Genomic DNA, 56,869 nt, shown 5'->3' with positions numbered 1-56,869 from the left:
CCGTCGTTCGCTGGACGTGCCTGTCATCGCTCGTGTCAACGGCTATGCGCTTGGCGGCGGCTTCGAAATGGTACTCGGCTGCGATATCGTCGTCGCGGTGGAAACGGCCCGCTTTGGGCTACCCGAGGCGCGCGTCGGCCGTATGCCGCTCGATGGTGGCATGATCCTGCTGCAGCGTAAGATCGCCTTCAATCGCGCCATGGCCGTGATGCTGACCGGGCGGCAATTCAGCGCTCTCGAAATGGCGAACTATGGCATCGTCAACGAGGTCGTGCCGTCAACTGAGCTCGATGCAGCCGTCGATCGCTGGGTCGCCGATATCGTCGCCTGCGCACCGCTGTCGCTGCGGGCGATCAAGCAGACGGTCAATCGCACGGCGCATCTGAGCCCTGCCGAGGCGCAGGCGCTGAGGACGCCGGCCCTGATCAAGGCCTTGAAAAGCGAGGATTCGATGGAAGGGGTCACGGCCTTCCGCGAGAAGCGGGCGCCCGTTTGGCGCGGCAGATAGGCATGCTATAGCTTCGAGATCGCCGAGGGCTTTTCATGCATGCCAGCATTCTGAAGTATTTCGCCGAGGTCGCACGCTCCGGATCGATCCGCAAGGCATCCGACGAGCTGCATGTCGCGACCTCCGCCGTCAGCCGGCAGATCAAGAAACTGGAAGACGAGCTCGGCACGCCACTGTTCGAGCGCTTCTCCGACGGCCTGCGGCTGACATCGGCGGGCGAAATCGTGCTGCGGCACGCCAAGGATACGCTGCACGAATACGAAATCATGAAATCCAATCTCGGCGATCTCCACGGCAAGAGCACCGGCCGCGTCCACATCGCCGCCCTGGACAGCCTTGCGATCCAGTTCCTGCCGGAATTCGTCTCCAGCTTCCACAAGAGGCATCCGGCGGTGGATTTTCGCATCCGCACCGATAACTACAACAATATCTTCCGCTTCCTCGCCGAGGGCGACGTCGATATCGGCGTGACTTTCGATCTCGCCCGCCCGCACGACATGAAGCTGATCCATGGCGTGCGCATGCCGCTGATGGCGATCGTCGCCAAGAGCCATCCGCTCGCGCGGCAGAAGTCCGTGACGCTGCAGGAATGCGCCCAGTTCAACATGCTGCTGCAACTCGACAACGAGGTCATGAGCTCGATGATCGCGGTCGAGCTCGGCGCGCTCAATCGCGTCGGCCGCACGCTGGTCGCGACGAACAATCAGATGATGCTGAAGCCGATGATCCTTGCCGGCGAGGGCGTGGCCTTCTTCACGCCGCTCGGTCTGCTGCGCGAGCTGGAAGCCGGCGATGCTGTCGCGCTGTCGATCGCGGGATCGAAGCTCCAGGATCTCGAAGTCGGTATCGTCGTTTCGCGCCGCCGCCAGCTCACCCATGCGACGGAGGTCGTCGCCCAATCGATGGGCGAGGAGCTGTCGAAGTTCGCCGAGAAGATCAATACCTTGGTCTCACGATAGAGGGAAACGACCATGACCATGCGGTTGCTGCTCGATCCGGGTCATGCGCCTGCCCGGAGGGTCACGGAAGCGGCGGCGCTGCCGCAAGCGCTGCAAGCCCTTCGTCTGCAATCCGGCGATCTGGTTCTGCCCTCGCCCGTCAACGCTCATGACCATGGCTACGGCATCCGCACCCTCGATTTCGGCGCCATCGATGATGCGCTTGAGGTGTGGATCCCGGGCCTGAGGCTGCGGCCGCGCACGGATCCCTATCTCGAAGCGCTCGTCGCCTTCGGCCGGCTGGCCAAAACCGGCGTCGGCGCGACCATGCATTGCCATAACTCCCTGAATGTCGACCGGCTGGCCGATGAGGCAGGCGCGGTCATGCGAGCGGCGGGCGATATCGGCATCCGGCTTGCGCTCTCCTGCCCGCTGCTCGACCACGACGCCTGGGCCTATGATGGCGGGCCGCAACGGCTGAAGCCGTTCCTGTCCCCAGGTGACTGGCAGGCACTGGCCGGGACCATCCCCGACTATGCACCGATCCGCACGCAGCTTGCCGCCGTCGAGGCGGTGGCGGCTGCCAATACCAGTCCGCTGGTCGACGTGCAGTACGGGCCGATCGGGCCGCAATGGTGCTCGAACGCACTGCTGGAGGCAATCGCGGACGCTTCCGCTGCACATGGCCGGCGCATTCATATGCATCTGCTCGAAAGTCCGCGCCAGCGCCTGTGGCTCGATCGCCGCTTTCCCGAGGGAATCGTCAATTATCTCGACAAGATAGGCTTCCTGTCGTCGCGCCTCGCCGTCGCCCATGGCGTCCAGCTGCGCCCCGATGAACTTGAACTGCTTGCCGAGCGCGGCGTACAGCTTGTCAGCAACCCCTCCGCCAATCTGCGCCTTCGCTCGGGCATTGCTTCGATTGCGTCCGCGGTCGCGCTTGGCGGCCCGACCTTCGCCATCGGCCTCGACGGCACCGGCTTCGACGACGATCAGGATCTGTGGCGGGAAATGCGGCTGCTCTACCTCCTGCATGGCGGGCGCAGCCTGACCAGGCAATTGGCGGCGGGGAGCCTATTCGATGCCGCGATCCGCGTCGGCCGCCAGGTCGTCAACGCAAGCGACGCCGAAGATTTCACGATCGTCGACTATCGAGCCCTGATGGCCGAGGCGCTGTTCGACGATATCGACGAGGCGGAAATCCTGCTGACCCGCATGAGCGCGCGACATGCCAAAGGGCTCGTTGTCGCCGACCGGGAGGTGATGCGCGAAGGAAAGCTGACGGGCATCGACTTCGACGCAGCCCTGTCCGAACTTTTGGCGCAGGCAAGAGCCGATCTGCCGAGACTTGAGAAACAGCGGCCTCTCGTCAACGCTTTATCGGAAGCGACGCGCGCCTACTATGACACCTGGCACGGAATCTCCTGATATCGCGGGAAACGGCAACCGCCATTTCACTGCGGCGGGGACACTCGATGAAGACTCCTGCCGGATCAGCAGCGGCTTTCGGAAATCTCGTTGTAAGCCGCGACGAAAGGGTGGTCGAGACTGGTCGTGCGGCTCTTGTCCCAGCCGCCGGGCGCGCCCCAGCCGGTAACGCTATCGGCGAAGAAATCGCGATTGACCTCGCGCAGAAACAGTCGCTCCGCCGGCATTTCCTCATCCCACAAGATGGCATCGACCGGACAGACGGAAAGACAGAGCCCGCAATTGATGCATTCGTCCGGCTGGATATAGAACATCCGCCCGCCCTCGTAGATGCAATCGACCGGGCAGGCAACCGTACAGGCGCCGTCTTTCGTATCGATGCAGGGCTCGGTGATTACATAGGCCATGACGTTCGCCTCACAACGCTCTCAAGGGCGCTTTCGATGAACTATGGCAAACGGATGCGTTCTGAAGAAGCGCTGATTTTCGGCTCATCTATTGCCGAAAAGGCAACGGCCAGCTCGACGTTATGTCGCATGGATAGCCCCGGCCAACGGTCGCTGTCGCCGAGGCATTTGAGCCGCACGCTTGCGCAATGCGGCTCCATGGATCTGCGGTTACAGCAGCTTCTCCAATGTGATCGGCAGGTCGCGAATGCGCTTGCCGGTCGCATGGAACACCGCATTGGCAATGGCAGGCGCCACGCCGACAATGCCGACTTCACCGACGCCCTTGCCACCGAGCGCAGAGGCGTGACGGTCCGGCACGCCGACGGAGATCACCTGAATATCCGGGATGTCCGAATTCGTTGGCACGAGGTAATCGCCGACATTGTTGTTGACCGTTCGCCCGTTGCGCGGATCGACCAATCCTTCCTCCAGAAGCGCCTGGCCGATGCCCATGATGATACCGCCCCGCCACTGGCTTTCGACCAGCCGCGGATTATAGAGACGGCCGCAATCGAAGGCGGAGACCATGCGGGAAACGCGCACCGTGCCGAAATCCTCGTCGACCCGCACTTCGGCGAAATGGGCGCACCAGCTATGCATGGAATAATCGCCCATGGTCGGTCCCTGCACCTTCGCCATAGTGGTCCAGGCCTGGAGTTGCTCCTGCGCATTCGCGCCTTCAGGCAGGGTGTTGCGCCGGACTTCGATCTCCTCACGCTTGAGCGCCGACATCAGTTCCGCCAGCGTCAGCGACGGGGTTTCGCCGCGTGGCGCTGCGATGCGGCCTTCGGCGAAATTCAGCGTATTCGCACCCGTATCGCGGAACGGCGAATTGGCGTCGCTGAGCGCAAGGCCGATGAGTTCGTCGCGGGCGGCAACCGCAGCCTTGTGAACGGCTCCCATGATCGAGCCGGCCAGCATCGAGCCGCCGGCAATCGCCGAGCCCGGCAGGCGTGAATCGCCGAGATGCACCTCGACTTGCTCCACCGGAATGCCGAAAACCTCGGCGGCGCTCTGGGCGAGGATCGTATAGGTCCCCTGCCCCATGTCGATGGCGCCGCTGACGACCTCGACCCTACCATTGGCGAGAATCCGGATCATCGCCTCGCTCGGCGCCCGGATGACCGGGAAGGTGCCGCAGCCGATGCCCCAGCCGATCAGGGTCTTGCCGTCGCGCATCGAACGCGGCGCGTGGCTGCGCCGCGACCAACCGAAGGCTTCGGCGCCCTCGGTCAGAGCCTCACGCAGCCGCCGCGTCGACCACGGCTTGCCGGACTGGTAGTCGTGATCGGCATAGTTTTTCAGCCGGAGTTCCAGCGGATCCATGCCGAGCTTGTAGGCTAGTTCCTCCATCGCACACTCGATACCGTAGGCGCTCGGGTTCTTGCCCGGGCCGCGCAAGGCGCCCGGCGTCACGCTGTTGACGGGCACGATGCGATGCTGCGAGGAGAAATTCTCGACCTTGTAGAGGATCGAGGTCGCCGCTCCCGTCTGCTCCGGCCAGTCCGCATAGATCGAGGTTTCGCTGGCGCCGCGATGGACGATCGCCTGCAGGATACCATCCTCCGTTGCGCCGAGCGCGATCTTCTGCCTGGTCGCAGCGCGGCCGCCATAGCTCGTAAAATTCTGCGGGCGCGTGACCGCGAGCTTTACCGGGCGGCCGAGCTTCCTTGCCGCCGCGATCGCCACCGCGCCATAGGCGAGCGGTTGGCCCTTCGATCCGAAACCGCCGCCGATGAAGGGGGAGATGATCCGGACATTTTCATAGGGCATGTCGAACCATTCCGAATACATGCGCGCCATGCCATGCGACCACTGGCTCGGCTCCCAGATGGTCAGCTGGTCGCCATCCCATTTCGCGGTCAGCCCGTGCGGCTCCATCGCCACATGATATTCGCGTGGAGTCGAGTATTCGGCATCGATCCGCACCGGAGATGCGGCAAGCGCCGCTTCGGCGTCGCCCCAGCTTGAGGAAAGCGGGTCTATGAGCTTGCCCTCGCCGGCATTCGGATCGTTGAGATCGGCGACGTGCTTGCTCTGCTCGTAGGTAACGCGCACCAGCCTAGCCGCCTCGGTGGCCTGCTCGCGGCTTTCGGCCACGACGGCGGCGATCGACTGGCCGTTGAACTGCACCTCGCGCGGCAGCGGATAGTATGGCCCCTCCGCAGGCCTGTTGCCGCCCCAGTCGCCGCCAAGCCTGAGACCCAGATCATCCTCCGGTGTCAGCACAAGCAGCACGCCCGGCATTGCAAGCGCTGCCGAGATATCGACCTTGACGACACGGCCGGCCGGGATCGTGCTCTGAACGAGGACGGCATAAGCAAGGTTTTCGACCGGATATTCCAGTGCGTAGGTCGCCGTACCCATGACCTTCATATTGCCTTCGAAGCGCGACTGACGACCGCCGACCGTGCCGTCGGATGCATCGCCATGCTTGCGCGGTTCCATCATGGTCATGCCAGGCCTCCCACTTTCAGAATGGCGCGGGCGACAACGCGCGGCGCAAGTTCGATCTTGTGACGATTGCCGCCATGTTCGACGGCACCCTCCATCGCGAGGCGGCTGGCTTTCTCCACGACATCGGCCTCAAGTACCTTGCCGACGAGCGCCTGCTCGACGGCTCGTACCCGCCAGGGTTTGGTGGCGACGCCGCCCAATGCCACGCGAATATCGCGGACCGTCCTGCCATCGGCTTCGAGTTCGAGACCGACTGCGGCGCTTGCGGCGGCGAATTCGTAAGACTGCCGGTCGCGGACCTTGATGTAGGTGGAGTTTCGGGCAGCAGCGGACGCAGGGATATCAATCGCCATGATCATTTCGCCGCGTCGAAGGACCGTCTCCCTGTCGGGCGTGTCGCCCGGAGCAAGGAAGAAATCATCCACAACCACCTTGCGGCTATCCGTCTCGATCACGGCATCGAAGGCAACCAGAGCAACCGCCAGATCGCCGGGATAGGAGGCGATGCATGAAGCGCTCGTGCCGAGCACGGCGTGATTGCGCGTGACGCCGCCGATCGCCGAACAGCCGGAGCCGGGATTGCGCTTGTTGCAGGCAACAAAGGCGCCTGGATCGCGGAAGTAGGAACAGCGCGTCCGTTGCAGGAGATTGCCGCCGATCGTCGCCATGTTGCGGAGTTGAGCGGATGCAGCAAGCGCGAGCGATTCCGAAACGGCCGGGAAGGCTGCACGGATATCCTTGTGATCGGCAACATCGCTCATCCTGGCAAGTGCGCCGATCTTTGCGCCGGCCGCATCGACCGCAATACCGTTCATGCCGGAAAGGTGGGTGATATCGATGACCGTATCAGGCTCGCTCACTCCGCATTTGGCAAGATCGAGCAAGGTCGTTCCACCGGCGAGGAACATGGCGCCCGCCTGCTGCGCTGCGCGACCGGCCTCGGCCGGCGAGGTCGCACGGAAATACGAAAAGTTCCGCATTACGCCACCTCCGCGGCTTGGCGCACCGCCGCGACGATGCTGTTGTAGGCCCCGCATCGACAGAGATTTCCGGACATATATTCGCGGATCTCGGCATCCGATCCGGCGTGCCCTTCGCGAATGCAGGCGACCGCCGACATGATCTGGCCGGGCGTGCAATAGCCGCACTGGAAGGCATCAAGTTCGATGAACGCCGCCTGCACGGGATGCAGGTTGCCGGCTTCGCCGGTGATGCCCTCGATCGTCGTGACCTTGCGGCCCTCGGCCTGCGCGGCAAGCGTCAGGCAGGAGAGTACGCGCTTGCCGTCGACGTGACAGGTGCAGGCTCCGCATTGGCCCTGGTCGCAGCCTTTCTTTGTGCCGGTGAGCGCGAGATGCTCGCGCAGCGCGTCGAGCAACGTCACACGCGGCTCGATATCGAGTTCGTGCCGCTGCCCGTTGATATCGAGTGCGACATGGATGGTTCGTGTCATGATAAGCTCCTGCCATCGTCACGAAGATGAGACCTACGAAATCTAGTAGAGTCTGTTCGGCGGTCTACCGGTTGCTATATGATTTTCTCAGGAAGACGAGCCGCCGGCCTTTCCTCACAGTGACCGGCGCATCGCAATCAGGATGTGGGACGCACAACGATAAACGGAGGCGCCTCCGTTTAAACTAATGCCTGGTTTGTTTTCGTCAAGCCCCGACGTCCAGGGACAAACCGATGGCGAAGGCGCAATCGAGGGATGCACACCCCGCGCGCCCGATCTCAACGGGAGCCGAGTGGCGGGACGTTCGCCGTCGAGCCAAGATGTTGCAACCACTGCGGCAAAACAAAAAAGCCGGGACGAGAGCCCGGCTTCCAAGTCGATTTACGATGGATTGATCAATCAGCTCTTCTTCTTCGAAGCCGCCTTGCAATCCTGGCGGAATTTCTTGCGGGCCTTTCCATGCAGACCCTTTGCATCGGCGTCGGCCGAGCATTTTTTCGAAACGGCCTGCTTGTCCGTCGTCGCCGTTGCGGCGGGCTTGACGGTCGTTGAAGCGGCAGAAGGCGCAGCGGCTGTCGTTGCGGCAGGGGCTGGAGCCGGAGAGGCGGCGAAGGCAGAGCCTGCAAGGGCAAGGGCGCCGACGAATGCAAGTGTTCTGGAGAGTTTCATTAAAATTCCTTTGAGAATGATGCCGCTTCAACGGACATGGAGTTGATTATGAATGCCAAGCCTGAGCCTGTTTGAAAGAACGCCGCCGGCGATCAGCCGTTCTGGTCGCCGCTGCTCTCGGCGCTCGGCTCCTGCTCTTTTTCCTTGAGCACGTCCGTCAGCTTGTTGACGCCTTCGAAACCGGCGACGGCGGCGGCCGCCTTTGTCAGGAAACCGGCATTCGGGTCGACAGCCTCTGCGGCATCCTCGGCAGCGACGGCACCTGCTACTTCCTCGATCAATTTTCCGATACCCATTTTAAGCTCCAGAATATATCGACCAGCGATGAATCGCGGCGGTCGAACGTTGCGAACACCCCGTCGCAGGCATCCGAAAGGCTGCGGCCAGACTTTGGCGGATACCTTTCCATCCCTGAGGCGAGGCATGGTTTTCCCCGGCTCTTGCCATGTAGGCAACCAAACTGAAAGCGGACTGAAGCCAGAATGAAGCGAAACTGATATTGCAACCTCTACCGCATCCATCCGGCCCGGATTTGACATACACGGCCGTCGCGTCGTCACATCAGCCTAATGGGCCTATGCTAAGCCGTGCGACATTGCGAAGATGCCCAACCATTTGAACCAGGGAAATCCCATGCCATGACACTCTTGCGTCGCGTCACGGCTCTTGCCGCTTCCTTTTTTCCCCTTCTCTTTGCTCCAGCCTTTGCCGACTCCGACGTGCTGTGGAAAATCGTGCACGATAAATGCGTCGTGCAGACCGCGCCGTGCCTTTCGGTAAATACGGCCGAGCACTATGCCATGCTGAAGGATCTACGCGGCGTTGCGCAATTCCTCCTGATCCCCACCGACAAGATCACCGGCATGGAAAGCCCGGCGCTCCTCGATCCGGCAACGCATAATTTCTTTGCCGATGCCTGGGCCGAGCAGGATGACGTCAATGCCCGGCTGCCGCACCCGCTCCCGCGCGACGGTCTGAGCCTCGCCATCAACGCGCTGCAGGCCCGCTCGCAAAACCAGCTGCATATCCATGTCGATTGCATCAGCGCGGATGCGCGAGCGGTCCTGAAGGCCGACGCCGACAAGATCGCAACGGACTGGGCGCCCCTTCCAGACAAGATTGCCGGTCACGAATTCACGGCAATCCGCGTCAAGGGCGAGACATTGGGCGATTTCAATCCGGTCCTGGCGCTCGCCAAGAGCTTGAAGGATCCGGCAAAGGAAATGGGCGATCACAATCTCGTTGTGGTCGGCGCCAATTTCGCCGACGGCCCCGGCTTCATCGTGCTGACTGACGTTGCCACGCTCGGCATGGGCGGAGAGGACGTGCAGGATCATAGCTGCGCGATCATGCATTAAAAACAAAGGGATGCCAGCCCCGATGCTGTAGCCTCGGCATGTCCTGACTTCCGGCGCTCCCCCTGGGGGAGATCACGGAGATCCGGTTGCGGCAGGCGAGGTGAAATCCCTGCGCGAACATACGGATCCGGCAAGCAGCAGCCCGGTCACATCGCAGATGTGGTCGTTTCCAACCGTACGTCCGATCTTTCGATACAACGTAGAATCGGCAGCGTTAGCCCCGTGCAAGCCAGGGATGATACATGCTTGTGCATGCAATCTGAGCTCCGGCAGAGTGGGAGCCGGAGCGACATCGGGGGACATCGGCATGGTGAACAGCATCAATTCGCTGCGGCTTCTCAGCGTACACAGCACGATGAAAACGCTGCACGGCGGAACGGTAACGGGGAGCGATGTATCGCGCTCGGTGAGCGCGCTTGCAGACGATTCCTACAGCTCGGTTCACTCCAACAGCAAGCTGAGCATCCTCCTCAACGGATTGTCGAAGAATCACGCAACGACGCAGACTGTCGTCCCGCCATCGGCACAGAAGCCGAACGACAACATCGCATCGAACGATTTCATGAAGGCCCTCAATGCCAGGCTGAAGGCTTCTTCCAGCGATCCCGTCAGCGGCCAGCAGGCCAAATCGATGCTGAATGCCCTGAAGAGCGGAAACCTGTCCGTCTTCGATCCCACCAGGGGCGTCGCCATCGATGCATGGAACCCGGATGACAAGAACAGCAAGGCCGGCAAGCCTGAAGCGATCGCCAAGGACGGCTGGAACGAATTCCTGAAAGAACATCTCAAGCGGGATGGCAAGGGCGTCCTGATAAGGACAAGCGACGGCAGCTACGTCGACAAGGCTACCGGACAAAACGCCTTCTTCGGCACCGTCAACGGCAAGTATTATTATGCGACATGGCCGACCGCCACGGCAGGCGAAGGTACATCGCCGGTAAAGACCGGAAGCTAGATGGCCCCCTGCCGGGCGGCGGGGACCACCATGCGGTTCAGTTGAACGCGGCAGCACGGCCCCTGCGAAGCGAGAGCGCGATCAACAGGCCGGCGATCGAGGAAACGGTCCCGGCGAGGAACACGCTGTCATAGCCGGTCCTGTCGGCCAACAAGCCGGCCATCGGTCCGGTCAGCCCATAGGCGAGATCCTGGAATGCCGAGAAGCCGCCGAGCGCGGTTCCGCGCAGATGCGGTTCCACCAGACGAACGACCTCCCGGCCCATGGCCGGAAAGATCATCGAGCATCCGAGGCCGGTGAGAAATGCACCGACCAGAGCAAGGATGGGATCGTTTGCATTCCAGATCAGGAACTGGCCGATCGCTTCGACCGCAAGCGACATGGCCGCGACCGGCAAGCCACCGATACGATCCGGCAGATGGCCGAAGAGCACGCGCACCAGCACGAACCCGCCGCCGAAGGCCGTCAGGCCCAGCCCGGCATAGCTCCAGCCGCGGTCGTGGAAGTAGAGCGTGAAGAAGGCACCGATGGCGGCAAAGCCTATGCCCTGCAAGCATACGATGGATCCATGCAGCCATATCCGGTTGACGACACTCCAAAGCGGCGGCCGTTCCGCACCGGGATGGGGAGCAACGCCGGGAATGCGCGAGATCGCCAGCAAGCCGAGGAAGGGGAGAACGGCGCTGATCCCCATTGTCCCGGCAAAGCCGAACCGGTCGAACAATGCCAGACCGATCGGTCCGCCGACGGCAAGCGCGCCGTAGATCGCGGCGCCCACCAGCGCAAGGACCTTGCCTGAACGCCCCGGACCGACGATGCCGATACCCCATGCGATCACGCCGACGGCGACGAGGCTTTCGCCCAGACCAAGAAGCAGACGACCTGCGAGAAGAAGAAGGAACGACGGCATCGGGGCACCGACCAGCAGGCCGGCAATGAGCGATATCACCGCGCCCGCGATATAGAACATCAGCCCGCGGGCAACCGCGACCTTGGCGCCGCGATGATCCGAAAGCCCGCCGGCATGACCCCGCGTGACGATGGTTGCGAGAAACGCAATGCCGACACCGAGCCCGGCCCAGACGTTGCCGAGCTTCAACTGCTCGGTCACGTAGATCGGCACGATCGGAAACGACATGCCGACGCAAAGATAAGAGATGAAGAGAATGGCGCTCAGCAGCAGAAGACGACCGCGCGCCGGATCAGATGTCGATTGAAAAGCCATGATAGTCTCCAGGCTTTTCCTCGATCGGCGGAGGCACAAAAAAACGCACTCCGACCGACGAGGATCGTTGAGTGCGTTGCTTGACGTCAAACGCTTACGGCCGGCGGAGCCAGCTGGGCATTTCAATAGGCGCTTGGCGGATATGTGTCAACACGAAGCTCGGCCAGCCGATGCCCTGCTCCTTATCGACGCTGGAGGCTTTCGAAATAGGCGCAGAACATATCCGCCATGGCCTCTGCATAGGCCTCGATCTCCTGCGCCGTCCGGGGCTTTTCCGAAAATCGCTTTCCGACCCCGCTGAGCGTGGCGGTAATCAGGTCAGCCGCTTGAGCCCGGGTTGCCGCTTCGACGCCCGGCAAGGCTTCGCGCATGAATGCAAGCAGGATCCGGTCCCCGGACGACTTCGCCTCCTGCGCCTCCGGTGCATCGCGGTAAAGCGGGGCCGCGTCATTGAGCGCGACGCGCATCGCGGCTTCCTCGCATTCGGAGCGGAGGAAGGCGTGGACGAGCGCGCGCAGACGCTCCGGCGGCGATCTTGCGTCATCTTCAAGGATGCGATGCAACAGGCCCGATGTCTGCTGCCACTCGTCGCTCTGCAGGCGGAAGAGAATCGCCGCCTTGTTGGGAAAGTACTGATACAGGGATCCGACGCTGACGCCGGCCTTGTCCGCGACGCGCGCCGTGGTGAAACGCTGGGCGCCCTCCTTTGCCAAAACGTGAGCCGCCGCGCTCAGGATTGCGGAAACGAGCTCGGCCGACCGCGCCTGCTTCGGCCGCTTTCGCGAAGAAATCCGCGCCCTTGGACGATCCGTCATGTCGATGCCTGACAATGCGAATAGGAAAACCGACGGGTTAGTCGTATTTTGCCCAATGCGCAATGACGCGTGCAAATATCGATATGGTTGAGATAACGCCCCTGGCGCCATTTTTAGACAAGCGCGGCCGGCGCGACAGCGATACAAATCAAAGAGCGTGATGACAAAAGACCGAATAGCCCACAAGCCAGCCGACGGCGGTGGCACTCTGACAGACGCATTTTCGCGTGCGAGCCAGGGCCTGGTGGAAGCGGCACTCGCCGGTGCGAGCGACTCGGAACTCGTAATCCTCCTTGGCCGCACGTTGAATGCAGCCGGTCTCGATATTGCGACGATCGAGGTTGCCTGCGATGCCGTCGATCCTGAAAGAGCCCAGCACTTCATCCGTTGGCAGAGAGACAGCAGCGGTACCGAAGGAAATATCCTTGCCGGCGACATCTTCGCGGTCATGCTGCAAGAGGATCTAACGGTCCTTCGCCTCGATGCTGGCAGCGGTCGCCTTGCCCGTGTTCGGCAAACGGGAGCAACGGACGCCATAGCCTTTGCGAACCATATTGCCCCCGACGCCACGCTCGGCTTTTTCGACGACGTGATGAGCTTGTTCATTACGGAGCGAACCGGCGGATTGACCCCGGCGGACATAGACCTGCTGCATCTGGTGACACCGGTTTTCGCGCTGGCGCTGGGAGCGCGGCTGAACGCTGCGGCGGCGCGCACCCTGCTGCAAACATATCTTGGCACCAGTGCCGCAACCGCTCTGCTCGACGGTCGCGTCGGTCTTGGCGAAGTCGAGCAAATCCGTGCAATCGTGATCTACTGCGATCTGTTCCAATTCACATCATTGACCGAAAGTCTGGATCCGCGCTCCCTGATCGACCACCTCAACCTTTTCTTCGAGGCGGTCACCCAGCCGGTGTCCCGCGCCGGTGGTCAGGTGTCCGGCCATGTCGGCGATGCCGTCGTCATGTTCTTTCCCATCCCGGACCCACAAAGCGAACGACCTCTATGTGCGGCTGCGGTGAATGCCGCACTGGATGGCTTGAAGGCGCTCGAACGCATCAATACCCTGCCGTCGCGAAAGACGTCCCCGCCTTTACGAGCCCGGATCGGTATCGACATCGGCGAGGTCGTTCACGGCAACATCGGCTCCCCCGGACGTTTTTCGTTCACGATCATTGGCACCCCTGTCAACCGTTCGGCCCGGCTTCAGGCGCTCGCCAAGGAATTTGATGCGGCCATGCTGATGACTGCCGATATCGCCGAAGCGGCGGGCATCGAATGTCGGCCTTTCGGGTGTCATGCTCTGCGAGGCTTCGACCATCCGGTCAGCATCGTCGGCTTCGGCATCTCCGATGACCTGAATCGCTGAGCGTGGATCCGGCACCGAACGGAGGATTTCAGCTTGGAGCCGGCGATCGTAAGTCGCCGACATTCGGCCTCCCACATGACACCACTAAAAATGCGAATGGCGCGCACGGCGATCGCCGGGAAGCCAGCATATTCGCGATCGCAAGCGCCGAATTTGATCAGCATATTCATATGCATAGGTGATACACAGGCGCAACCTCCGTCAACGCGATTAGAAAACACGATGAATTATTCGTATTTTCGCTGTCGGCAAATCTTCAATCCTGACGGAGACATACATGACCACCCTGACGACCGCCCCGCTCGCATCATTGCTCGATCGCCTGTTCGAGGAAGCCAATGCAGCATCGCCGGCAACAACTCCATCTGTGGCTGCTTACTGGAACGGCCTGTCCAGCGCGGAGCGCGCGCGGCTCGTGCGCAGCAAGAGCGATTACCTCGACTTCTATGCGCGGCTAAAAGACATACCGCTCGCCATCTCCCGGGAAACGGGGACATTGCTCTATATGCTGACGCGAAGCACCGGCGCTCGAACGATCGTCGAGTTCGGAACGTCTTTCGGCATCTCCACCCTCCATCTTGCCGCGGCCCTACGGGACAACGGCGGCGGTCGGTTGATCACAACGGAATTCGAGCCCTCCAAGGTGGCACGGGCGCGCGCGAACCTGGCGGCCGGCGGCCTCCTCGATCTCGTGGAAATCCGTGAGGGCGATGCCCTGCAGACGCTGAGCGCCGATCTTCCCGATACTGTCGACCTGTTGCTTCTCGATGGTGCCAAGGCGCTCTATCCGGACATTCTGAAGCTGATGGAAAGCCGGCTCAGGCCGGGAGCGCTGGTGATTGCCGACAATGCGGATTTCTGCCCCGACTATCTGACCTGGGTGCGGTCACCATCCAGCGGATATATGTCCACGCCTTTTGCCGAGGATATCGAGCTGTCCATGCGGCTTGGCTGATGCCTCTCCGCTGCCAGCAGGCGGATTTTCAGCACTCGTGACGCCCTGATCCGCATTCAAAGTGGACTGGAATTATCGACGATCGGATTGCCCGTTCAAGCGGTCGTCCGATCGCTCCGCAAGCAAACATGTGCCACGGTTCGATCTCCCGCCATGCCTGTCACGCCGCCGTTTGAATGACCTTGAACTGCGAACGCCTGTAGAAAACCAGCATTTCCCGTTCGAAGCTTTCCACGGCGAGCACGACCCATGGTTCATAATGCTCACTGCGGGACCGCGTCCTGCGCCGACCGTCCATGTCGAGCATTCCACGCAATGCCCAATCTACCAACCCCATCCCATCACTCTTACCCTGCCCAGGCCTTTGCACCATCCGCCCATCGGCTTCAGTTGCGTCGGGCGGTATGGCCACGGTAAATAGGTAACCCCCTATCGAAGGAAAGGTGAAGAAACGTTGTATTAAGGTTTGTAACATGCGTTTGGTCGGCATTGTCGCATTCCGGCGACACCAGGCATCCGATTCCCCGATCATCGAAAGAATGAAACGCGCGGGATTGGAGCCTTCCGGCAATTGGAGCGACGCCTATCCCCAGTCATGCGCCGCGCCGTCTCGGCGATCGATGTCTTCCGATTCATGCAAAGGCCCGGCCAATGTGGTTTCGCCGAACCATCAGCGCCCGGATTGTCAACGTAACGTCAAGACAACGTCAGCCTTTCGCGGGAGGCCGGACCGATTTCGAAAGGGACGCCGGCAAGCCGGTCTCCGGCCTTCGCCTGTCATGCCGGCCCGTTGCGCTGCACTCAGAAGAGAGCGTCCGCAAACAGATCCTCGTCGCTCGACGAGGCCGAAGGGCTTTCGGCGGCGGTGACGACCACGCCGAAGACGGCCGCATGTATGTCGCGTTCCGCCGCCATGGTGTAGATCTTGAAGATACGCTCGGAGATAACGGCCAAGGGTGTTTCCAGGCCTGTCATATCGGCAAATGCACGGCGCGCCAGGCCGGCTTCGTGGGTGCAGGAGGCCAGGGTTTCACCGATCCCAGCCCGGAAATCCAGCCGGCCGATGACTTCGGTCACTTGCGAGGTCATGGCCTCGCCACAGCTGCGGAGCTCCTGCACATTGAGGTCCATCGCAGCGCCGGCCTCGCCGATATGGGCAAGGGCTGTATCCAGATATGCGCCGAGGCTGGAGGGATTTTCCTGTTCTCCCCCCTGCCGCCAGCCCTTGAGACCGACGGTCTGCGTTTCAAGCCTGCCGAGCCCGACGAGTATCTTCTCCGCATCCTCATCGAGCAGCGACGCAAACGACCGCAGCTCGCCGGCGACGACATTGATCGCCCGTCCTTCTTCGCCCAGCTTGCCGCAGCGCAGATTGGTGTTGAGGGCCATGTATTGAATGTCACGACGCACGAGCTGAATGGTTTGAATGCTCGTGGTCAGCTCCTTCACCATCTCGGACGTCTTTTCGCTGAGCCGATTGGCGCCGGCAGCGGCGATGTCGATACGGTCGACAACTGCACGGGCAGCTGAAAGATCGCCGCGCAGCGAATTGATCGGGCTTTTTCCGTCCTGTCCGCTCTGAGACATCATCGTCCGGTAGAGGTCGAGGAGCGTGCCGATATCGCCGCTGAAGCTGCGGATGTTATCCACGATCTTTGCTGTCTCGCGGTCGAACCCCTTGGTCGTCTCGCCGAGCAGTTCGAAGATCAGCGTCATTGCCAATTGCGAGAGGCGCTGGCGATCGGACGCCGAAAGGCCGGCCGGCGCTTCGGAAGCGAGGTAGGCCTCCGCAATCGCGTGGGCGGTCTGGCAATGCTCGACCCTCTGCCGGGTGATATCGCCGATCTGCATGGCCGAGAGCGTATGAGCGACTTTGTTCTGAATCTTGCGAGCCAGACCAGCAACGGTATCCGCGAGATCGGAAAGGTTGCCGCGCTGGACCTGGATTTCCTCGGCGTTCGAGACGAGCCGCTGGGCGATGGAGGGGATGCCGCTCAGATACTGGGCCAGCGACCCATCCTCGTTCGCCGTGGCGGATTCGATCTGCTCTTCCAGCGAACGGATCTGCAGGGAGAGCGCCTTGACTTCCTTGGCGGCGAATTCGATGCGCTCGACGATTTCGCTGGCGAAGCTGGAAAAATCCGGAATGCGCGCGCCTGCTATCTTTGCCGTTGCGGCAAAGGTTCTGAGATAGCGCAGCGTTTCTTCCATCGAAAGCACATGTTCCGCAAGCTGCTGTCCCGTCTGGCCGATGGAGGTCACGCACTCCTGGCGCCGCGCTTCCGCCGGCGGCAGCTTGTTCAGCAGATCCACCGTCTGGAGCAGCCGCGCCGTGGCGTCGGCCGCATTCTCCTCCTTCAGCGAATTGCCGATATGTTCCAGCAGGCTGACAAGTTTGGCCAGGGCTTCCGTGACTGTGATGAGGACTGCGCCGCCATCCAGAAAGCGCTGCTCGATCTGTAATCGCGCGCTTTCCAATCGATCGACGAAGCTATCCGTCGAAGGGGTAAATTGTCGGCTTGTCGCTGCATACGCCATACTGTTCGGGACTCCGCCTGGGACTGTCCCCGGCAAACTAGGACGAACAGAAAAACACGGAGTTAACGCGGAAGACGAAACAAGGCAGCCGCTCGCAACTGCACCGTCATATGCCGGCGGGAAAGCCCTGGGCAAGACCCGAACCCTATAGAGGGCGCCGGGTACACAACGTCTTCATGCAGGCCATCAGTCGGGCTTGCTTGCCATCTCGCCCGCAAACGAGCCGGTAATGCTGATTGAGTAAGATGAACATAGCCGTCGAGAAATATGCATGGTCGTCCTGCGAACCCGTGGATCTGCAGGAAAGATTGAGGAAGGCCGATATATCCGTCGTTTTCGAACGCAGGCCGGACGACCCGCACTTTCATCTTGATGTTACCCTGGCGACGATCCGAAAAGTGGCTGCCTGGCGGATCTTTTCGGAGACGGGCTATGAAATCCACTACCTGTTTCATCCCTCGGATCGCATAGAACTGCACTTTGTCGAAAACGGCGTATTTCATATCGAAACCGACGATCTGGAGTTCACGGCCAAGGCAGGCACCACCTTCATGCTGCTGTGCCCCGGCTCCACGAGGCTCAAGGCTTCCAAGGGCGCCCGCAAGATCGCGCTTGCCATACCGCGCATCCATTGCCTGCCCCTGATCGATATCGGCAAGGACGACCCTGAGTTGTTTTTCCGGCGCTTCGATACAATGACCGAGATCGGCGATGCGGGAGTGCGGACGATCCACCGCATGGCGGCTTTGCTTCTGGAAGCGGGCGAGCATCCCTTTGCCGCCTCTCCATTGGGCGCCTCCCTTTTCATGGAGGCGCTGATAACGGCCTTTGTGCAGTCATGGCCGCGATCGGCCCAGAAAACCATGATCCAGAGCGCACGCCCTCGCAACCTGAAGCGGGCACTGGACTGGATCCAGACCCATCTGGGCGATGAATTCACGGTGGCGGATATCGCCAGGAATGCCGGGCAGAGCGTGCGCAGCCTGCAGCTTTCCTTTCAACAAAACATGGGCATGAACCCTCAGACCTACGTGCAGCGCCTACGGCTCCAGCAGATCCACCATGATCTGCTTCGCGGAGATACCGAGGAGAACATATCCGACATCGCCGCACGCTGGGGTTTCAGTCATATGGGATATTTTGCCGCTCGCTATCGCGCCATGTACGGCGTTTCGCCGTCATCGACGCGCAGCAGTCGTCGCAGCCTCGATACTACCGGCAATATTTAATATCAGAAAAACGCAATCTTATCATTTTATCGCAGTTAATTGCAGAAACGATCACAGGTTGAGAGCGAGTTTAACACACCGTTAGCCATTTAACGATTTGGTTACCTCAGCCAAGATTCACAATCATTGTGACGCGGCCCTTTCATGAGAAAGGCCTCCAGCAACCTCCAAGCCGAATATCGTGAGTAGATCCGTGTGTGTCGCGGGCGCTCCGCGGGGTAATCATGCGCGTCTTCGTCATCGATGACAGTCCTTCCGTTGTAGCCACGCTTCGCCGGGCTGTCGAAGCCATCAAGGGCAGCGAGGTCGTGTCGTTCCTCCACCCGAACGAGGCTCTGGCACGGCTCGAAGACAAGACTCCGGACCTCATCCTGGTCGATTACATGATGCCAGGCATGAACGGTGTCGAGGTCATCACTCATTTGCGTAAGAACAAACTTACCGCGCATGTGCCTGCAATCATGATTACCTCCCGCAAGGAGGCCGATATCAAGCTGGCGGCGATGAAGGCGGGGGCCACGGAATTCCTGAACAAGCCGATCGACGAGACCGAGCTGACGATCCGCGTCCGCAATATCCTCAGCATCGGTGAAGAGCGATTGGCGCTGGCGACGAAGGCCGCGGCGCTGCAACGTGATTTCGATGCCGCGATGAAGCGGGTCGAGCGGCATGAGGAAGAGATAATCTGGCGCCTGTCCAAGGCGATCGCCTGCCGTCATGGGGAGACGGCGGACCATCTGGACCGCGTGGCGATCGTCGCGCGGATGATCGCCGAAGAAGTCGGCCTGGATGCCGGCCAATGCCGCATGATATTTCTTGCCAGCGCCCTGCACGATGTCGGCAAGATCGGCCTGCCGGACGCCATTCTGTCCAAGCCCGGCCCCTTGAGCGCGGAAGAGCGGCAGCAGATGCAGCAGCACACGGATTTCGGCGCCGATATTCTCAGCGACAGCCCCAGCGAGCTGATCCAGGTCGCGCGCAAGATCGCCGAAAGCCATCACGAAAGATGGGATGGCGCCGGCTATCCGAAAGGTCTGTCGGGGACGTCCATCCCGATCGAGGCGCGCATCGTCGCGATCGCCGATGTCTTCGACGCTCTCTGCTCGAAGAGGGCATACAAGGCAGCCTGGCCGATCGCCGACGCATTCCGCGAGATCGTCAACAGCAGCGGAACCCATTTCGATCCTGCCTGCGTTGCCGCCTTCTGTCGCTGCTGGATGGATATCAAAGCCCTCTTCGAATTCCGGCAGGACGACAACGCAACGGCAACGGTTCCAGACCTTCAGCTATCCCGAGGTTCAGCATGAGCGGACAATCCGAAGTTCTACGTCTCCACGGCCCGCTGACGATCAAGACGATCGCCAATGTCAGAGACATCATCCAAGTCTATCTTCAGGAAGCGGCTTTGCGGAGCCGATCGCTCGTCATCGATATCGATGGCAGCGAGGAGATCGACCTCACCCTGCCCCAACTGCTTCTATCGGCCCGGCAAACGGCGAGCGGCGCCGGCGTGACGGTCGCGCTGAACAAACCGGCGGACGGCAATTTTCTGACCGTCCTGCAACGCGCGGGTCTTCTTTGCGGAGACCGGCAAAAAGACAGTTTCTGGCTAGAAGGAAAAGCAGCATGAGCGCAAATATTCTCACCGTCGATGATTCCGCCAGCATTCGGCTGACCACGCGCATCGCGCTCACCAATGCCGGATATACCGTCACCGAAGCGGTCGACGGCGCCGATGGCCTCAACAAGCTGAAATCAGGCAGTTTCGATCTCATCATCACCGATCTCAACATGCCGAACATGGACGGCCTGACCATGATCCGCAGCCTCCGGCAGCTGCCGGCATACATGGGAACGCCGGTCGTCTTCCTGACCACGGAATCCGACGGCGATCTCAAGCAGCAGGCCAAGGCGGCAGGCGCGACGGGCTGGCTGACGAAACCCTTCGACCCCGAAACCCTCATCAAGATCGTGCGCAAGGTTCTCGGCAAATGAACGAACTCGACCCGATCGCAGTCTTCAGGACAGAGGCCGCCGAACAGCTGGAGCTGATCGAGGCCGGCCTGCTCGATCTGATGCGCGACCTGAGCGACCGGGCTCAGATCGATACGGTCTTCAGGGGCCTGCATACGCTCAAGGGATCGGGCTCCATGTTCGGTTTCGATCAACTGGCCGCTTTTACCCATCATTGCGAAACCGCCTTCGACCGGGTTCGCAAGGGCGAGGCACCCGCCACGAAGGAATTGGTCGGCGCCGTGCTCGACGCACAGGGCCACATGCAGGCGCTGTTGCAGAACCCGAACGGCGACTACGAAACCATGAGCTCCGTTCTGCTGGAAAAACTGCGCCAGGCCGTTGGCACAGACGGCTTGCAAAGCGCGGCGGCGCCATCTGCCGGCGCAACGGCGGCGACAGCGGAAGTCGTAAACGCCGGCGGCACCAAGACATGGCATCTGGCATTCAGCCTGCCCGTCGGTTCGATGGTCAACGGCACCAATCCGCTTGGACTGCTGGATGAGCTGCGCGATCTGGGCGAGTGCCGGATCGAGGCCGGCACCGACGCCATTCCGCTGCTTCCGGACCTGGAGCCGCGCGATCTCCACATCGGCTGGACGGTCCAGTTGACAACCGAAAAGCCGCGCTCAGAGATCGAAGACGTCTTCATCTTCGTCATGGACGACATGACGATGGAACTGAAAGAGCTTCAGGCCTCGAGGAAAGCGGATCCGGCACCCATCGCGGCAACGCCGGAACGACCAATCGAGGACGAGCCGTCGAAGGCGGCGGCCCCACCGCTGGCCGATACTGGCAAGGCTCCGCCCGCCGACGCGAAGTCCCAGAAGCAAGCAGACAATGTTCGCGTACCCGCTCTGCGCCTCGACGAGATGATGGATCGCGTCGGAGAGCTGGTGATCGCCCAGTCGCGGCTGAGCCAGATGGCAAATTCGGTTGCGGACCTCGGCCTGCGTTCGGTCTCGGAGGAAATCGAACGCCTGGCTGGCGAGTTGCGCGACACGATGATGGTCCTGCGCATGATGCCGGTCGCAAGCCTCTTCAGTCGCTTCCGCCGGCTGGTCCACGATCTCGCCCGCGAGACGGGCAAGGACATCGAACTCGTCACCGAGGGAGAAAGCACCGAGGTCGACAAGACGGTCATCGACCGGCTGGCCGATCCGCTCGTTCATCTCGTCCGCAATTCCATCGATCACGGGCTGGAAAACCCGGATGACCGTGTTGCCGCCGGCAAGCCGATGATGGGCCGCGTCATTCTCTCGGCGCATCAAACCGGCAGCGAAGTCGTCATCTCCATCAAGGACGACGGACGCGGCATCGATCGGCAGAAGGTGCGCGCCAAGGCGGAAGCCAACGGCCTCATCCAGCCCGGCGCCCAGCTTTCCGACAAGGAGCTGCTGCAGCTGATCTTCCAGCCCGGCTTCTCGACGGCGGAAAAGGTCACCAATCTTTCCGGCCGCGGCGTCGGCATGGATGTGGTGAAGAAGACGATCGAGACGCTGCGCGGAGCGATCGACGTCACAAGCGAGTTCGGCAAGGGCTCAGAGATCGCGCTGCGCATTCCCTTGACGCTCGCCATCATCGACGGCCTCCTCGTTCGCGTCGGAAACGGGCGCTACGTCATCCCGCTCGCAGCCGTTGAGGAATGCCTGGAACTGTCGGTCGAACAGGATCTGCGCTCACGCGGCCGAAGCTTCATCTCGCTGCGCGACGATCTCGTCCCGTTCCTGCGCTTGCGCGAGCTCTTCCGCACCGGCACAGAGCCCGACCCTTACCAGAAGGTGGTGGTGATCTCGACCGGCAGCGAGCGGGTCGGCCTCGTCGTCGATCAGATCATCGGTGACCACCAGACCGTTATCAAATCGATGTCGAAGCTCCATGACCAGGTCTCCACCTTCTCCGGCGCCACCATTCTCGGCGACGGCAACGTGGCCCTGATCCTCGACGTCGTCCATCTCATCACGGCCGGACAGCATCAGGAGGCGCAATTGCGGGCAGCAGGATGATCGACGCAGACGCAAAATCGGACCATCGTGCCATCTGGAAAGGCGCGGACGAGCTTTCCGTTCTGACGTTCAGCCTCAATGGCGAAACCTTTGCCATCGAAGCCGTCGTCGTCCAGGAAATTCTCGATCTGCTGCCCGAGACGAGCGTTCCCGGCAGCCTGCCATTCGTCGGCAGCGTCATCAACTTCCGTGGCAAGGTCATTCCGCTTGCCGACATCCGCATCGCCTTCGGCATGGAAGCGGCCAATGTCACCATCGACAGCCGCATCGTCGTGACCGAGCTCGAACTGGACGGCGAGACGACGCTGATCGGCATCCGCACCGACAAGGTGCATGAAGTCACACAGCTTTCGCAGGCGGCGAGCGAGCCGCCGCCCGTCATCGGCATGCGCTGGCGCGCCGACTACATCCACGCCCTCGTGAAACGCGACGGCGAATTCATCATCGTTCCGAACCTCCAGGCGATTTTCTCATCGCAGCGGATGGTTGCGGTCAGAGCAACAGCGTGAATTTCCAAGGCAAGGGGGCCAAAAGATGCGCTTTACGATCAAGCTCAAATTGCTTCTAACGTTTGCTGTGGTGATCGCCATGCTTCTTGGCACGGCCGTCTACAGCGTCGCAACTCTGGGCCAGGTGAACGACAATTGGTCCGATACATTGACGGGACCTGCCGAACGCCTGCGGCTCGCCCAGAATCTCGACATCGCTATCCTGCAGCAGCTCCGGCAGCAGAAAAACATCGTGCTGTCCGCATCCGTCGATGAAGCAAAGGGCTATATCGCAAAGAGCGACGCCGCGCGCGCCGCATTCGACGCGGACTTCGCCAAGATTCTGGCCAATACGACCGATCAGGACATGGCTTACTGGACGCAGGTCAAGGACCTCTCCGCCGTCTGGCGCGATGCCGACGACCGCATTCGAAGCCTGATGCTTGCCGGCAACAGCGCCGGCGCGCATCAGATCTCGTCAAACGAGGCACGCGAAGCAAGCACCAAGATCGACAACATCCTGGCCCAGGTCTTCGATGCCGAGCGTGCGAGACTGAAGCAGGCGGATGTCGATGCCGCCGATGCCTATGCGAAAGCGCGCTCGATCCTGATCCTCATAGCCGCTGCGGCCTCGGTCATTGCGCTTGTCTCGGCAATCTGGATCGTCGTTTCGATCAACAAGGGCATAAACCGCGCGGTGAAGACGGTTCAGACCGTCGCCGATGGCGATCTGACGGAATTTGCCGAAATCGCAACCCGGGACGAGATCGGCGAGCTCCTTGGACATGTCAACTCGATGATCGAGCGTCTTCGGGGTGTGGTGGCCGATGCGTTGTCGGCTTCCGACAACGTCTCGTCGGGCAGCCAGCAGCTGTCGGCCGGCTCCGAACAGCTCTCCCAGGGCGCAACCGAGCAGGCCTCTTCCGCCGAAGAAGCCTCCGCTTCCATGGAAGAGATGGCCGCCAACATCAAGCAGAACGCCGATAACGCCGCCCAGACCGAAAAGATCGCCCGCCAGTCCGCAAAGGACGCGGAGATCAGCGGCCAGGCCGTCGATCGCGCCGTCAACGCCATGCGCACCATCGCCGAGAAGATCTCCATCGTTCAGGAAATCGCGCGCCAGACCGACCTGCTCGCGCTCAACGCCGCCGTCGAGGCGGCCCGTGCCGGCGAGCACGGTCGCGGCTTTGCCGTCGTCGCCTCCGAAGTGCGCAAGCTTGCCGAGCGCAGCCAGGCGGCGGCCGCAGAAATCTCCAGCCTCTCGGGCGAAACCGTCACGGTCGCGACCGAGGCCGGCGAGATGCTGACCCGCCTCGTCCCCGATATCCGCAAGACGGCCGAACTGGTCGCGGAAATCTCGGCGGCCTGCCGCGAGCAGGACATCGGCGCATCGCAGATCAACGAGGCGATCCAGCAGCTCGACAAGGTGACGCAGCAGAATGCCGGCGCGTCGGAAGAGATGTCCGCAACCTCCGAGGAACTGGCCGCCCAGGCCGAGGAGCTGCAGGCTTCCATCGCCTTCTTCAAGGTCGAGCAGGCCAATGCCCGCAAGACCCAGGCGATGCACGCCCCGGTCCACAGCCCCGCCCATCACGCCGCCGGTCCGGCCAAGGCCAGGCCTGCCGCCAAGGCACCGATCGGCAGAACACCGGCCGCCCGCGCCGACAACAGCGTCGCCGCGCAGCAGGCGCGCCTCAAGGGCTTTACCCTCGACATGTCCATGGGCGGCCCGGACGCCGACGACAACGACTTCCGCCAGAGCGCCTGAGCGGCTGGCTTGATACCGACAGGATCCGGCGCCGGAAGGCGCCGGGTCAAGAAAGGCCGGCGAATGTCTCAGCAGGCCTCAAGAACCGGCTCCCGGTTCGCGGAAGGGTGAATGTATCGGTCTTCGCGCATCAAGACGGCTCCCCGTCTGCCTATTCAACCCTCGATCATCAAACCTCTCCGCCTCCAGGAGTTTTTAGAGATGCGCTTCACCATCAAACTTAAACTGGCCCTCGCCTTCGGCTTTCTTATTCTGCTGTCAACCGGCATGTCGGCCCTGGCGATCATGAGCCTGTCATCGCTCAATTCCGCGATTTCCGAAATCATCCAGGGTCCCGCCACCGATCTGCGCACGTCAGGCGATCTGTCGACCGCCGTCTTGAATGCGATCCGCAGCGAAAAGAATGCCATCCTGAACACCGATCCGCAGGCGATCAGCGGCTATATCGACGACGTTCATACAGACGAGACAAAGATCGACCAGCTCGTTCAGCAATTGTCCAAGAGCAAGGATCAAACGGTCACCGCCAAGATCGGGGAATTCTCCAAGCAGTTTCCCGTCTGGAAACAGGTGGACGAGCAGGTCCTGAAGCTGGCCGTGGAAAATACCGAGGAAAGCAATCGCAAGGCTGCAGAACTCTCCATGGACGAAGGCCGCAAGGCAACGACCGCTCTCCTTGAGGCCGTCGAGGCCATCAACCAATCGATTGTCGCGGATCTGCGGGAGACCGACGAGGCGACCGACAATCAATACGCCTTCGCGCGCAACCTTCTGCTGACCTCGCTGGCCGTCATGTTCGTGCTGTCGACGGTGATCGCCATCTGGATCGCAGTCGGCATCAATCGCGGCCTGAAGAAGATCCAGGCCGTCGCCGAAGGCGTGGCGATCGGCGATCTCAACCAGGATATCGAGATCAAGACCAATGACGAGATCAAGGATCTTGTCGACACCATCAACGTCATGACGGGCAATCTGCGCAACACCGCGACGATCGCCGACCAGATCGCCAACGGCGACCTGACGGTCAAGCCGAAGCCGATGTCGGAGAAGGATACCCTCGGTATCTCGCTTCAGCTGATGGTCGAGCGTCTTCGGGGTGTGGTGGCCGATGCATTGTCGGCTTCCGACAACGTCTCGTCGGGCAGCCAGCAGCTGTCGGCCGGCTCCGAACAGCTCTCCCAGGGCGCAACCGAGCAGGCCTCTTCCGCCGAAGAAGCCTCCGCTTCCATGGAAGAGATGGCCGCCAACATCAAGCAGAACGCCGACAACGCCGCCCAGACCGAGAAGATCGCCCGCCAGTCCGCAAAGGACGCGGAGATCAGCGGCCAGGCCGTCGATCGTGCCGTCAACGCCATGCGCACCATCGCCGAAAAGATCTCCATCGTTCAGGAAATCGCGCGCCAGACCGACCTGCTCGCGCTCAACGCCGCCGTCGAGGCCGCCCGTGCCGGCGAGCATGGCCGCGGCTTTGCCGTCGTCGCCTCCGAAGTGCGCAAGCTTGCCGAGCGCAGCCAGGCGGCGGCCGCAGAAATCTCCAGCCTCTCGGGCAAGACCGTCACGGTCGCGACCGAGGCTGGCGAGATGCTGACCCGCCTCGTCCCCGATATCCGCAAGACGGCCGAACTGGTCGCGGAAATCTCGGCCGCCTGCCGCGAGCAGGATATCGGCGCATCGCAGATCAACGAGGCGATCCAGCAGCTCGACAAGGTGACGCAGCAGAATGCCGGCGCGTCGGAAGAGATGTCCGCAACCTCCGAGGAACTGGCCGCCCAGGCCGAGGAGCTGCAGGCGTCCATCGCCTTCTTCAAGGTCGAGCAGGCCAATGCCCGCAAGGCCCAGGCGATGCACGCCCCGGTCCACAGCCCCGTCCATCACGCCGCCGGTCCGGCCAAGGCCAGGCCTGCCGCCAAGCCACCGATCGGCAGAACACCGGCTGCCCGCGCCGACAACAGCGTCGCCGCGCAGCAGGCGCGCCTCAAGGGCTTCACCCTCGATATGTCCATGGGCGGGCCGGACGCCGACGACAACGACTTCAAGGAGAGCGCATAAATGGCTGCAACCAGCACCGAAGCGCAATATGTGACGTTTGGCCTCGGCGAAGAATACTTCGCCGTGCCGGTCGCGGTGGTCCGGGAAATCCTGGACCATCAGGATGCCTTTCGCATTCCGCACGGGCCGGACTATCTGCTCGGTCTGCGGGACGTGCGCGGTCAGGGCGTGCCGGTCATAGACCTGCGCCTGCGGCTTGGCATGTCGGCCACGACGAAGACGCCGCATACCCGCATCCTCGTCATCGACATTCCGATCGCCGACAAGGTTCTGACCCTTGGCCTCGTCGCCGATCGCGTCTTCGAAGTCACGTCCTTCAAGCATCAGTCCGTCGAAAGCGCCCCCGATATCGGGGTGCGTTGGCCGTCCGAGTACATCGCCGGCGTGGTGCGCCGCGATGAGGGCTTCGTCGTCATCATCGATCTCGCGAAACTCTTTTCATCGAGCGACAAGGTGTCGTTGATGGGAGTGGGTGCCGGCCAGAAGGCCACCGAGTTCGCTGCTGTTTGAGTGAGACGTGAAGTGGCAGTACAGGATCAGAGAAACTACGGAGACAAGGGGCTGAGCCGGCGGAATTTCGACCAGCTCGCCCGCTATATCTACGATTATAGCGGCATCAAGATGCCTCCCGGCAAGCTCACGATGCTGGAAGGACGATTGAGGCGTCGGTTAAGGGCAACCGGAATCGGCGATCTCGACGAATATTGCGACTATCTTTTCAAGCGTGGCGGCATCGATCGCGAAGCCATCCACCTCATCGACGCCGTTACGACCAACAAGACGGATTTCTTCCGCGAGCCGAAGCATTTCGAGCATCTCGAGAATGCCGCCCTGCCGGAGCTTCTAGCTGCGGGACATAGTCGCTTGCGGATCTGGAGTGCCGCCTGCTCGATCGGAGCCGAACCCTATACGATCGCCATGGTGATGGAGGATTATCGCGAAGCCCGTGGCGCGCCCGAATACAGCATCCTCGCCACCGACCTTTCGACCGATGTCCTCAAGGCGGCGCGCAGAGGCGTCTATCCAGCGACGATGATCGATCCGGTCGATCGTCAGCGGCGTCTCCGCTACGTGATGGAAGCGCGCGATCCCGAGCGCAGCGAAGTTCGCATCCACCCCAGGCTGCGCTCAAGAATCGGCTTCGGCCGCCTCAATCTCATGGATCGCGCCTATGAGATCGGCGACAAGGTTCATATCGTCTTCTGCCGGAACGTCCTGATCTACTTCGACAAGCCGACGCAGGAAAAGGTGCTCTCCAGGCTCTGCGAGAAGCTGGTGCCGGGCGGCTTCCTTTATGTCGGCCATTCGGAAACGATCAGCGGACTCAACCTGCCGGTCAAGCAGGTCGCCAACACCGTCTTCAGAAAGGTCTGATGCGCATGGCCAAGAAAATCCGTGTGCTCATCGTCGACGATTCCGCCAGCGTCCGGCAGGTCATGACACAGGTCCTGTCGGCGGATCCCGAGATCGAGGTCATGGGCGCCGCCTCCGACCCCTTCATGGCCGCGAAGAAGATCCAGGAAGAAATCCCGGACGTCATCACGCTCGACGTCGAAATGCCGCGCATGGACGGTATCACCTTCCTGCGCAAGCTGATGGCGCAACGGCCGATCCCGGTCGTCATGTGTTCCTCCCTGACCGAAGCCGGCTCGGAAACCCTGATGCAGGCGCTGGAGGCCGGCGCCGTCGATATCATCCTCAAACCCAAGATCGCCGCCGCCGACCACCTTGCGGAATCGGCGGCAATGATCCGCGAGACGGTCAAGGGTGCGGCAGCGGCACGGCTCGGCGCAATGCGCCGCCGCGCGACTGTGCAGAGCGGACCGACGGCCAAGCTGACGGCCGATGTCGTGCTTCCGCCGCCAAGCGGCAGGGCCATGGCCAAGACGACGGAAATGATCGTCTGCGTCGGGGCGTCGACGGGTGGCACCGAGGCGCTGCGCGAACTGCTCGTGGCGCTTCCGGCCAACACGCCCGGCATCGTCATCGTCCAGCACATGCCGGAGAAATTCACCGCCGCCTTTGCCAAGCGCCTGAACAGCCTTTGCGAGGTGGAGGTGAAGGAGGCGGAACATGGCGACGCCGTCTTGCGCGGCCATGTGCTGATTGCGCCGGGCGGCAAGCACATGCTTCTGGAGCGCCAGGGCGCGCGCTATGTCGTTGCGATCAAGGACGGCCCCCTCGTCTCCCGGCATCGCCCTTCCGTCGATGTGCTCTTCCGCTCGGCCGCCCGCTCGGCGGCAGGCAATGCCATGGGTGTCATCATGACCGGCATGGGCGACGACGGCGCAAGGGGCATGAAGGAAATGCACGATGCCGGCGCGTTCACCGTGGCGCAGGATGAGGAGAGCTCCGTCGTCTTCGGAATGCCCAAGGAGGCGATCGCCCATGGCGGCGTCGACCGTACCGTCGGACTGACCCAGATCGCCCGGGAAATCCTGGCGGCGGACAAACGCCGCTAGCGATGACCACATGCAAGGTCGCGACGGGACCGGTCGCGGCCTCGTTCAAAAGAGTTTGTTAACCATAAATGCGTAACGATCCCGGCAAGCCATGAAAGCTCCTCGTCCACCGCATTGAGTTGCCCATCCGATCTGCCCAGGGAGTTCCCATGGCCGTTTTGACCTTTGCCAACACCAAGGGCGGCGCCGGCAAGACCACTGCCGTCGTCATCGTTGCCTGCGAGCTCGCCCGAATGGGCTTTTCGGTCGCTATCCTGGATGCGGATCCGCAATTGTGGATTTCCAAATGGCACGAGCGGCTCGGCGCGAGGGCGCCCTCCTCGCTCTCCGTCATTTCCTACGTGACCGCCGGCAATCTCGGGCAGCATGCGCGCAAGCTTCGCGACGAAGTCGACTTCCTTCTTATCGACCTGCCCGGCGCCCGCAGCCCGCTGCTTGCGCAGGCGCTTGGCTATTCGAACTACGTGCTCATCCCCGTGCAGGGCTCAGCAATGGATGCGGAAGGCGCCACCAACGTCATCGAGCTTCTCCAATATCTGGAGGATCGGGCCGATATCCGCATCCCTCATTCGGTGGTCCTGACCCGCGTCAATCCGATGGTCACCACCCGCGCGCTGCACTCCGTGAAGGAACTGCTGTCCAGCCGCCGCGTGCATGTGCTGTCCACGCCCATCATCGAACGCGCGGCCTATCGCGAAGTTTTCGGCTACGGCCAGACCCTCTATTCGATCGATCCCGCAACGGTCAGCAATCTCGACAAGGCGCAACAAAACGCCCAGACACTGGCACAGGAGGTTCTGCGCCGCATCCTGCCCTATAGCGGCCGCATCGCCGACAAGACAAAGGCCGCGGAGTTCAAACGCTCGGCCTGACAGGCGCCCGATCGGCTTTGGGAAGACTTGGCTTGCACAGCCGGACGTGGATGCTTTCCGTCGCGAAAATTTACGTGAGAAAAGATTTTTTATTGACGGGTAGAAATAGGCTACCTAGGCTCCCCACAGGCGGAGGCCCTCCAAGAGCCCGCCAACGGGGAGGACATCTTGGCACAGAAGCTTGAAGGCAAGGTCGCGCTGGTCACGGGCGCAAGCTCCGGCATAGGGCGCACGACCGCATTGGCTCTCGCCGAAGAGGGCGTGAAGCTCGCACTCGTCGGCCGCTCCGCCGAAAGGCTGAAGGCAGTTGCCGAGAAGGCAGGCGGCGATGTGCTGGTGTTGCCGGCGGATCTCACCGAACCGGGCGCCGTCAAGAACGTCGTCGATGCCACCATCCAGCGCTTCGGCCGGATCGATATTCTCCTGCCCAATGCCGGCCTCTATATCCCCGGCGATGTCGCCGAAGGCGATCCGGACGCCTGGGACGAGCTCATTGCCATCAACGTCAATTCGGTCTTCCGGCTGGCCCGTGCCGTGCTGCCGGGCATGATCGCCCAAGGCGGCGGCCAGATCGTCGTGACGTCTTCGGTTGCGGGACATCAGGCCATCCATTGGGAGCCGATCTACTCGGCATCCAAACATGCGATCCAGGCTTTCGTGCATGGGCTGCGGCGGCAAACCATGAAGCAGAATATCCGCGTCGGCTCCGTGGCACCCGGCGTCGTGCTGAACGAACTCTGGGGCTACACCGACCCTGCCGCCATCGATGCCAAGGTCAAGGCACGCGAGGGTCTGCGATCGGAGGATGTCGCCGACGCGGTGCTCTTCATGCTGACCCGCCCGGCCAACGTCACCATTCGCGATCTCGTGATCCTGCCGCAGATCCAGGATATCTGAGCCTTGCCCGAATTCGACTACATCATCGTTGGTGGCGGCGCTGCGGGCTGCGTGCTGGCAAATCGCCTGAGCGAAAACCCGGCAACGCGCGTGTGCCTGGTCGAAGCGGGGATGGATCGCAACGCCCGCAAGGCGATCGTCCGCATTCCGCTCGCCATGGTCACCTTCATGGCGCCGGCGCTCGCCTTTCTCGGCGGGCCGAAGTTCATGTCCTGGTTCGAGACCGAGCCTGAACCGGGCCTGCAGGGCCGTTCCATAGCGTTGCCGCGCGGCAAGGGCACCGGCGGCTCGACGAATGTCAACGGCCAGATCTTCATCCGCGGCCAGCGCGAGGATTTCGACCACTGGCGCGATCTCGGCAATCCTGGCTGGGGCTATGACGATCTGCTGCCCTATTTCCGCAAGCTGGAGCGCTTCGAGATCCTGGCCGAGCCGGGTTCGGCCAAACATATTCATTTCGGCGACACGCCGCTCGAACGGCAGATCGATCCGGCCTATCACGGCACGGGCGGACCGTTGAATATCGCGCCGCTGCGCAGCGTCAATCCGATGGCGGAGGTGTTTCTTGATGCCGCGCAAAAGGCCGGCCATTCTCTGAATGCAGATTTCAACGGCGTGCGCCAGAACGGCGTCGGCCTCTACACCTTTACCCAGAAGAACGGCGAACGCGTCACGGCCGAAGGTGCCTATCTCGACCCGGTACGTCATCGGCCAAACCTGACGGTGATGAGTGAGACGGACGTCACACGCATCGTGTTCGACGGCCGGAAGGCGACCGGTATCAACTTCCGAAGACATGGACAGAGCGGAGCGCTCGACGCCCGCGAGGTCATTCTCTCGGCGGGCTCCTTCGTCTCGCCGCATCTGCTTATGCTGTCGGGCATCGGCAATGCCAAAGACCTCGCCCGCCACGGCATTGCGGTTGTTGCCGACCTGCCGGGCGTGGGCGAGAACCTGCAGGACCATCTCGACGTCACCATCGAATACCGCGCAAAATCCATCGCGCCCTATGGCGTCTCCTGGCGAGCCTTGCCACGCAACGTCGGTCATGTGCTCAACTGGCTTTTCAACAAGCGCGGGCTGTTTTCCTCGACGACGGGCGAAGGCGGCGGATTTATCTCGACAGATCCAGCGAGTGACCGGCCGGATATCCAGCTTTTCTTCTGCACCGGCCGGGCCAACACGCAGGCAGCCTCCGGCTTCACCGGCCACGGCTTCCTCATGCATGTCTGCCAGCTTCGGCCTGGCAGCATCGGCCGCGTTGCGCTGAAAAGCGCGGACCCCGGCGAAAAGCCGTCGATCCGCTACAATTTCTTTCGCGGCGACAGCACCATGGACGTGCTGCGCAAGGGTATCCGGATGGCCCGCGCGATTGCCGCCCAAGCCCCTTTTGCACCGCATCTCGAGGCCGAGATCGACCCGGGTCTCGAGATCGAAAGCGACGGCGCTCTGGACGCCTTCATTCGCGAGCGTGTCGGCACGCTGTTTCATCCGGTCGGCACCTGTGCGATGGGGCGCGGCGAACGGGCCGTCATCGATCCGGCAACCATGCGCGTGCATGGCGTGCAGGGCCTGCGCGTCGTCGATGCCTCGATCATGCCGAGCATCGTCTCAGCCAACACGGTGGCGGCAACCTATTGTCTTGCCGAGAAAGCCGCCGATCTGATCCGTACCGCCGACGTGGCCGGCACGGCAACTTAGAGCGGCCGCCCTATCGAAATGCATTGCCGGTGAGCCGTTTACAGGACTGCAAGCCTTGACACGCAAGACATAGCCACAAACATGGCGCGGCTCGTACTTGCCGATCGACTCAAACAGGTAGTCCTTAAAGATGCGTTTTTCTCTCCTCCTCCCGCTGCTCGTTTCCTTCGCTCCGCTCTCCGCCGCCGCCGCTGGAATGCCCTGCGCCGACCTCATCGAGGGCAGTGCCGTGATCCAGCACGCGGACGGCTTTGCCATTTCCGAGTTGCATGACGGCTGCGCCGTCCAGAATGGGATCTTCAAATCCGGCAGCAGAATGGGGTGGACCTTCGATCGCGCCGAATTCAAGGGAGACGGCCTGGTCGACTTTCTAAAGGCCATAGCCGACAAGCCCGATCATTTGCCGAGTTGGGGACGGTTTTCAGTCGAAGGCGTGCGTTTCACGCCGATGCTGGACAATGCCTTCGCCAACTACATCACGGCCGTCCAGCAATGGCCGATGGACATGTCCGGTTCCTTCCGCTTCGATCCCAAGGATGGCTATCTGGACGTTCAGGAGCTGGAGCTTACCAATTTGCGCCTCGGCAAAGCATCGCTTTCTGCCGAGTTGAGTCTGCCGAAAAATGCCGGCATGCCCGCGCTGACGCAGGATGGATCGATCGGCCTGTCCCATCTGCGCTTCCGGCTCGACAATCTGGGGCTGTTCGAAGGCATGGCCGTGCCGTCGCTCGCCTCGTTCATCCAGCAAATGACCGACTCGGACGATCCGGCCCAGGGCATCAACCAGTTGCGTGACACGACGGTCGCGGCTCTGCAGGCCCTGCCCGACAGCCGGATCGATGCGGACTCCAAGAAAGCGCTGCTGCGCTTCGTCCAGGACCTGCCCCATCCGACCGGCTTCTTCACGCTCGATCTTGCCTTCGACAAGCCGCTGACGGTGGGCGCCCTCGATTTCAACAGCGCTCAGCTGGCGCAATCGGCCCTCGCAAGCGCGAAGATTTCCGTGAGCTACAAGGCTCGATAATAACGGCCGGCACCCACGACAGGCAGTTACTTCCGAAACGGCTGCCTCCACAGCGCCGGCCAACCGCCGGCGCTGTGGAGTTCTCCGTCAACCGAGGAAAACGCGGATTTCGGCTGCGATCTCGACGGCATGCGTCTCGAGGGCGAAATGGCCGGTGTCGAGAAGCTTGACGACCGCATCGGGAATGTCGCGGCGATAGGCTTCCGCGCCGGCGGGCAGGAAGAACGGATCGTGCTTGCCCCAAATAGCCAGCAAGCGCGGCTTATGGGTTCTGAAGTAGCTCTGGAATGTCGGATAGAGGGCGACATTGCTCTTGTAGTCGCCGAACAGGTCGAGCTGGACCGTCTCCGTGCCCGGCCGCGCCAGATAGAAATTGTCGAGCGAATAGCCATCCGGAGAGACCTGCGAGGCATCCGCAACGCCGTGCGTATATTGCCAGACCGTCGCCTCCGGCGTAAGCGCCGCCTTCACCGCATTGCGGTTTTCCTCGGAAGCTTCGCGCCAGTAAGCCTGGATCGGAGTCCATTCTTCGCTCAGACCCTCCTCATAGGCATTGCCGTTCTGGGAAATAATCGCCGTAATCCGTTCCGGATGTTTTACCGCCAGCCGGAAGCCCGTCGGTGCGCCATAGTCGAAGACATAAACGGCATAACGATCGAAGCCGACGATTTCGGTGAAGCGGTCGATCGTCCCGGCAATGCTGTCAAACGTGTTGCTGCCTTTCGGCGCGTCCGATTGCCCGAAACCGGGAAGATCGGGCGCGATGATATGATAGCGATCGGCGAGAAGAGGAATGAGGTCGCGGAACATATGGCTGGAGCTCGGGAAGCCGTGCAGCAGCAGAAGTTTTGCCGCACCTGGGGAGCCGGCTTCCCTATAGAAGACCTTGACGCCTTCGACATTGACGGCGCGATAGCTGATGTTGGTCATAACAAAGGTCCTTTCATAACCTTATCATTTCTATTTATGCAGTTACTAATTCAGCGACCCCGTTGACGCAGAACCCTCGTAAGTTCTGGTAGCGATGATGAATCGCGCGGTTATCTTCGATTGTTAAAGCATAAGAAGTGGAGCGATTGCGATGCAATCGAACACTCTCTTCGGCTTGCTTTCAGTAACCTTCAAAATTGCCTTAATACGGTTACGCTCGATAGCCGTAACTTGTCAAGTGACATTTGACAGGTTATATATTGCCGGTATTTTCGAGAGGCCGCCCGGCACGCCGTCGGCCGGAGCAGGAGCAGCGATGGAAAATCATTCACCCGCCATTTTCGTTGGCGATGCGCTGGGGCTGGATTTCCTGAATTCGGTCGCGACGCCCGTCGACCTACCTGTCGATTGGATCGAGAATGGCGAAGGCCTGCTGCGTTGGCTGGAGCAGGCCCGGCTGGTGCCGCCGGAGACGCTTGCGGCCATGCGCGAACAGGCGCTCCCCGGCGAACTCGACAAGATCGCCGATCAGGCAAGAAGCCTGCGCGAGTGGTTCAGAAGCTTCGTGCTCGCCCGCAAGGGAAAGCCGCTGGCATCGGATGCCTTGAACGAATTGGAGCCGCTGAACCGGCTGCTGGAACGCGACGAAGGTTTTGGCCGGATCGTCGCAAAGCACACCGGGGAAGGCACGAGCCTCGACTTTCTGCCCATGCGGAAATGGCGCACGCCGGAGGCCCTGCTGTTGCCGATCGGCGAAGCGCTGGGGCGCTTTGTGTGCACGGAGGATTTTTCGGACGTGAAAGCCTGCGAAGGCCACGCATGCACCTTGCTCTTCGTCGATCACACGCGCGGCGGCCGCAGGCGCTGGTGCAGCATGGCGATGTGCGGCAATCGCGCCAAACAGGCAGCGCATCGGCACCGGCTCAAGCAGGGCTGAGCCCCGAGACCTGAGAGACCGGCAGGATCTTGCGCACAAGCTGCCGGTCAACACCGAAGAAAGAATGCAGGCTGCTCCGGTGCTATGACCGGCAAGACCCGATCTGCGACTTCAAACCGGATCTTCGCGGTGCAGATCGTGGATGGCGACGGCATCGTCGGTGATGGGCGGCAGCAGCCATTCGGTGTGGCGCAACGTGCGCTTGGTATCCTCCAGCCCCATATCCCAATGTTCGCGCATCGAGGTGCCGGAGAACTCGTAGTCCTTGGCGTGGCCTTCGTAATTCTTGTGCTGATAGATCAGGTGCACGATGTTGACGACGCCGGCATCGGAGTAATCGGCGATCAAATCCTGCTCTTCCGGGGTCAGCTGATCTTTCGGAACACGCTTCAGCGCGCTCAGCAGCTTCATCTTCAGGCCGTGAATGCGCTTGAAATTGTCAGTATTCTGCCGCGTGCGGCTGGAATACATGATGTCCTTGTGGCGGGAGAGCACGTCGGGCATGCTGCGCGGCAGCACGCCGCGGGCGCTGAACAGATCCACCTGGAACACGAGCGAGCTGCGGTCTTCTTCCTGATCGAGCAGATATTGCAGCGGCGTATTGGAGACGATGCCGCCATCCCAGTAATATTCGCCTTCGATGCGGATGGACGGCAACGCAGGCGGCAGGGCGCCGCTCGCCATGATGTGCTCGGGGCCGATACGGATATTGTCGGTGTCGAAATAGACGAAGTTGCCGGTGCGCACATTCACCGCGCCGACGCTGAAGCGCTTCTTGCCGTTGTTCAACACATCGAAGTCGATCAGCATCTCCAGCGTCTTCTTCAGCTCGGAAGAATCGTAGAAACTGGTCGCACCCTCGGCTCCCGGCAGCTCGAGCCATGGATTGGGGAAACGCGGCTTAAAGAAGCCGGGCTGGCCCATCGTCATCGTCATCCACGAACTCGTGCGGTTGCGGATATCGCGGAAGAAGTCGCCTTCCGGCGTGTAAGCCCAGATCTTGCGACCGGAAATGATCTGCCAGAACTGCTCGAGGCGTGGCAAGCGCCGGCTCGGCTCGTTGCCGGCGATAATGGCGGCATTGACCGCACCGATCGAGACACCCGAAAGCCAGGTAGGCTCGCATCCCGTTTCGGCAAGCGCCTGGTAGACGCCGGCCTGATAGGCGCCGAGCGCCCCGCCGCCCTGGAATACGAGGGCGACCCGATCATATTGAGCGGCTATTTCCGGGATCGTTGGGGCTGCGGCCTTGATGTTTCGTTCGAGCACGGTCCGTCTCCAGCATAAATGAATGAAAAGCTTATGATTATCTGCGCTCGGCGAGATAGTCGTGAACGACCTCGCCAAGCCCAAGCGTCAGATCGGCGGTGAAATGAACGGCCGAGACCACTTCGAGAACCGGCAGCCGGGCGACGTCGGCCATGACATGCGGCCGGAGATCGAGGGCCGCAGGCGAAGTCCAGGCCTCCTTGATGGTGATATCGGTCAGGTAGTAGCGCACCAGCTCGCAGATGCGCGGGGTGGCGTCGACATGCGGCACGATCTTGATCAGGAAGTTGGGCTCGGACAGCGCGGCCAGAAGCGGCGCCTGCTCGACCGGCTTGTGCTTGTAGCCCATCGTTCCGGTGGCGCAGAGGACGCTGCCGTAATGCAGCGTGCCGACGATGACCTCGCCTTCGTTGACGATCTTCGGATTGGCAAGCTTCTTCGGGAAACCCCAGATCTCGCGGCCGCCGGTGATCGGCGCATCGTCATCGAGATACATGGAATGGACATAGCCGCCGCGCTGACCGCGATACTTGACCGGGATGACCTGTCCGGTCTCGGTGTAATCGCCGAAACCCGTGGAGTCGGGCATGCGGATGAATTCATACTTCACCAGCGGCTCATCGATCTCGAGCGGCTCCGGCACGACGGCCTCCAGGGCTTCGCGAGTCGTGCGGTAGGTAATGATGATGTATTCGCGATCGAAGAACCTGTAAGGTCCGGGGGGATAGGAAGGGTTGGTCAGCGGCATCGCATAGGCATGCTTGAGAATGTCTTCGACCTTCATCGTATTTTCCGTCGTTGGAGGAAATCGCCGGGCACCGGAGCGAAAATTTGCACGGTTGCATGACAGTGAAGTGTCAGACGCCAAATCGTTGCGACGGGAGGCCGAGGAGAACTGTAATCAAAGCGACATATGAGGCTGGCAGTGTGCGCTCATCTCGGCATTTCCCCCTATTCAACCATGCCACAGAGATTGCGGGAGTAGCATAATGGGTTCGTTGACTTCGAAGAATGCGCTGGTCACCGGTTCGACTAGCGGTATCGGGCTTGCGATTGCGCGCGCCTTTGCCGCCGAGGGTGCGAATGTCACCATCAACGGTCTTGGCGATGCCGATGCAATCGAAAAGGAGCGCGCCGCCATCGAGGCCGATTTCGGCGTGAAGTGCCGCTACTCCGGCGCCAACATGATGAATGGCGAGGAAGTGACATCGATGGTGCGCGAAGCCGAGGAAGCCTTCGGCAGCCTCGATGTCCTCGTCAACAATGCCGGCATCCAGTTCGTCGCCCCGATCGAGGAATTCCCCGACGACAAGTGGGAAGCGATCATCCGCATCAACCTGCTCGCAGCCTTCTACGCGATAAAGGCTGCCATCCCGGGTATGAAGGCGCGCAAATGGGGCCGCATCATCAATACGTCCTCGGCGCATGCCCTGGTCGCCTCGCCCTTCAAGTCGGCCTATGTCTCGGCCAAGCATGGCATTACCGGCCTGACCAAGACCATCGCTCTCGAAGCAGCGCAGGACGGCGTGACCGTCAACTCCATCGCGCCCGGCTATGTCTGGACGCCGCTTGTCGAAAAGCAGATCCCCGAAACGATGAAGGCCCGCAACATGACGGAGGAGCAGGTCAAGCACGACGTGCTGCTTGCCGCCCAGCCCACGAAGGAATTCGTGACCGTCGACGAAGTTGCCGCCATCGCGGTATTCCTGTGCGGCGACGCCGCCAAGCAGATTACCGGCACGACGCTTTCCGTCGACGGCGGTTGGACCGCCGAGTAATGCCAAACCATAGCCGGCGCGGCGCGAAAGGCGGCGCCGGCTTTCTGTAGCCGCAGGCTGCAGCATCAACATGAAAACGGAGCAGGAGGCTTGCAATGACCGAAGAGACCCAGGACCCGCTCAGCCGCATCAAGGATGAGATCGTCGACAGCTTTGACGAAGAGCTGGAGATGCAGCTCGAAGAGGACCGGCTGGACGAGTTGGTTGCCGAGGGCCTTATCAGCGAAGGCGAAGCGACACTCGACCGCAAGCTTTATTTCCGCGAGCTCTTCCGTCTCCAGCACGAACTCGTCCGTCTGCAGGACTGGGTGCAGTACAAGAAGCTCAAGGTCGTCATCCTGTTCGAGGGCCGCGACTCCGCCGGCAAGGGCGGCGCCATCAAGCGCGTCACGCAGCGCCTCAATCCGCGCGTCTGCCGTGTCGTCGCCTTGCCTGCTCCGACCGAACGCGAGCGGCATCAATGGTATTTCCAGCGCTATGCCGCCCACCTGCCGACCGCCGGCGAAATGGTGCTGTTCGACCGCAGCTGGTACAATCGGGCCGGTGTCGAGCGCGTCATGGGCTTCTGCTCGCCCGAAGAGCTGGAAGAATTCTTCCGTACCGTGCCTGATTTCGAGCGCATGCTGGTTCGCTCCGGCATCATCCTGCTCAAATACTGGTTCTCGATCACGGACGAGGAGCAGGAATTCCGCTTCAACATGCGCATCCAGGATCCGCTGAAGCAGTGGAAGCTTTCGCCGATGGACCTGCAGAGCCGCGTGCACTGGGAGGAATACACCAAGGCGAAGGAAGAGATGCTCGAGCGCACCCACATTCCGGAAGCGCCGTGGTGGGTGGTCCAGGCGGTCGACAAGAAGAAGGCGCGTCTCAACTGCATCGCCCATCTTCTGAAGCAGATCCCCTACGAAAACGTGCCGAAGCCGGAAATCATCCTGCCGGAGCGCCTTCGCCACGACGATTACCATCGCACGCCAGTACCGCCGGAAATGTACGTTCCGGAAATCTACTGACGACATCGACAGGACGGGTCGGCTTATGCGGGCCCGTCATCCGCCGAAGACTATGGCAGGCCAGCGGCTTCAAGTGATGATATGATGCGAGTCTGACATTCGTGTCATCGGCTGAGGAGACCGTCATGACTGCGCCGCATCCTTCGAAAACGCACATCGGCAACCACGCCCTGCATCCCGAAACCCAGATGCTGAATTACGGCTACGACCCGGAACTGTCCGAGGGCGCGGTCAAGCCTCCCGTTTTCCTGACCTCCACCTTCGTCTTCAAATCGGCCGAGGACGGACGCGATTTCTTCAATTACATATCCGGCCGCAACGAACCCCCGGCAGGCAGGGGTGTCGGCCTCGTCTATTCGCGCTTCAACCATCCTAACAGCGAAATCGTCGAGGATCGGCTTGCCGTTTACGAGCGAACGGAAAGCGGCGCGCTGTTCTCCTCGGGCATGTCGGCGATCGCCACCACCCTTCTGGCCTTCGTCCGCCCCGGCGACGCGATCCTGCATTCCCAGCCACTTTACGGCGGCACGGAAACGCTCATCGCCAAGACGTTCCTTAATCTCGGCGTTTCCGCCGTCGGATTTGCCGACGGTGTCAACGAGGCCTCGGTCACATCGAGCGCCGAGGAAGCGATGGCAAAGGGCCGCGTCTCGGTCATTCTGGTGGAAACGCCGGCCAATCCGACGAACAGCCTGGTCGATATCGCCATGATCCGCCGCGTTGCCGATGCGATCGGCAAAAAGCAAGGCCATGTACCGATCATCGCATGCGACAATACCCTGCTAGGGCCTGTCTTCCAGCGGCCGATCGAACATGGGGCGGATATTTCGCTTTATTCGCTGACCAAATATGTCGGCGGTCATTCCGATCTGATCGCAGGCGCCGCACTCGGCTCGAAAGCCGTCATCAAGCAGGTCAAGGCGTTGCGCGGTGCGATCGGCACCCAGCTCGACCCGCATTCCTGCTGGATGCTCGGCCGTTCGCTGGAAACGCTGCAGATCCGCATGGAACGGGCAAACAGCAACGCCCGGGCGGTGGCCGATTTCCTGCGCGATCATCCGAAAGTCGAACAGATTCACTATCTGCCCTACACAGACCCGGCCTCCGCCACGGGCCGAACCTTCGCCGCCCAATGCAGCGGTGCGGGCTCGACCTTCTCCTTCGACATCAAGGGCGGCCAGCCGGCGTCGTTCAAGTTCCTGAACGCATTGCAGCTCTTCAAGCTCGCCGTCAGCCTCGGCGGCACGGAATCACTCGCCTCCCACCCTGCAACGACGACGCATTCCGGCGTTCCTGTCGATGTACGCCACCGCATCGGCGTGCTGGAATCCACGATCCGGCTTTCGATCGGGATCGAGCATCCTGACGATCTGATCGCCGATCTCTCCGCCGCGCTCGATAGCGCCTGATGAGGCAGGCGCTATCCGATGCGCCAACGAGAGAGGTTGCACACCATGCCGGGCGTTGCCGACCACAGGATGCCTTGCCTGGGAGCGTCAACGACAGCAGGATCGATAGGCAGCTTCGCCGCCGGTAGAGAGGAGCAGCCTGCTCGAAAGGGCAGGAACGCGCACGCACTTGCCAGCCCAACCTTGCCGGTGGCGACGGCGACCCCGCCGGATCGGCTCAGCTTTCGAAATCGCCGAACACGTCCTGCAGCCGGGTCAACAGTTCGACGCGCTCGTCCACCTTGCCGCGAAGAAGGACAATGATGTTGCTCAAGAGCAGGTCCATGACCGCGGTCATCGTCGCGGCTCCATCCCAGAGCGGGCCGTGCGAACCGGGTATGACAAGCGAGATATCCGAGGCCTCCTCCGCCCAGGGGCAGAATTCGTCGGTCAACAGAATGACCTTGACGCCGGCGCGGCGCGCCTCCTCCGCCAAGGGTCTCGCCTTGGACGCGAAGCGCCGGACATCATGGAGAAAAAGCACGCGGCCATCGACCGAGCCATCAAGCAATTCGGAATAAGTGCCGTTGAGGCCATCCATGAAAGCGACGCGTGGCCGGGTATAGGAAAGCTGCGCTGCGAAATACTGCGCAATGCCCCGAACGTTCTGATAGGCGGCGACATAGACCTCGCTCGCCGAGATCAGCGCATCGATCGTCTGCTGCCATTGCGGCGCGGTCGTCAGCTCGTAGATCAGGCCGAGATTGTCGACCTGCTGCTGCAACAGGCCGGCGAGGAATTTGCCATCGCGCAGGTCCTCCTGGAAGCGATCCATGGACCCCTTGACCTGCCAGGCCGGATTGGAACGGCTGCCACGGCGCAGCGCCGCCTTGAGCTCGTCGAGGCCATCGAAGCCAAGCCGCCGCAGATAGCGGCCAACGGTCATCTGCGAAATCTCAAGCCGGGCTGCGATGGACTTGGCCGTCTCGAAGGGAAGTTCGGCGATGTTGCGCTCTATATAGCTGGCAATCAGCTTGTCGGATTTCGACTTGCGCATTTCCGCGCTCTGCACGAGCTTCAGTATCTGCTTCGACACTCTTTCCTCCGGGGAAGCTCCGCCCGGAACCGGGCGGAGTATCGTTTCGAGATATTACTGGGCAGTCTTGACTTTCGTCCATGCACGATCGAACTGGCGCAGGCCGCCGCCGAGATCCTGAAAAATCTGCAGACGCTTCATGGTTTCGTCGGTCGGATTGATTTCCTTGCTATTCTTGATGTTTTCCGGCGTCAATTGGCGGGCCGGAACGTTGGGCGTGCCGTTCGTCTGCTGTGAGACGTTGAGTGCGGCGATGTCGGGACGCGTATAGAACTGCTGGAACTTGATGGCATTGGCCTTGTTGGGGGCCGTCTTCAGCACGCACATGTCTTCCTGATACATGGTCGCGCCTTCTTCCGGAATGACATAGCCGAGATCCTTCGGATTGCCGAAGACGTTGATCATCGAGCCGACGAAGAAGTGAGCCGCGGCAATGTCGCCGGACTCGACCATCGGCCGGGAGTCATAGGTGAAGGCCGCAACATAGGGCTTCATGTCGATGATCGTATCGGCCGCCTGCGAGAGCTCTTCCGGATTGGTCGAATTGACGGAATGGCCGTTGAGCATCAGGCCGACGCCCAGCACTTCGCGCATGTCGTCGAGCAGCGTGAACTTCAGATGCTTGGCCTTGACCGTCGCGACCAGATCCTTCCAGCCGGTGATGTCCTTGCCGAGGACCTTGCGGTTATAAAGAATGCCGACGGTGCCGAAGGCGTACGGCAGGCAATATTCGCCCTTCGGATCGCTCTTGGTGCGCAGGAAGCGCGGGTCGATATTCTTGAAGCCCTCGTAGGTGTTGATGTCGGTCTTCTCGAGCAGGTTGAGCTTGGCCATGATGTCCTGCATGTGCACGGACGGGAAAACGATATCGTAGCCCGTCGCGCCCCCTTGAATCTTGGCAAGCATTTCCTCGTTTGAGGAATAGGTCGAGAGATTGACCTTGATCTTGGTTTCCTCCTCGAATTTCTGGAGGACGGCCGGATTGATGTATTCGCCCCAGTTGTAGATGTTGAGTTCGTCGGCGAGGACTGCGGTGGGCAGCAATGCGGTCAGCGCAAAGAGACCCAGGCGTCTGAAAACGCCTTTCAAAATCATCATTTCTGTTCCCCTTAGTAGGATTATTATCCCTTCGGCGCGTTTGGCTCGGCCTTTGGTGGAAGCTGTAACCGACCGCGTTGAGGGCGTTGACTTCGACGAAAAAATGATATCAACATATCGAAATCACGCAAGAGTTAATTTAATAACATTTCGGGGAACGACGAATGCGAGATGCGATTGTGCGGCTGGCGTCAGCCGCAAAGGCCTTTTCGACTCCAGAGGGTCGTGAGGTCAAGGCACTTGACGGCATCGATCTTGAGATCGACCGCAATGAATTCATTACACTTCTGGGCCCCTCCGGCTGCGGCAAGACCACGTTGCTGCAGGCGATCAGCGGCTTTGTCGAACTTGATGCGGGCCGCATCACCATCGACGGAGAGGACATGACGGATCGGCCGCCTTATCGCCGCCCCGTCAACACGGTCTTCCAGAACTACGCGCTGTTTCCGCACATGAGCGTGGGGGAAAACACCGGCTATGCGCTGGAAGCCGCCGGTGTCGGGAGGGCCGAGCGCACCGACCGGGTACGATCGATTCTGAAAATGGTCGGGCTGGAAGGCATGGAAGGCCGCCTGCCGCGGCAATTGTCGGGCGGCCAGCAGCAGCGTGTCGCACTTGCCCGCGCCATCGTCGCGCGCCCAAAGGTCCTTCTGCTCGATGAACCGCTATCGGCGCTGGACCGCCATCTGCGGGAGACCATGCAGCTCGAACTGAAGAACCTGCAGCACGAACTCGGCATCACCTTCATCTTCGTGACGCACGACCAGCAGGAGGCCCTGACCATGTCCGATCGTGTCGCGGTGCTCGCCGAGGGGCGCATCCAGCAGCTCGATACGCCGCGGCAGATCTACGATCATCCGGCCAATACCTTCGTGGCAAGCTTTATCGGCGCCAGCAACCTGTTCGAAGGCAGCAGCGACGGCCAGAACCTCGTCACCGGCGAAGGCACGGAGATCAGGCATGCCCCGACGACGGAGGCCGCAGGCAGAGGACATGCCGTCGCGCTGATCCGCCCGGAGAACTTCTTTCTCGCCACGTCTGCCGACACCTGCCCGGCCATCGACGTCACGGTGGAACAGATCGTCTATGTCGGCTCGTCCTTCGAGGTCTTCGGCCGGACGACGGGCGGCCGCAGACTCATGGCCCAGATCCCGGCATCGCAGCGCGGCGCAATAGGCCTGCTCGCTGCAGGTCAATCGGCACGCTGGCATTACGATCCCGCAAGCGTCCACCTGATCGCGGCGAAGGAGGCAGCGTGATGAACATCGCTACGCGCCGGCGCCTTCAGCTCGGGCTGCTGCTCGGGCCGGTGACGCTGTTCCTGCTTGTCTTCTTCCTCGTGCCGCTCGGGATCATGGTGGTGACGAGTTTCCTGACGCCGGGCCTCTACGGCGGCGTCGAATGGAGCTTCTATCCCGACAATTTCGGCCGCATTCTCGGTTTCGCCAATCCGGAATTCGAGGAATACGATCCGGTCTATATCGGCATTTTTCTCCGCTCGATCCGCATTGCTGCAATGACGGTTGGGGCAACGCTGCTCGTCTGCTACCCCGCTGCCTTCTACATCAGCCGGCTGCCGGACAAATGGAAGAATTTCTGCCTCTTCCTCATCACGCTGCCGTTCTTTTCAAGCCTGATCGTCCGGCTGTTCGTCTGGGTGATGATCCTGCGTCCCACCGGACTGGTCAACAACGCGCTGATGGCATCGGGCATTATCTCCGCACCGCTGGAGATGATCTATACGGATGGCGCGATCATCCTCGGCATGGTCTATGTCTTCATCCCGTTCATGTTCATGCCGATCTATGCCAGCATCGAGAAGCTGGACTGGCGGCTCGTGCAGGCGTCGCTCGATCTCGGCGCCGGCCCTATCCGGACATTCCTGCGCATCATCCTGCCGCTGACGGCACCGGGGATCGCCGGCGGTTCGGTCATCGTCTTCATCCCCGCGCTCGGCAATTTCGTGGTGCCGGCGGTGCTTGGCGGCGCCAAGGTGATGATGCTCGGCAATCTCATCGAGGGGCAATTTCTCTCGGCGCGCAACTGGCCGTTCGGCTCGGCGCTCGCCATGATGGTGATGGCCGTAATGCTCGTTCTGCTTTTCGCCTATGTCATCCTGTCCGGCCGCCGCAATGCGACCGCAGCGCTGACGGTATAAGGAGAGGGTTCATGAAAATCGCACGCACTCTCTTCAACGGCGGTTTGGCGCTCTACACGCTGCTGTTCTTCGCCTTTATCTATATCCCCCTGGTGCTGATCGCCGTCTATTCGTTCAACGCGAACCCGGTCAACATGATGAGCTGGAGCGGATTCACAACGGATTGGTATGCCCAGGTCTTCGGCTTCAAGACGGCAGTCTCCGAGAATGCGCTCTATATCGAATCGACCGACCAGCTGATCGCCGCCGTCTTCAACAGCCTGAAGATAGCCTTGACGACGACCGTCATTTCGACCTTGCTCGGGACCGCCATGGCGATTGCGCTTCACCGCTTCAATTTCTTCGGCAAGCGCTTCTATCAGGTCGCCATGTTCATGCCGATGCTGATGCCCGATATCGTTCTCGGCATCGCGCTTCTGATCTTCTTCGTCAGCGCGGGGATCCAGCTCGGCCTGATGACCATCATCATCGGCCAATGCACGTTTCTCACCTCCTATGTGTTCATCGTCGTGTCGGCGCGTCTCGCCGGCATGGACCGGACACTGGAAAACGCTTCGGCCGATCTCGGCGCCAACGAGTGGATGACCTTTCGCCGCGTGGTGCTGCCGCAGCTGATGCCCGGCATACTCGGCGGCGCGCTGCTCGCCTTCATCATTTCGATGGATGATCTCGTCATCACCTATTTCATCGCCGGCGTCGATGTGACGACCTTGCCGATGTTCATCTTCGCCATGCTCCGCCGCGGCATCAAACCGGAGATCAATGCGATCGCGGTGATGATGCTGACCTTCTCCTTCCTCGTGGCCTCGCTTGGCCTTTACCTTCGCTCCCGGCAGAAATGACATGACCATAAAAACAAGCACCCGCAAACCGCGCGGCCGCCAGCTCGGCCTTCCCTTCAACGGTCGCACCGGCACGAACAACGCCATCACCGATATCGCCGGCATCGGCGTCGGCTTCCGCACGATCATCGAAAACGAGCCGCGCCCCGGCCGCAAGCGCCCGACGCGGACCGGCGTGACCGCCATCCTGCCGCATATGGACTCGGAGACCCCCGTCCCCGTCTATGCCGGGGTGCATCGCTTCAACGGCAATGGCGAGATGACCGGAACGCACTGGATCGAGGACGGCGGCTATTTCCTGGGGCCCGTCGTCATCACCAATACGCATGGCGTCGGCATGGCGCATCACGCCACGGTCAAATGGATGATCGACCGCTATGCCTCAACCTACCAGACAGACGATTTCCTCTGGATCATGCCCGTCATCGCCGAGACCTATGACGGCGCATTGAACGACATCAACGGACTGCATGTCAGCGAGGCAGACGTACGCGCAGCCCTCGACGGCATTGCCGCCGGGCCGGTTCAGGAAGGCAATTGCGGCGGCGGCACCGGCATGATTACCTACGGCTTCAAGGGCGGCACGGGCACATCGTCCCGGATCGTCGAGTTCGATGGCCGCACCTATACGATCGGCACGCTGGTTCAGGCCAATCACGGCCAGCGCGACTGGCTGACGATCTCGGGCGTGCCAGTCGGCCGGCACATGCGGGACGGCACTCCGCAGAGCCAGCTTCAGGAGCGCGGCTCCATCATCGTCGTCATCGCGACCGACCTGCCGCTTGCCCCGCATCAGCTCAAGCGCCTCGCCCGGCGCGCCGCCATCGGCATCGGCCGCAACGGCACGCCCGGCGGCAACAATTCCGGCGACATCTTCCTGGCATTCTCGACCGCGAACGCCCACCCGATGGCGCACAGGGCCAACGGGCACCTGCCCCTGCAGATCGTCAACGACGAGCCACTCGACCCGGTCTACCTGGCAGCGGTCGATAGCGTCGAGGAAGCCGTCGTCAACGCCATGCTGGCAGCCGAGGATATGGGCGGAACGCCTTACGACCGCTTCCGGATCCAGGCCATTCCCCATGACCGGCTTGCCGAACTCGTCCGTCAATATGGGCGGATGGAAACATAAATCCGCCTTGCCGATCTGATCGATCCGAGGAACCAAGCCGTCCGCGTCGTGCTGTCGCTCACACGCGGACGGCGTTGCTTTCGAACATGCTCGATTGCCGGACAACGGTTTCTTCCAAAAGGGCCTGCAGCCAGTCGGCAAAGACCTGAACGCGACGAGAAAGATGCCGGCGGTGCGGATAGAGCAATGTCATCTGCAGCGGTTCCGCACGATAGTCCGGCATCACCTCGACCAGCTCGCCGGCTTCCAGATGCCGGAGCAGGTCGTAGGCCGGGTTCTGGATCAATCCCAGCCCCGCTACGCAGCAGGCGATATAAGCCTCGGCGCTGTTGACGGTGACGCGCCCGCGCATCGGCAGGCTGCGCAAGACACCATTTTCCATCCATTCCCAAGGCTCGATCCGTCCCGTCGAGGGCGATGCATAGTTCACCGCCCAATGGCGATCGAGATCCGCTGGCGTGTGCAGGGCGCCATGTCGCGACAGATAATCGGGACTGGCGACATTGATGAGCGGCAATTTCCCGATCGGCCGGGCAATGAGGCCTGAATCGACAAGCGGCCCGACGCGCAGCACGCAGTCCACGCTATCCTCGACCAGATTGACGGCCCGATCGGTAACGCCGAGATCCACGTCGATATCCGGAAACTGATCGAGAAATGCCGGCAGCGACGGCGCTATGATCAGCCGGCCGATACGGCCGGGCACGTCGGCCTTCAACTTGCCCGAAGGCTTGGCGTCACTCCGGCGAAACAGGCTCTCCGTCTCTTCGACATCGGCAATGACCCTCAGACAACGGTCATAAAAGGCCGCACCATCCTGTGTCGGCGAGACCCTGCGGGTGCTGCGATGAAGAAGCCGCGCGCCGACGCGCCCCTCCAGTTCGATCACCGCAGCCGAGACCGAGGAGCGCGGCAGACCCAGCGTATCCGCCGCTCGGGTAAAGCTGCTGCATTCGACAACACGCGTAAAAATCCTGAAGAGGTCGATACGATCCAAGCCGGGCCCGCCAATTGTCCGTTATTTCTGACAGATGATGTCAAATTAGCCCGCTTTATCGGCAAATTCCAGACGATACATTGAAGGTCATGAGAGGCAGCACGGTGCTGTCCCGACATGCCAAGGAGGCTCATCCATGACCGACCACTCCATCAAGGGAAAAACCGTCATCATTGCCGGCGGCGCCAAGAACCTCGGCGGCCTGATCGCCCGCGACTTCGCCGCCCACGGCGCAAAGGCCATTGCCATCCACTATAACAGCGCCGCGACAAAGGCCGATGCCGATGCGACGGTGGCGGCAGTGAAGGCCGCCGGCGCGGAAGCAGCCGCATTCCAGGCCAATCTCACCACTGCCGGCGCGGTCGAACAGCTCTTTGCCGAAGCCGTCGCCGCCTTCGGCCGTCCTGACATTGCGATCAACACGGTCGGCAAGGTTCTGAAAAAGCCGATCGTCGACATCTCGGAGGCCGAGTATGACGAGATGAGCGCGGTCAATGCGAAATCGGCATTCTTCTTCCTCAAGGAAGCCGGCAAGTCGCTCAACGACAACGGCAAGGTCTGCACGCTCGTCACATCGCTGCTGGGCGCCTTCACGCCCTTCTATGCGAGCTATGCCGGCACCAAGGCGCCCGTCGAGCATTTCACCCGCGCGGCCGCCAAGGAGTTCGGCGATCGCGGCATCTCGGTGACGGCGATCGGCCCCGGCCCGATGGACACGCCGTTCTTCTACCCCGCGGAAAGTGCCGACGCGCAGGCCTATCACAAGGGGGCGGCCGCGCTTTCCAAATTCTCGAAGACAGGCCTCACCGATATCGAGGATATCGTTCCCTACATCCGCTTCCTCGTCTCAGACGGCTGGTGGATGACCGGTCAGACCATTCTCGTCAACGGCGGCTATACGACGAAATAAGTGGAGCGGGCCGATTTTCGGCCACAACTGTACTGGCTCAGTCCAAGTGTTCCTCAGGCATGGCGGCGCGCAGAGCGCCGCCAAACTCGATTCCAGCGCCCGCTGGCGAATGCGGAAGGCACTATCGTGACCTGAGCTGGGCGATAGACAGCATGAGATCGGCGCTCATGCCAATGCCGGAGCCGCGGGTCAGAATGGCGGAAGCCGGCGATGCCGTGTTCACGCCATTTGCCGCGTCATAGACGGCGGAGAAGCGCTTCAGCAGATGGTCCACCTTGCCGGCATCATGCAAATCCTTGATAGGAAAAAGCTTTTCCAGCATCTTCGCCTGGCGGGTCACATCCATGTTCGACATGGATGTCGGCAGGGAGTAGGTCGTCTTGATCACGTTGTAGAGCGCGGGATCCGACATGATGTCGTAGACGGAATTGACCTGCGACGCCTTGCGCTGGAAATAGAGCGCAAGCCGGACCCCTTCGTTGGAGGCGCCCTCCTGCGTTTCCAGGCTCTGATGAAGATAAAGGTCGTTGGTGGCCAGACGCGCGCCTTTGTTCTGGCCTGATTCGATCTTGGCCGTCGTCAGGTTTCCCTTGGCATCGAAGTTGAAGACGTTCACCATGGCCTTGAACTGCTGGCCGGCCGGCGTGTTCAGAAAGCCTTTGGCATCCTCCGGATCGGCGGCGAAGGCCTTTTTCAACGCGTTCTTGTCGACCGTCTTGGGATCGATGTTGTTTGCAACGAGAATAAACTCCGTCAGCTTCTTGTCGGACAGGAGTTCCTCGACATTTTCGATCTTGGCGATCGACTTGCTGAATTCGGTCGCCGCATCCTTCGCATCCTTGACCGCTTTGTCCCGCATCTCACCGGTCAGCCCGAATGTTTTTGCCTTCGAATAGGCGGAGATGAAGCTGTTGATCGAGGTCTGCGACAGGGCCACCACGGGGTCGCGAAGATTGCCCTTGCTGTCGAAGTTGAATGCCTTGGCGAGCTCGACGAATCTCTCGTCCTTCAGCGAGTTGACATAGCTCTTGCTGTCATAGGGATCGCTTTCCAGGATCTTGCGCAATTGATCGCGCGATACCTCGTTCCGATCGATCCCAAAGGCGCGGAGCGCCATATCTTCTATGGTCGGGAGATCCTTGTTCTTCTTGTCGTTGGCGGCAAAGAAGTCTTCGATCGTCTTGATTCCGCCGACCGCGGTTTTGTAATGGCTCTCGGCATCTTTGAACAAGGCCTGCTTGGCGTCCTTGGCTTTGGTCAGATACTTCGTGGAGATATCGTCGATGGCCTGGGCGGTCTGCGCGGTCTGACCTGCCGGCAGGGATCCGTCGGACGCGAAATTAAAATGGGAAACCATATCCGCCATGCCGGTTATGGCGGCATAGTCGGAATTGGTGAAAGCGAGGTTGAACTGCGCCGGCGTGAGCTTGGAGCTGAGGCCGAAAGCCGACTTTATATAGGAGAACAGCCTGTTATCACCGGTGATCTCGTTGAGCGATGTCACCTCGGTAATCGCCTGGCGGTAATAGTCGTCATTGCTGGTGGCCGCAGTCGGCGTCAGCAGGCTTGGAACCATGCTGTCGTATCGCGAGATCATGCCCGCCTTCTGCTGCGCCGTTTGCGCGGTTGCGGCAGAAAGCGTACCGTCGGCATTGAAATTGAACTGCGAGGCTATGAGCTTATAGGTTGCCTGGGTCGCCGCCGAGGAGAAGTTGCCGGCTGTGTTGACGAAACTGTTCGGATCGTTGATATCGCTGGTAAGGACGGACTTTAGAAACGTCTTCGAAATATGATCCGGATTTATTCCATGCGCCCGCAGGACGTAGTCCCGCATCCGGGTATTGTTGACGATATCGTCCACATTGGACACCTTATCGATCCAGGTATCGTAGAACTTGCTCTCCTTCTTGGCCAACGTCGTCTCGTCGGCGAAGGACTGCTCATAGAGCCCGATGGTATCGCTCTTCTGTGTATCGCTTTGAGCGGCCTGATTCTTTGACTTGCTGCCAAAGTTGAACGCTGCCGCAAACTGCCGGTAGCGACTATCGGTCAACTTGTTTGCAAAGCTGCTCGTATCGCTGAGATCGCTCGTCAGGACCTTCTTCATGAAGGCCTTGGCATAGGTCATGTCTTCAAGACCATAGGCCTTCATCGCATAGCTGTAGAGCTTGTAGTCGCTCAGGAACTCATCGACGTTCTTAACCTTGCCGATGTGCGTGTCATAATACTGTTGGTCACCCTTGACAGCCGCCTGCTTGGCGATGCGCGCAAGCGTCGATGCCATATCCTTTGTCGCGGTCACATAACCGAGATACGTCGAAATCATTGATCGCCCCCACAGCGCAGTTCACCAGTATTCGCCCCATATATACAATCGCAACCAGACCTTGCGCGAAGCTAGATCGGCAATCTACGGGATTCTCTTCGCACAATCCGCGCGACAGGGGAGCGTGATGGGGAAGCTCTCCTTCGTGATTCCTGGAGGTTGCCGGTACCGAGACCGCGAAGAGGAGGTTGGAAATCTGCGCTCAAAATCGATGAGGCCAGACGCTTGCCAGTCACGATTCGGCGGCAGATCGCTGCGGGAGGAACGCAAGCGCAGCCGCTCCGACAAGTCCTGAATTTTGCCCGAGTGCCGCGGAAACGACACCGACATCCCGAAACGCCGGCATGGCACATCGCTCGACATGCGCCTGAATGCCTGCCTGCAACCGATCGAACTGCTGCGAGAGGCCGCCGCCCATGATGACGATTTCCGGACTGAAGATATGGATGAGGCTCGTAAAACCGCGCCCCAGAATATCCGCCTCTTCGTCGACAAGGTCGTTGGCAAGCCGATCGCCACTCTCGGCGGCGGCAAAGACACTGCGGCTGTCGAGCACGTCGCCGATATGCGCAAGCGACGTTTCCTCGCACTCGGCAATCCGTGCGCGCGCCCGTTTGGTAAAGGCGGTTCCGGAGGCATAGGCTTCGAAACATCCCTTGCCTCCGCAGGAGCACACCAATCCGTCGGGGACGATGGACATATGGCCGACATGGCCGGCCATGCCTTTTCGGCCGCGCAAGATCCGCCCGTCCGCGATGACGCCGCCACCAATACCGGTGCTGACCGTGACATAAACGAGATTTCGAAGCCCCAGGCCGGCGCCGAACTGCCATTCACCGATGGCGGCCGCAATGCCGTCGTTTTCGAGGCTCACCGGCAACCGCAGGCGCGTCTGCAGCTCCTCTCGCAAAGGATAGTTCGAAAAACCGCGCAATGTCGGGATGTCGAGAGCGATCCCCAGTTCCGTATCGAGCGGTCCCGGCGCCGACACCCCAAGACCGACGACGGCGGAAGAACCGCAGGCTGAGCGCAATCTCTCCGTAAGACCGCCGATCTGGCCAAGCACGCGATCCGGTCCCGCCTCGGCGTCCGTCCGTTCCTCCAGCCGCTGGTGGATCTTGCCGTGCTCATCGACCAGCGCCGCACGAACCTGCGTTCCGCCCAGATCTATCCCGATTGCAAACCGGCTCACGCGTCACTCCATCTCAAAGGGCGTGCAGCCACGACATTCTTTCCTGCAGCGAGGGAGCGTTGAAGGCCAGCGAGCCGAGGACGACCGTTTCGGCACCCGCCTGGCGAAGCAGCGGAACCGTGTGTTCGCGGATGCCGCCGTCCGCGGCGAGAACGATCCGGTGCGTTGCGCCCGACGTATCGATGAGATGCTTGGCCTCCCGCAGCCGATCGCCCGCTTTTTCGTCCAGTCCCTGCCCCTTGACGCCGATGGCGGTGCCGAGCAGCGTCAGGAAATCAAGGCGCGGGACGTATTTCGCAGCCTGTGACACAGGCGTTTCGACCTTGAGCACCATGCCCGCCGCAACGTCGCGACGATCCAGCAGATCCAGCGCCGCATCGGCGACGGCCTCGTTCTCGAGATGGATGCTGATCAGGTCGCTGCCTGCATCGGCAAACTGCTCGATCTGCGACAGAAGGATATTGTCGGCAGCCATCAGATGAACATGGATCGGGCGCGACGAGATCTTCCGGATACCGGCAACCAGATCAGGGAAGAACAGCATTGCGGGTGCGAAGTGACCGTCGGCGACGTCGACGTGGAGAACGTCGACATAGGGATCGACCCTGGCAAGATCGTCGGCGAGACGCAAAAGGTCCGCGGACCAGACGGAAAATTCACCGATCAGGCGATCCTTGGGAAGATTGGCAATCCAGTTTCTGGAGGGATTAGTCATTGTCTTTCAAGTCCTTGAGAAAATCGCCCATCGCCTTGCGGAAATCGGCAATATAGTTCGAACGGCTTTCAGCCTTGGATGCAATCTTCACGAGGCGCGCGCCTGGAATCTGCTCCGCCAGATGCCGGGCATAGGCGAGCGGATGGATGACATCGCGGTCATGTCCGATCACCAGCGTCGGCATCGATATCCGCAGCACCTCGGCCTCGGTAACACCAGGCCCGTCGCCGGAAATCGCCGTCAGCAATGCTGCCGTGACATCATGAGGCATCCGCGAAAAGAAGCCCAGCAGCGAAGCCAGATTGTCGGGAGCCTCGGTGGCCAACCGCTGGCCTATGCTACCGGCGAGAAACGCCTCTTTGGCCTCCTCCGACGCGCGCTCCCGCAGGAGGCGTCCGACCTCCGCATTGGGGGCCATGTTTTCCGGAGCGGACCGGGTTAGCCAGGCGGGCCGGGCAATGACGAGGGCCTTGACCAGATCGGGGCGCTTGATCGCCAGACGCAGCGAAATCGCCGCGCCCATGGAGATGCCGCCGAGCACGACCGGGGCGGCGAGATACGTCTCGATGTAAGACGCCACATCGTCGGCGAAGGTGGCGATGGAGAAGCGCTCCGGATTACCGGCCTCAGACCGGCCATGCCCCCTTGCCTCGATCGTTATGCGACGAAAGCCCGCTTCGGTCGGAAAAACCTCCTCCGTCTGCCGCGCGTCGCCGCACAGGCCATGCTGGAAGACGACCGGAGCGCCGGTCCCCGTCCCATCGACATTCAGCAGGGTTCCATCATTGGTCTCAAAAGACTGAGTACCGCTCATGGTTTTCCTCCCGCCGACCCCTCCGCAAGGATTCCGTGAAGAAACGTCGCAACGCCGGCGGCTTCCTCCGCCCGAAGACCATGGGTCACCAGACTGCCGTCAAAGCCGATCTGCTTCAACCGGCCGAGATAGTGGGGATAATCAAGAACGCCCTTGCCGGCCGTCGTGAAGCTGCCGTCGGGATTGCGATCCTTTGCATGGGCCATCACGATACGATCGGCCAGAAGATCGATGGCAGCCGACACGGTGCTTCTCTGCTCGTCCAGCGAGGCAATCTCAAAGAGGTTGGCCGGGTCCATGACGATCTTCAGCCTGGGGTTCTTGAGCTCGCCGATCAGGCGATACGCCTTTTCCGCAGAATTGACGACATTGGCCAGTTCCGGCTCGATGCCGAGATCGACGCCGTATCGCTCCGCAATCCCTGTGGCGATCTCCATCGCCTGCAGCAGGTCACGCCACGCGTCGGGCAGATCGTTGCCGGGGTGCGCCCGCCATTGATCGACGGGATCGCGCGTGCCGGTGCAGAGCGTGATCAGCCCGGTCGACATCCCGGCGCAATGCCTGGCAAGCTCCTCCAGCCTCCGGTGTCCGGCCTCGCGCACGGCAATATCGGGATGGATCATGTTATAAGTGCCGGAAACGGCCACAAGCTCGACCTGTGCGTCCGCTGCGGCCGCGCTAACCGCATGCGCTTGTTCCGTGCTGATGGTGTCGGGCATCGGAGCCAGACCCGAGCAGGCCATGTTGTATTGCGCGCAGGCAAAACCGGCATCGGCGACGGATTTGAGCACCGCCGCAGGCTCGATCCCTTCGAAGGTCTTGGCGAAGATACCGAGCTTCATCATACACCGCCCGTCACGTCGGCGAGCGCAACCGCCTTGCCGCTTTCGACCGAGCGCGCGATTGCAATCATCGCCTGCACCGAGGCAAGACCGTCGTCGATATCGGCGCCTTCCATGGCGGCACCATCGAGAATGGTCCGGGCAAAGCCTTCCACCTGCCGGCGATAGAAGTGGCCGTCGGCGCCGAGGATACGATGCGTCATGCCATCGGCCTCCCGGAAGATGTCGACTTCGCTCGTCTTGTAATACCAGGGATTATAGGTCTTTCCGAGGATGCTGCCGTTCTTGCCGTAGATCTGGAAGCCTTCGTGCCAGTCCATCCGCACCTGCACGGTGAGGTCGAGATGGCCGAGCGTGCCGGAGGCGAATTCGACATTGACGAACCAGCACCAGATGCCGGCGCGTTCCGACAGGCGGGCATCGACAGAAACGATGTCCCCGGCGAAATAGCGCGCGGTGTCGATCAGATGGCAGCCATGCGCCAGCATATAGTAGCGGCGCAGATCCGCCTTCGGATTGACGGACGGCTTGCGGGCGTTGGCGCTGCTGACGATCAGCGGCTGGACGGCATCGGTCATCGGATAACGATGGGTGCTGTCGCAATACCACGCCTTGAGCGCGATCATCTCACCCATTTCATCCCGGATGAAAGACTTGGCGGCCTGCAGCCCCGCGTCGAAACGCTTCATATGGCCGACCTGAAACGTCTTTCCCGCCCTTTCGACGGCAGCCTTCAGCTCGAGGCATTCCTCGACGGTGACGGCCACCGGCTTTTCGCACAGCACATGCTTGCCGGCTTCCAGAGCCTTGATGGAAGCAGGCACATGGAAGGCATCGGCCGTCGCGATGATGACGGCATCGAGATTCGCGTCGGCCAGCATCCTGTCATAGTCGGCGTAAGTCTTCTCGGCGCCATGGGTGATCGCCATTCGCTCGCGCAGATCGTCGGCCACGTCGCAGATCGCGTAGAGATCGGCATTTGCCGCCTTGGTGCAGCTTTCGAAATGCGCCGCCTGGGCGATCTGGCCGGCCCCGAGGACACCGATGCGAAGGCGTCTTTCGTCTTTTGCTGGCATCAATATTTCCTTCATTTCCGCGACAACCGTCAGACACTCGTCCAAGCGTCGGCAGAACGGCTTACCAATGGAGGAAATACAATCCGGAGACCTCCCACTCCCCGGCTGGGAAATGGATGATCGCGAACGACGCCTGCTTCCTCCTCGCCGGCACCGTCATCAGTTCTTCTTTCTATAATTTTTTTACAAAAGAAATAAAATAGGCAAGCGCAATTTTTCTCGTAAATATCTTGCGCGAAAGCGCGGCCCTGACGCTTGGCGAAAGCCAAGCGCCCCAAGGGAAGGATAGCCATCCTAATCAAAGAATGCGCTATCCTCGGCGGTCAGATAGGGCTTGGCCTTCTCCGCATTGAGGGTCACACCGAGACCCGGAGCATCCCAGACTCCGATGTGGCCATCCACGACGATGGGGTCCGGCAGACCATCGACGATGTCGTACCACCAGGAGGGGTCGCCGATCGTATATTCGAAGGCCACATAATTGTGCGGAAGCGCCGCGCAGACCTGCACGAGCGCGGCAAGCCCCAACAGGCCGTTCGCCGTTCCGTGCGGCGCCATCAATATACCGTGCAGGTCAGCATATTCCGCGATCCATTTCAGCTCGGCAATGCCCCCGACATCGCAAGGGTCGGGCCCGATGATATTGACGGCCTTGGTCTCGATAAGCGGCTTGAAATTCTGTCTCAGATAAATCTGCTCGCCGGTGTGAATCGGCGTCGAGGTCGATACCGTC

55 protein-coding genes (2 of these 55 only partly in view) are annotated in these 56,869 nt (G+C 61.2%); 31 read left to right on the top strand and 24 right to left on the bottom strand.

Annotated elements, in window-relative coordinates; translation table 11 throughout:
• The 3 genes in view from ACQZ6J_RS16155 to ACQZ6J_RS16145 are tightly spaced (at most 35 nt apart) and all read left to right on the top strand, a layout consistent with a single transcriptional unit that may run on beyond the window.
• Positions 1–508, top strand: the 3' portion of a protein-coding gene (locus tag ACQZ6J_RS16155) for an enoyl-CoA hydratase-related protein (RefSeq protein WP_449084801.1). Its footprint begins 269 nt before the window's first position; only the last 508 of its 777 coding nucleotides appear in the window; the start codon falls outside the window, past its left edge; the stop codon is at positions 506–508.
• A gap of 35 nt (positions 509–543) precedes the next feature.
• Positions 544–1,467 carry a LysR family transcriptional regulator gene (locus ACQZ6J_RS16150; RefSeq protein ID WP_163992551.1) on the top strand — a complete coding sequence of 308 codons (924 nt, stop codon included), beginning with the start codon at positions 544–546 and terminating at the stop codon, positions 1,465–1,467.
• A 12-nt stretch (positions 1,468–1,479) separates the two neighbouring features.
• Positions 1,480–2,874 carry an amidohydrolase family protein gene (locus ACQZ6J_RS16145; RefSeq protein WP_449084800.1) on the top strand — a complete coding sequence of 465 codons (1,395 nt, stop codon included), beginning with the start codon at positions 1,480–1,482 and terminating at the stop codon, positions 2,872–2,874.
• A gap of 65 nt (positions 2,875–2,939) precedes the next feature.
• Here ACQZ6J_RS16145 and fdxA read toward each other — a convergent pair whose 3' ends face one another.
• The 6 genes from fdxA to ACQZ6J_RS16115 form a co-directional block, all read right to left on the bottom strand.
• On the bottom strand, positions 2,940–3,281 hold the full coding sequence (gene fdxA, locus ACQZ6J_RS16140) for a ferredoxin (protein ID WP_449084799.1): 342 nt from the start codon (positions 3,279–3,281) through the stop codon (positions 2,940–2,942).
• 210 nt (positions 3,282–3,491) lie between these two features.
• The gene (locus ACQZ6J_RS16135; RefSeq protein ID WP_449084798.1) at positions 3,492–5,780 is read right to left on the bottom strand and encodes a xanthine dehydrogenase family protein molybdopterin-binding subunit; all 2,289 of its coding nucleotides are present in this window, start codon (positions 5,778–5,780) and stop codon (positions 3,492–3,494) included.
• Positions 5,777–6,760 carry an FAD binding domain-containing protein gene (locus tag ACQZ6J_RS16130; protein ID WP_163992544.1) on the bottom strand — a complete coding sequence of 328 codons (984 nt, stop codon included), beginning with the start codon at positions 6,758–6,760 and terminating at the stop codon, positions 5,777–5,779. Before ACQZ6J_RS16130 ends, ACQZ6J_RS16135 begins: the two co-directional genes overlap by 4 nt.
• Complete coding sequence (locus tag ACQZ6J_RS16125) at positions 6,760–7,233, bottom strand: (2Fe-2S)-binding protein (RefSeq protein WP_449084797.1); 474 nt, start codon at positions 7,231–7,233, stop codon at positions 6,760–6,762. Before ACQZ6J_RS16125 ends, ACQZ6J_RS16130 begins: the two co-directional genes overlap by 1 nt.
• A 399-nt stretch (positions 7,234–7,632) precedes the next feature.
• Positions 7,633–7,902, bottom strand: coding sequence for a PsiF family protein (locus ACQZ6J_RS16120; RefSeq protein WP_163992542.1), 270 nt, complete (start codon positions 7,900–7,902; stop codon positions 7,633–7,635).
• Positions 7,903–7,994: 92 nt separating this feature from the next.
• Complete coding sequence (locus ACQZ6J_RS16115) at positions 7,995–8,198, bottom strand: hypothetical protein (RefSeq protein WP_163992541.1); 204 nt, start codon at positions 8,196–8,198, stop codon at positions 7,995–7,997.
• 342 nt (positions 8,199–8,540) lie between these two features.
• Between ACQZ6J_RS16115 and ACQZ6J_RS16110 the strand changes: the two genes are divergently transcribed.
• Together ACQZ6J_RS16110 and ACQZ6J_RS16105 are read left to right on the top strand one after the other, a co-directional pair.
• The gene (locus ACQZ6J_RS16110; RefSeq protein ID WP_449084796.1) at positions 8,541–9,260 is read left to right on the top strand and encodes a CDP-diacylglycerol diphosphatase; all 720 of its coding nucleotides are present in this window, start codon (positions 8,541–8,543) and stop codon (positions 9,258–9,260) included.
• A gap of 307 nt (positions 9,261–9,567) precedes the next feature.
• The gene (locus ACQZ6J_RS16105) at positions 9,568–10,215 is read left to right on the top strand and encodes a hypothetical protein (protein WP_449084795.1); all 648 of its coding nucleotides are present in this window, start codon (positions 9,568–9,570) and stop codon (positions 10,213–10,215) included.
• A 37-nt stretch (positions 10,216–10,252) separates the two neighbouring features.
• On the opposite strand, the gene ACQZ6J_RS16100 is transcribed toward ACQZ6J_RS16105, so the two are convergent.
• From ACQZ6J_RS16100 to ACQZ6J_RS16090, 3 genes are all read right to left on the bottom strand, one after another.
• The gene (locus tag ACQZ6J_RS16100) at positions 10,253–11,440 is read right to left on the bottom strand and encodes an arabinose transporter (RefSeq protein ID WP_449084794.1); all 1,188 of its coding nucleotides are present in this window, start codon (positions 11,438–11,440) and stop codon (positions 10,253–10,255) included.
• Between the two features lie 182 nt (positions 11,441–11,622).
• Positions 11,623–12,255, bottom strand: coding sequence for a TetR family transcriptional regulator (locus ACQZ6J_RS16095; protein WP_449084793.1), 633 nt, complete (start codon positions 12,253–12,255; stop codon positions 11,623–11,625).
• A gap of 148 nt (positions 12,256–12,403) precedes the next feature.
• On the bottom strand, positions 12,404–12,712 hold the full coding sequence (locus ACQZ6J_RS16090; RefSeq protein WP_449084792.1) for a hypothetical protein: 309 nt from the start codon (positions 12,710–12,712) through the stop codon (positions 12,404–12,406).
• A 168-nt stretch (positions 12,713–12,880) separates the two neighbouring features.
• On the opposite strand from ACQZ6J_RS16090, the gene ACQZ6J_RS16085 reads away from it, so the two are divergent.
• Together ACQZ6J_RS16085 and ACQZ6J_RS16080 are read left to right on the top strand one after the other, a co-directional pair.
• Positions 12,881–13,624, top strand: coding sequence for an adenylate/guanylate cyclase domain-containing protein (locus ACQZ6J_RS16085; protein ID WP_449084791.1), 744 nt, complete (start codon positions 12,881–12,883; stop codon positions 13,622–13,624).
• A gap of 277 nt (positions 13,625–13,901) precedes the next feature.
• On the top strand, positions 13,902–14,579 hold the full coding sequence (locus ACQZ6J_RS16080) for an O-methyltransferase (protein ID WP_449084790.1): 678 nt from the start codon (positions 13,902–13,904) through the stop codon (positions 14,577–14,579).
• Positions 14,580–14,739: 160 nt separating this feature from the next.
• Here ACQZ6J_RS16080 and ACQZ6J_RS16075 read toward each other — a convergent pair whose 3' ends face one another.
• Together ACQZ6J_RS16075 and ACQZ6J_RS16070 are read right to left on the bottom strand one after the other, a co-directional pair.
• Complete coding sequence (locus tag ACQZ6J_RS16075; protein WP_449084789.1) at positions 14,740–15,069, bottom strand: hypothetical protein; 330 nt, start codon at positions 15,067–15,069, stop codon at positions 14,740–14,742.
• 311 nt (positions 15,070–15,380) lie between these two features.
• Entirely contained in the window at positions 15,381–17,117 is a 1,737-nt protein-coding gene (locus tag ACQZ6J_RS16070; protein WP_449084788.1) for a hypothetical protein, read from the bottom strand.
• Between the two features lie 245 nt (positions 17,118–17,362).
• Here ACQZ6J_RS16070 and ACQZ6J_RS16065 point away from each other — a divergent pair, with 245 nt between their 5' ends.
• From ACQZ6J_RS16065 to ACQZ6J_RS15995, 15 genes are all read left to right on the top strand, one after another.
• Positions 17,363–18,346: a helix-turn-helix transcriptional regulator gene (locus ACQZ6J_RS16065; protein WP_449084787.1), complete on the top strand. Its 984-nt coding sequence runs from the start codon at positions 17,363–17,365 to the stop codon at positions 18,344–18,346.
• A 224-nt stretch (positions 18,347–18,570) separates the two neighbouring features.
• Positions 18,571–19,653, top strand: a complete 1,083-nt coding sequence (locus ACQZ6J_RS16060; RefSeq protein WP_449084786.1) for an HD domain-containing phosphohydrolase — start codon at positions 18,571–18,573, stop codon at positions 19,651–19,653.
• Entirely contained in the window at positions 19,650–19,976 is a 327-nt protein-coding gene (locus ACQZ6J_RS16055; RefSeq protein ID WP_163992529.1) for an STAS domain-containing protein, read from the top strand. Before ACQZ6J_RS16060 ends, ACQZ6J_RS16055 begins: the two co-directional genes overlap by 4 nt.
• Positions 19,973–20,341 carry a response regulator gene (locus ACQZ6J_RS16050; protein WP_449084785.1) on the top strand — a complete coding sequence of 123 codons (369 nt, stop codon included), beginning with the start codon at positions 19,973–19,975 and terminating at the stop codon, positions 20,339–20,341. Before ACQZ6J_RS16055 ends, ACQZ6J_RS16050 begins: the two co-directional genes overlap by 4 nt.
• On the top strand, positions 20,338–22,365 hold the full coding sequence (locus ACQZ6J_RS16045) for a chemotaxis protein CheA (RefSeq protein WP_449084784.1): 2,028 nt from the start codon (positions 20,338–20,340) through the stop codon (positions 22,363–22,365). Before ACQZ6J_RS16050 ends, ACQZ6J_RS16045 begins: the two co-directional genes overlap by 4 nt.
• Positions 22,362–22,874 carry a chemotaxis protein CheW gene (locus ACQZ6J_RS16040; RefSeq protein ID WP_163992523.1) on the top strand — a complete coding sequence of 171 codons (513 nt, stop codon included), beginning with the start codon at positions 22,362–22,364 and terminating at the stop codon, positions 22,872–22,874. Before ACQZ6J_RS16045 ends, ACQZ6J_RS16040 begins: the two co-directional genes overlap by 4 nt.
• Positions 22,875–22,899: 25 nt before the next feature.
• Positions 22,900–24,621 (top strand): methyl-accepting chemotaxis protein, encoded by a 1,722-nt coding sequence (locus ACQZ6J_RS16035; protein ID WP_449084783.1) that lies wholly within the window; start codon positions 22,900–22,902, stop codon positions 24,619–24,621.
• Positions 24,622–24,822: 201 nt separating this feature from the next.
• On the top strand, positions 24,823–26,670 hold the full coding sequence (locus tag ACQZ6J_RS16030; protein ID WP_449084782.1) for a methyl-accepting chemotaxis protein: 1,848 nt from the start codon (positions 24,823–24,825) through the stop codon (positions 26,668–26,670).
• A complete protein-coding gene (locus ACQZ6J_RS16025) occupies positions 26,671–27,180 on the top strand; it encodes a chemotaxis protein CheW (protein ID WP_163992517.1) in 510 nt (169 codons plus the stop codon).
• A 12-nt stretch (positions 27,181–27,192) separates the two neighbouring features.
• Positions 27,193–28,044 carry a CheR family methyltransferase gene (locus ACQZ6J_RS16020; RefSeq protein WP_449084781.1) on the top strand — a complete coding sequence of 284 codons (852 nt, stop codon included), beginning with the start codon at positions 27,193–27,195 and terminating at the stop codon, positions 28,042–28,044.
• Positions 28,045–28,049: 5 nt separating this feature from the next.
• Positions 28,050–29,132 carry a protein-glutamate methylesterase/protein-glutamine glutaminase gene (locus ACQZ6J_RS16015; RefSeq protein WP_449084780.1) on the top strand — a complete coding sequence of 361 codons (1,083 nt, stop codon included), beginning with the start codon at positions 28,050–28,052 and terminating at the stop codon, positions 29,130–29,132.
• Positions 29,133–29,281: 149 nt separating this feature from the next.
• Positions 29,282–30,004: an AAA family ATPase gene (locus ACQZ6J_RS16010; protein ID WP_449084779.1), complete on the top strand. Its 723-nt coding sequence runs from the start codon at positions 29,282–29,284 to the stop codon at positions 30,002–30,004.
• A gap of 168 nt (positions 30,005–30,172) precedes the next feature.
• Positions 30,173–30,901, top strand: coding sequence for an SDR family oxidoreductase (locus ACQZ6J_RS16005; protein ID WP_163992509.1), 729 nt, complete (start codon positions 30,173–30,175; stop codon positions 30,899–30,901).
• Between the two features lie 3 nt (positions 30,902–30,904).
• Complete coding sequence (locus ACQZ6J_RS16000; RefSeq protein ID WP_449084778.1) at positions 30,905–32,602, top strand: GMC family oxidoreductase; 1,698 nt, start codon at positions 30,905–30,907, stop codon at positions 32,600–32,602.
• A gap of 130 nt (positions 32,603–32,732) precedes the next feature.
• Entirely contained in the window at positions 32,733–33,626 is an 894-nt protein-coding gene (locus tag ACQZ6J_RS15995; RefSeq protein ID WP_449084777.1) for a hypothetical protein, read from the top strand.
• An 87-nt stretch (positions 33,627–33,713) separates the two neighbouring features.
• Here the strand turns inward: ACQZ6J_RS15995 and ACQZ6J_RS15990 are convergent, their stop codons facing one another.
• Positions 33,714–34,556 carry an alpha/beta fold hydrolase gene (locus tag ACQZ6J_RS15990; protein ID WP_449084776.1) on the bottom strand — a complete coding sequence of 281 codons (843 nt, stop codon included), beginning with the start codon at positions 34,554–34,556 and terminating at the stop codon, positions 33,714–33,716.
• A gap of 316 nt (positions 34,557–34,872) precedes the next feature.
• On the opposite strand from ACQZ6J_RS15990, the gene ACQZ6J_RS15985 reads away from it, so the two are divergent.
• A complete protein-coding gene (locus ACQZ6J_RS15985; protein WP_449084775.1) occupies positions 34,873–35,493 on the top strand; it encodes a CGNR zinc finger domain-containing protein in 621 nt (206 codons plus the stop codon).
• A 111-nt stretch (positions 35,494–35,604) separates the two neighbouring features.
• Here ACQZ6J_RS15985 and ACQZ6J_RS15980 read toward each other — a convergent pair whose 3' ends face one another.
• Both ACQZ6J_RS15980 and ACQZ6J_RS15975 read right to left on the bottom strand, forming a co-directional pair.
• Positions 35,605–36,762 (bottom strand): DUF3734 domain-containing protein, encoded by a 1,158-nt coding sequence (locus ACQZ6J_RS15980; protein ID WP_163992499.1) that lies wholly within the window; start codon positions 36,760–36,762, stop codon positions 35,605–35,607.
• A gap of 37 nt (positions 36,763–36,799) precedes the next feature.
• A complete protein-coding gene (locus ACQZ6J_RS15975) occupies positions 36,800–37,546 on the bottom strand; it encodes an acetoacetate decarboxylase (RefSeq protein WP_163992497.1) in 747 nt (248 codons plus the stop codon).
• Positions 37,547–37,751: 205 nt separating this feature from the next.
• Here ACQZ6J_RS15975 and ACQZ6J_RS15970 point away from each other — a divergent pair, with 205 nt between their 5' ends.
• From ACQZ6J_RS15970 to ACQZ6J_RS15960, 3 genes are all read left to right on the top strand, one after another.
• A complete protein-coding gene (locus ACQZ6J_RS15970) occupies positions 37,752–38,540 on the top strand; it encodes a 3-hydroxybutyrate dehydrogenase (RefSeq protein ID WP_113399891.1) in 789 nt (262 codons plus the stop codon).
• 95 nt (positions 38,541–38,635) lie between these two features.
• Positions 38,636–39,550, top strand: coding sequence for a polyphosphate kinase 2 (ppk2, locus tag ACQZ6J_RS15965; protein WP_163992495.1), 915 nt, complete (start codon positions 38,636–38,638; stop codon positions 39,548–39,550).
• 125 nt (positions 39,551–39,675) lie between these two features.
• Positions 39,676–40,959 (top strand): cystathionine gamma-synthase family protein, encoded by a 1,284-nt coding sequence (locus ACQZ6J_RS15960; protein WP_449084774.1) that lies wholly within the window; start codon positions 39,676–39,678, stop codon positions 40,957–40,959.
• A gap of 217 nt (positions 40,960–41,176) precedes the next feature.
• Here the strand turns inward: ACQZ6J_RS15960 and ACQZ6J_RS15955 are convergent, their stop codons facing one another.
• Both ACQZ6J_RS15955 and ACQZ6J_RS15950 read right to left on the bottom strand, forming a co-directional pair.
• Positions 41,177–42,034, bottom strand: a complete 858-nt coding sequence (locus ACQZ6J_RS15955) for a MurR/RpiR family transcriptional regulator (RefSeq protein WP_163992491.1) — start codon at positions 42,032–42,034, stop codon at positions 41,177–41,179.
• Between the two features lie 54 nt (positions 42,035–42,088).
• Positions 42,089–43,132: a polyamine ABC transporter substrate-binding protein gene (locus tag ACQZ6J_RS15950; RefSeq protein WP_163992489.1), complete on the bottom strand. Its 1,044-nt coding sequence runs from the start codon at positions 43,130–43,132 to the stop codon at positions 42,089–42,091.
• A 164-nt stretch (positions 43,133–43,296) separates the two neighbouring features.
• On the opposite strand from ACQZ6J_RS15950, the gene ACQZ6J_RS15945 reads away from it, so the two are divergent.
• The 4 genes from ACQZ6J_RS15945 to ACQZ6J_RS15930 are packed head-to-tail and all read left to right on the top strand — an operon-like array spanning position 43,297 to position 47,264.
• Entirely contained in the window at positions 43,297–44,391 is a 1,095-nt protein-coding gene (locus ACQZ6J_RS15945) for an ABC transporter ATP-binding protein (RefSeq protein ID WP_449084773.1), read from the top strand.
• The gene (locus tag ACQZ6J_RS15940) at positions 44,391–45,290 is read left to right on the top strand and encodes an ABC transporter permease (RefSeq protein WP_163992485.1); all 900 of its coding nucleotides are present in this window, start codon (positions 44,391–44,393) and stop codon (positions 45,288–45,290) included. Before ACQZ6J_RS15945 ends, ACQZ6J_RS15940 begins: the two co-directional genes overlap by 1 nt.
• 11 nt (positions 45,291–45,301) lie before the next feature.
• Positions 45,302–46,132 carry an ABC transporter permease gene (locus ACQZ6J_RS15935; RefSeq protein ID WP_163992483.1) on the top strand — a complete coding sequence of 277 codons (831 nt, stop codon included), beginning with the start codon at positions 45,302–45,304 and terminating at the stop codon, positions 46,130–46,132.
• A gap of 1 nt (position 46,133) precedes the next feature.
• Positions 46,134–47,264, top strand: coding sequence for a DmpA family aminopeptidase (locus ACQZ6J_RS15930; RefSeq protein WP_449084772.1), 1,131 nt, complete (start codon positions 46,134–46,136; stop codon positions 47,262–47,264).
• A 58-nt stretch (positions 47,265–47,322) separates the two neighbouring features.
• On the opposite strand, the gene ACQZ6J_RS15925 is transcribed toward ACQZ6J_RS15930, so the two are convergent.
• The gene (locus ACQZ6J_RS15925; protein WP_449084771.1) at positions 47,323–48,261 is read right to left on the bottom strand and encodes a LysR family transcriptional regulator; all 939 of its coding nucleotides are present in this window, start codon (positions 48,259–48,261) and stop codon (positions 47,323–47,325) included.
• Positions 48,262–48,397: 136 nt separating this feature from the next.
• Here ACQZ6J_RS15925 and ACQZ6J_RS15920 point away from each other — a divergent pair, with 136 nt between their 5' ends.
• A complete protein-coding gene (locus ACQZ6J_RS15920) occupies positions 48,398–49,171 on the top strand; it encodes an SDR family oxidoreductase (protein ID WP_449084770.1) in 774 nt (257 codons plus the stop codon).
• Between the two features lie 121 nt (positions 49,172–49,292).
• Here ACQZ6J_RS15920 and ACQZ6J_RS15915 read toward each other — a convergent pair whose 3' ends face one another.
• The 7 genes from ACQZ6J_RS15915 to ACQZ6J_RS15885 form a co-directional block, all read right to left on the bottom strand.
• Positions 49,293–51,497, bottom strand: a complete 2,205-nt coding sequence (locus ACQZ6J_RS15915; RefSeq protein ID WP_449084769.1) for a DUF1217 domain-containing protein — start codon at positions 51,495–51,497, stop codon at positions 49,293–49,295.
• Positions 51,498–51,729: 232 nt separating this feature from the next.
• Positions 51,730–52,689 (bottom strand): ROK family protein, encoded by a 960-nt coding sequence (locus tag ACQZ6J_RS15910; protein ID WP_449084768.1) that lies wholly within the window; start codon positions 52,687–52,689, stop codon positions 51,730–51,732.
• Positions 52,690–52,702: 13 nt separating this feature from the next.
• Positions 52,703–53,404, bottom strand: coding sequence for a ribulose-phosphate 3-epimerase (locus ACQZ6J_RS15905; protein ID WP_449084767.1), 702 nt, complete (start codon positions 53,402–53,404; stop codon positions 52,703–52,705).
• On the bottom strand, positions 53,397–54,218 hold the full coding sequence (locus ACQZ6J_RS15900) for an alpha/beta fold hydrolase (protein ID WP_449084766.1): 822 nt from the start codon (positions 54,216–54,218) through the stop codon (positions 53,397–53,399). Before ACQZ6J_RS15900 ends, ACQZ6J_RS15905 begins: the two co-directional genes overlap by 8 nt.
• Complete coding sequence (locus ACQZ6J_RS15895; RefSeq protein ID WP_449084765.1) at positions 54,215–55,060, bottom strand: sugar phosphate isomerase/epimerase family protein; 846 nt, start codon at positions 55,058–55,060, stop codon at positions 54,215–54,217. The genes ACQZ6J_RS15900 and ACQZ6J_RS15895 overlap by 4 nt, the downstream gene beginning before the upstream one ends.
• A complete protein-coding gene (locus ACQZ6J_RS15890) occupies positions 55,060–56,136 on the bottom strand; it encodes a Gfo/Idh/MocA family protein (RefSeq protein ID WP_449084764.1) in 1,077 nt (358 codons plus the stop codon). The genes ACQZ6J_RS15895 and ACQZ6J_RS15890 overlap by 1 nt, the downstream gene beginning before the upstream one ends.
• A 294-nt stretch (positions 56,137–56,430) precedes the next feature.
• Positions 56,431–56,869, bottom strand: the 3' portion of a protein-coding gene (locus ACQZ6J_RS15885) for a mandelate racemase/muconate lactonizing enzyme family protein (RefSeq protein WP_449084763.1). Its footprint extends 758 nt past the window's final position; the window shows 439 of its 1,197 coding nt (coding positions 759–1,197); its start codon lies off the right edge, out of view; the stop codon is at positions 56,431–56,433.

This window comes from Rhizobium sp. A37_96, assembly GCF_053521765.1.
The sequence above is the reverse complement of the archived record's forward strand: the minus strand, read 5'-3'. Positions and strand labels throughout refer to the sequence as shown.

Coding starts and splice junctions, on each gene's coding strand:
- ACQZ6J_RS16080 (WP_449084790.1), top strand. CDS start 13,902: ATGACCACCCTGACGACCGCCCCGCTCGCATCATTGCTCGATCGCCTG.
- ACQZ6J_RS16065 (WP_449084787.1), top strand. CDS start 17,363: ATGAACATAGCCGTCGAGAAATATGCATGGTCGTCCTGCGAACCCGTG.
- ACQZ6J_RS15975 (WP_163992497.1), bottom strand. CDS start 37,546: ATGAAGGTCGAAGACATTCTCAAGCATGCCTATGCGATGCCGCTGACC.
- ACQZ6J_RS16125 (WP_449084797.1), bottom strand. CDS start 7,233: ATGACACGAACCATCCATGTCGCACTCGATATCAACGGGCAGCGGCAC.
- ACQZ6J_RS15990 (WP_449084776.1), bottom strand. CDS start 34,556: ATGACCAACATCAGCTATCGCGCCGTCAATGTCGAAGGCGTCAAGGTC.
- ACQZ6J_RS16105 (WP_449084795.1), top strand. CDS start 9,568: ATGGTGAACAGCATCAATTCGCTGCGGCTTCTCAGCGTACACAGCACG.
- ACQZ6J_RS15900 (WP_449084766.1), bottom strand. CDS start 54,218: ATGAGCGGTACTCAGTCTTTTGAGACCAATGATGGAACCCTGCTGAAT.
- ACQZ6J_RS16055 (WP_163992529.1), top strand. CDS start 19,650: ATGAGCGGACAATCCGAAGTTCTACGTCTCCACGGCCCGCTGACGATC.
- ppk2 (WP_163992495.1), top strand. CDS start 38,636: ATGACCGAAGAGACCCAGGACCCGCTCAGCCGCATCAAGGATGAGATC.
- ACQZ6J_RS15960 (WP_449084774.1), top strand. CDS start 39,676: ATGACTGCGCCGCATCCTTCGAAAACGCACATCGGCAACCACGCCCTG.
- ACQZ6J_RS15935 (WP_163992483.1), top strand. CDS start 45,302: ATGAAAATCGCACGCACTCTCTTCAACGGCGGTTTGGCGCTCTACACG.
- ACQZ6J_RS16100 (WP_449084794.1), bottom strand. CDS start 11,440: ATGGCTTTTCAATCGACATCTGATCCGGCGCGCGGTCGTCTTCTGCTG.
- ACQZ6J_RS16150 (WP_163992551.1), top strand. CDS start 544: ATGCATGCCAGCATTCTGAAGTATTTCGCCGAGGTCGCACGCTCCGGA.
- ACQZ6J_RS15905 (WP_449084767.1), bottom strand. CDS start 53,404: ATGACTAATCCCTCCAGAAACTGGATTGCCAATCTTCCCAAGGATCGC.
- ACQZ6J_RS15970 (WP_113399891.1), top strand. CDS start 37,752: ATGGGTTCGTTGACTTCGAAGAATGCGCTGGTCACCGGTTCGACTAGC.
- ACQZ6J_RS15940 (WP_163992485.1), top strand. CDS start 44,391: ATGAACATCGCTACGCGCCGGCGCCTTCAGCTCGGGCTGCTGCTCGGG.
- ACQZ6J_RS16145 (WP_449084800.1), top strand. CDS start 1,480: ATGACCATGCGGTTGCTGCTCGATCCGGGTCATGCGCCTGCCCGGAGG.
- ACQZ6J_RS16130 (WP_163992544.1), bottom strand. CDS start 6,760: ATGCGGAACTTTTCGTATTTCCGTGCGACCTCGCCGGCCGAGGCCGGT.
- ACQZ6J_RS16030 (WP_449084782.1), top strand. CDS start 24,823: ATGCGCTTCACCATCAAACTTAAACTGGCCCTCGCCTTCGGCTTTCTT.
- ACQZ6J_RS16115 (WP_163992541.1), bottom strand. CDS start 8,198: ATGGGTATCGGAAAATTGATCGAGGAAGTAGCAGGTGCCGTCGCTGCC.
- ACQZ6J_RS15985 (WP_449084775.1), top strand. CDS start 34,873: ATGGAAAATCATTCACCCGCCATTTTCGTTGGCGATGCGCTGGGGCTG.
- ACQZ6J_RS15890 (WP_449084764.1), bottom strand. CDS start 56,136: ATGCCAGCAAAAGACGAAAGACGCCTTCGCATCGGTGTCCTCGGGGCC.
- ACQZ6J_RS16120 (WP_163992542.1), bottom strand. CDS start 7,902: ATGAAACTCTCCAGAACACTTGCATTCGTCGGCGCCCTTGCCCTTGCA.
- ACQZ6J_RS16095 (WP_449084793.1), bottom strand. CDS start 12,255: ATGACGGATCGTCCAAGGGCGCGGATTTCTTCGCGAAAGCGGCCGAAG.
- ACQZ6J_RS16070 (WP_449084788.1), bottom strand. CDS start 17,117: ATGGCGTATGCAGCGACAAGCCGACAATTTACCCCTTCGACGGATAGC.
- ACQZ6J_RS16110 (WP_449084796.1), top strand. CDS start 8,541: ATGACACTCTTGCGTCGCGTCACGGCTCTTGCCGCTTCCTTTTTTCCC.
- ACQZ6J_RS15950 (WP_163992489.1), bottom strand. CDS start 43,132: ATGATGATTTTGAAAGGCGTTTTCAGACGCCTGGGTCTCTTTGCGCTG.
- ACQZ6J_RS15930 (WP_449084772.1), top strand. CDS start 46,134: ATGACCATAAAAACAAGCACCCGCAAACCGCGCGGCCGCCAGCTCGGC.
- ACQZ6J_RS15920 (WP_449084770.1), top strand. CDS start 48,398: ATGACCGACCACTCCATCAAGGGAAAAACCGTCATCATTGCCGGCGGC.
- fdxA (WP_449084799.1), bottom strand. CDS start 3,281: ATGGCCTATGTAATCACCGAGCCCTGCATCGATACGAAAGACGGCGCC.
- ACQZ6J_RS15915 (WP_449084769.1), bottom strand. CDS start 51,497: ATGATTTCGACGTATCTCGGTTATGTGACCGCGACAAAGGATATGGCA.
- ACQZ6J_RS16050 (WP_449084785.1), top strand. CDS start 19,973: ATGAGCGCAAATATTCTCACCGTCGATGATTCCGCCAGCATTCGGCTG.
- ACQZ6J_RS15895 (WP_449084765.1), bottom strand. CDS start 55,060: ATGAAGCTCGGTATCTTCGCCAAGACCTTCGAAGGGATCGAGCCTGCG.
- ACQZ6J_RS16015 (WP_449084780.1), top strand. CDS start 28,050: ATGGCCAAGAAAATCCGTGTGCTCATCGTCGACGATTCCGCCAGCGTC.
- ACQZ6J_RS16025 (WP_163992517.1), top strand. CDS start 26,671: ATGGCTGCAACCAGCACCGAAGCGCAATATGTGACGTTTGGCCTCGGC.
- ACQZ6J_RS16040 (WP_163992523.1), top strand. CDS start 22,362: ATGATCGACGCAGACGCAAAATCGGACCATCGTGCCATCTGGAAAGGC.
- ACQZ6J_RS16035 (WP_449084783.1), top strand. CDS start 22,900: ATGCGCTTTACGATCAAGCTCAAATTGCTTCTAACGTTTGCTGTGGTG.
- ACQZ6J_RS16045 (WP_449084784.1), top strand. CDS start 20,338: ATGAACGAACTCGACCCGATCGCAGTCTTCAGGACAGAGGCCGCCGAA.
- ACQZ6J_RS16010 (WP_449084779.1), top strand. CDS start 29,282: ATGGCCGTTTTGACCTTTGCCAACACCAAGGGCGGCGCCGGCAAGACC.
- ACQZ6J_RS15945 (WP_449084773.1), top strand. CDS start 43,297: ATGCGAGATGCGATTGTGCGGCTGGCGTCAGCCGCAAAGGCCTTTTCG.
- ACQZ6J_RS15995 (WP_449084777.1), top strand. CDS start 32,733: ATGCGTTTTTCTCTCCTCCTCCCGCTGCTCGTTTCCTTCGCTCCGCTC.
- ACQZ6J_RS16135 (WP_449084798.1), bottom strand. CDS start 5,780: ATGACCATGATGGAACCGCGCAAGCATGGCGATGCATCCGACGGCACG.
- ACQZ6J_RS16060 (WP_449084786.1), top strand. CDS start 18,571: ATGCGCGTCTTCGTCATCGATGACAGTCCTTCCGTTGTAGCCACGCTT.
- ACQZ6J_RS16075 (WP_449084789.1), bottom strand. CDS start 15,069: ATGCCGACCAAACGCATGTTACAAACCTTAATACAACGTTTCTTCACC.